The 57,671-nt window shown below is 41.2% G+C and carries 38 protein-coding genes (1 of these 38 only partly in view); 11 read left to right on the forward strand and 27 right to left on the reverse strand.

The window, feature by feature from the left end:
- From KTO63_RS20825 to KTO63_RS20860, 8 genes are all read right to left on the reverse strand, one after another.
- On the reverse strand, window positions 1–756 hold the 5' portion of the coding sequence (locus KTO63_RS20825; RefSeq protein WP_217793884.1) for a glycoside hydrolase family 27 protein. It extends 447 nt beyond the left edge of the window; only the first 756 of its 1,203 coding nucleotides appear in the window; the start codon lies at window positions 754–756; its stop codon lies off the left edge, out of view.
- A gap of 212 nt (window positions 757–968) precedes the next feature.
- Window positions 969–3,392 carry a beta-galactosidase GalB gene (gene galB / locus KTO63_RS20830; RefSeq protein WP_217793885.1) on the reverse strand — a complete coding sequence of 808 codons (2,424 nt, stop codon included), beginning with the start codon at window positions 3,390–3,392 and terminating at the stop codon, window positions 969–971.
- Between the two features lie 5 nt (window positions 3,393–3,397).
- On the reverse strand, window positions 3,398–3,937 hold the full coding sequence (locus KTO63_RS20835; RefSeq protein ID WP_217793886.1) for a hypothetical protein: 540 nt from the start codon (window positions 3,935–3,937) through the stop codon (window positions 3,398–3,400).
- A 49-nt stretch (window positions 3,938–3,986) separates the two neighbouring features.
- On the reverse strand, window positions 3,987–4,544 hold the full coding sequence (fic, locus tag KTO63_RS20840; protein WP_217793887.1) for a protein adenylyltransferase Fic: 558 nt from the start codon (window positions 4,542–4,544) through the stop codon (window positions 3,987–3,989).
- Window positions 4,545–4,980: 436 nt separating this feature from the next.
- Window positions 4,981–5,784, reverse strand: coding sequence for a hypothetical protein (locus KTO63_RS20845; protein WP_217793888.1), 804 nt, complete (start codon window positions 5,782–5,784; stop codon window positions 4,981–4,983).
- A 47-nt stretch (window positions 5,785–5,831) separates the two neighbouring features.
- A complete protein-coding gene (locus KTO63_RS20850) occupies window positions 5,832–7,412 on the reverse strand; it encodes a RagB/SusD family nutrient uptake outer membrane protein (protein ID WP_217793889.1) in 1,581 nt (526 codons plus the stop codon).
- Between the two features lie 147 nt (window positions 7,413–7,559).
- Entirely contained in the window at window positions 7,560–10,673 is a 3,114-nt protein-coding gene (locus KTO63_RS20855; RefSeq protein WP_217793890.1) for a SusC/RagA family TonB-linked outer membrane protein, read from the reverse strand.
- Window positions 10,674–10,878: 205 nt separating this feature from the next.
- Window positions 10,879–13,746: a TIM-barrel domain-containing protein gene (locus KTO63_RS20860; protein ID WP_217793891.1), complete on the reverse strand. Its 2,868-nt coding sequence runs from the start codon at window positions 13,744–13,746 to the stop codon at window positions 10,879–10,881.
- A 347-nt stretch (window positions 13,747–14,093) separates the two neighbouring features.
- Between KTO63_RS20860 and KTO63_RS20865 the strand changes: the two genes are divergently transcribed.
- Both KTO63_RS20865 and ric read left to right on the forward strand, forming a co-directional pair.
- A complete protein-coding gene (locus KTO63_RS20865; RefSeq protein WP_217793892.1) occupies window positions 14,094–14,531 on the forward strand; it encodes an RrF2 family transcriptional regulator in 438 nt (145 codons plus the stop codon).
- 59 nt (window positions 14,532–14,590) lie between these two features.
- Window positions 14,591–15,322, forward strand: coding sequence for an iron-sulfur cluster repair di-iron protein (gene ric / locus KTO63_RS20870; protein ID WP_217793893.1), 732 nt, complete (start codon window positions 14,591–14,593; stop codon window positions 15,320–15,322).
- Between the two features lie 227 nt (window positions 15,323–15,549).
- Here the strand turns inward: ric and KTO63_RS20875 are convergent, their stop codons facing one another.
- The 9 genes from KTO63_RS20875 to KTO63_RS20915 form a co-directional block, all read right to left on the reverse strand.
- Window positions 15,550–19,713: a hybrid sensor histidine kinase/response regulator transcription factor gene (locus tag KTO63_RS20875; protein WP_217793894.1), complete on the reverse strand. Its 4,164-nt coding sequence runs from the start codon at window positions 19,711–19,713 to the stop codon at window positions 15,550–15,552.
- A gap of 87 nt (window positions 19,714–19,800) precedes the next feature.
- Window positions 19,801–20,235, reverse strand: a complete 435-nt coding sequence (tnpA, locus tag KTO63_RS20880; protein WP_217793895.1) for an IS200/IS605 family transposase — start codon at window positions 20,233–20,235, stop codon at window positions 19,801–19,803.
- A 303-nt stretch (window positions 20,236–20,538) separates the two neighbouring features.
- Window positions 20,539–21,555, reverse strand: a complete 1,017-nt coding sequence (locus KTO63_RS20885) for a LysM peptidoglycan-binding domain-containing protein (protein ID WP_217793896.1) — start codon at window positions 21,553–21,555, stop codon at window positions 20,539–20,541.
- Between the two features lie 75 nt (window positions 21,556–21,630).
- Window positions 21,631–23,001, reverse strand: a complete 1,371-nt coding sequence (locus KTO63_RS20890; protein ID WP_317195790.1) for a methyltransferase RsmF C-terminal domain-like protein — start codon at window positions 22,999–23,001, stop codon at window positions 21,631–21,633.
- 732 nt (window positions 23,002–23,733) lie between these two features.
- A complete protein-coding gene (locus KTO63_RS20895; RefSeq protein WP_232373266.1) occupies window positions 23,734–25,842 on the reverse strand; it encodes a glycoside hydrolase family 97 protein in 2,109 nt (702 codons plus the stop codon).
- A gap of 191 nt (window positions 25,843–26,033) precedes the next feature.
- Window positions 26,034–27,665, reverse strand: a complete 1,632-nt coding sequence (locus KTO63_RS20900; protein ID WP_217793898.1) for an endo-1,3-alpha-glucanase family glycosylhydrolase — start codon at window positions 27,663–27,665, stop codon at window positions 26,034–26,036.
- 192 nt (window positions 27,666–27,857) lie between these two features.
- A complete protein-coding gene (locus KTO63_RS20905) occupies window positions 27,858–29,684 on the reverse strand; it encodes a RagB/SusD family nutrient uptake outer membrane protein (RefSeq protein WP_217793899.1) in 1,827 nt (608 codons plus the stop codon).
- 32 nt (window positions 29,685–29,716) lie between these two features.
- Window positions 29,717–32,872, reverse strand: coding sequence for a SusC/RagA family TonB-linked outer membrane protein (locus KTO63_RS20910; protein ID WP_217793900.1), 3,156 nt, complete (start codon window positions 32,870–32,872; stop codon window positions 29,717–29,719).
- A 438-nt stretch (window positions 32,873–33,310) separates the two neighbouring features.
- Complete coding sequence (locus tag KTO63_RS20915) at window positions 33,311–34,915, reverse strand: DUF6377 domain-containing protein (RefSeq protein ID WP_217793901.1); 1,605 nt, start codon at window positions 34,913–34,915, stop codon at window positions 33,311–33,313.
- Between the two features lie 349 nt (window positions 34,916–35,264).
- On the opposite strand from KTO63_RS20915, the gene KTO63_RS20920 reads away from it, so the two are divergent.
- A complete protein-coding gene (locus KTO63_RS20920) occupies window positions 35,265–36,617 on the forward strand; it encodes a BamA/TamA family outer membrane protein (RefSeq protein ID WP_217793902.1) in 1,353 nt (450 codons plus the stop codon).
- 107 nt (window positions 36,618–36,724) lie between these two features.
- Window positions 36,725–37,624: a bestrophin family protein gene (locus KTO63_RS20925; protein ID WP_217793903.1), complete on the forward strand. Its 900-nt coding sequence runs from the start codon at window positions 36,725–36,727 to the stop codon at window positions 37,622–37,624.
- A gap of 65 nt (window positions 37,625–37,689) precedes the next feature.
- On the opposite strand, the gene KTO63_RS20930 is transcribed toward KTO63_RS20925, so the two are convergent.
- A complete protein-coding gene (locus tag KTO63_RS20930; protein WP_217793904.1) occupies window positions 37,690–38,094 on the reverse strand; it encodes a VOC family protein in 405 nt (134 codons plus the stop codon).
- Between the two features lie 429 nt (window positions 38,095–38,523).
- On the opposite strand from KTO63_RS20930, the gene KTO63_RS20935 reads away from it, so the two are divergent.
- Entirely contained in the window at window positions 38,524–39,681 is a 1,158-nt protein-coding gene (locus KTO63_RS20935) for a sensor histidine kinase (protein WP_217793905.1), read from the forward strand.
- A gap of 82 nt (window positions 39,682–39,763) precedes the next feature.
- On the opposite strand, the gene KTO63_RS20940 is transcribed toward KTO63_RS20935, so the two are convergent.
- On the reverse strand, window positions 39,764–41,455 hold the full coding sequence (locus KTO63_RS20940) for a Na+/H+ antiporter (RefSeq protein WP_217793906.1): 1,692 nt from the start codon (window positions 41,453–41,455) through the stop codon (window positions 39,764–39,766).
- Window positions 41,456–41,673: 218 nt separating this feature from the next.
- Here KTO63_RS20940 and KTO63_RS20945 point away from each other — a divergent pair, with 218 nt between their 5' ends.
- Window positions 41,674–42,243, forward strand: a complete 570-nt coding sequence (locus tag KTO63_RS20945; protein WP_217793907.1) for a hypothetical protein — start codon at window positions 41,674–41,676, stop codon at window positions 42,241–42,243.
- Between the two features lie 87 nt (window positions 42,244–42,330).
- Here the strand turns inward: KTO63_RS20945 and KTO63_RS20950 are convergent, their stop codons facing one another.
- The 5 genes from KTO63_RS20950 to KTO63_RS20970 all read right to left on the reverse strand — a co-directional run bounded on the left by KTO63_RS20950 (window position 42,331) and on the right by KTO63_RS20970 (window position 48,222).
- Complete coding sequence (locus tag KTO63_RS20950; protein ID WP_217793908.1) at window positions 42,331–46,161, reverse strand: AsmA family protein; 3,831 nt, start codon at window positions 46,159–46,161, stop codon at window positions 42,331–42,333.
- A 123-nt stretch (window positions 46,162–46,284) separates the two neighbouring features.
- The gene (locus tag KTO63_RS20955; protein ID WP_217793909.1) at window positions 46,285–46,788 is read right to left on the reverse strand and encodes an RICIN domain-containing protein; all 504 of its coding nucleotides are present in this window, start codon (window positions 46,786–46,788) and stop codon (window positions 46,285–46,287) included.
- 67 nt (window positions 46,789–46,855) lie between these two features.
- Window positions 46,856–47,071 carry a hypothetical protein gene (locus tag KTO63_RS20960; protein ID WP_217793910.1) on the reverse strand — a complete coding sequence of 72 codons (216 nt, stop codon included), beginning with the start codon at window positions 47,069–47,071 and terminating at the stop codon, window positions 46,856–46,858.
- Window positions 47,072–47,101: 30 nt separating this feature from the next.
- Window positions 47,102–47,698, reverse strand: a complete 597-nt coding sequence (locus KTO63_RS20965) for an outer membrane beta-barrel protein (protein ID WP_217793911.1) — start codon at window positions 47,696–47,698, stop codon at window positions 47,102–47,104.
- Window positions 47,699–47,862: 164 nt separating this feature from the next.
- Window positions 47,863–48,222: a nuclear transport factor 2 family protein gene (locus KTO63_RS20970; RefSeq protein WP_217793912.1), complete on the reverse strand. Its 360-nt coding sequence runs from the start codon at window positions 48,220–48,222 to the stop codon at window positions 47,863–47,865.
- 196 nt (window positions 48,223–48,418) lie between these two features.
- Between KTO63_RS20970 and KTO63_RS20975 the strand changes: the two genes are divergently transcribed.
- Entirely contained in the window at window positions 48,419–49,207 is a 789-nt protein-coding gene (locus KTO63_RS20975) for a ferritin family protein (RefSeq protein WP_217793913.1), read from the forward strand.
- Window positions 49,208–49,287: 80 nt separating this feature from the next.
- Here the strand turns inward: KTO63_RS20975 and KTO63_RS20980 are convergent, their stop codons facing one another.
- Window positions 49,288–51,468, reverse strand: a complete 2,181-nt coding sequence (locus KTO63_RS20980; protein WP_217793914.1) for an outer membrane protein assembly factor BamB family protein — start codon at window positions 51,466–51,468, stop codon at window positions 49,288–49,290.
- A 64-nt stretch (window positions 51,469–51,532) separates the two neighbouring features.
- Here KTO63_RS20980 and KTO63_RS20985 point away from each other — a divergent pair, with 64 nt between their 5' ends.
- The 4 genes from KTO63_RS20985 to KTO63_RS21000 all read left to right on the forward strand — a co-directional run bounded on the left by KTO63_RS20985 (window position 51,533) and on the right by KTO63_RS21000 (window position 56,303).
- Window positions 51,533–52,450: an alpha/beta hydrolase gene (locus tag KTO63_RS20985; RefSeq protein ID WP_217793915.1), complete on the forward strand. Its 918-nt coding sequence runs from the start codon at window positions 51,533–51,535 to the stop codon at window positions 52,448–52,450.
- Between the two features lie 295 nt (window positions 52,451–52,745).
- Complete coding sequence (locus KTO63_RS20990) at window positions 52,746–55,130, forward strand: ABC transporter permease (protein WP_217793916.1); 2,385 nt, start codon at window positions 52,746–52,748, stop codon at window positions 55,128–55,130.
- Window positions 55,131–55,227: 97 nt separating this feature from the next.
- Window positions 55,228–55,794: a Crp/Fnr family transcriptional regulator gene (locus KTO63_RS20995; RefSeq protein ID WP_217793917.1), complete on the forward strand. Its 567-nt coding sequence runs from the start codon at window positions 55,228–55,230 to the stop codon at window positions 55,792–55,794.
- A gap of 56 nt (window positions 55,795–55,850) precedes the next feature.
- The gene (locus tag KTO63_RS21000; RefSeq protein WP_217793918.1) at window positions 55,851–56,303 is read left to right on the forward strand and encodes a DoxX family protein; all 453 of its coding nucleotides are present in this window, start codon (window positions 55,851–55,853) and stop codon (window positions 56,301–56,303) included.
- Window positions 56,304–56,346: 43 nt separating this feature from the next.
- Here the strand turns inward: KTO63_RS21000 and KTO63_RS21005 are convergent, their stop codons facing one another.
- The gene (locus KTO63_RS21005) at window positions 56,347–56,901 is read right to left on the reverse strand and encodes a hypothetical protein (protein WP_217793919.1); all 555 of its coding nucleotides are present in this window, start codon (window positions 56,899–56,901) and stop codon (window positions 56,347–56,349) included.
- 30 nt (window positions 56,902–56,931) lie between these two features.
- Window positions 56,932–57,663 carry a metallophosphoesterase family protein gene (locus KTO63_RS21010; RefSeq protein WP_217793920.1) on the reverse strand — a complete coding sequence of 244 codons (732 nt, stop codon included), beginning with the start codon at window positions 57,661–57,663 and terminating at the stop codon, window positions 56,932–56,934.
- Window positions 57,664–57,671: the final 8 nt, after the last annotated feature.

Genomic DNA, 57,671 nt, shown 5'->3' on the forward strand with positions numbered 1-57,671 from the left:
ACCGTTGCCCACTTCCAGCATATCCGGATCGTTCCAATGTCCTGGACCACTGTATTGACGCAGGTCTTTTTGCAGATCAACGATCTTCATCACGCAATTGGCGTTCCATGTTCCCTGGTTGTGAATGCCTTCGAAACAATTATAAATATCGCCGGTTGTGCGCCACAAGTGCCCAACATTCGCGGCCCATTCCCATGGCTTGTTGCCGCCCCATTCGCAGAGACTGAATACGATCGGACGTTTTGTTGCAGTAAGGGCTTTGCTCATGGTGGTATATGCTTCTTTGGCATTAATACCGTCGCTATTGCACCAGTCGAATTTAAGGTAATCAACACCCCATGAGGCATAAAGACGCGCATCATTGTATTCGTATCCACGTGTGCCGGGATAACCCGCACAGGTCTTCGTTCCGGCACAATTGTAAATGCCAAACTTCAAGCCCCTTGAGTGGACGTAGTCTGCTACTGCTTTGATGCCATGCGGAAATTTCTGCGGATCGGGAACGAGGTTACCATTCTCATCTCGGTCCATTGCCATCCAGCCATCATCAAGCACAATGTAAGTATATCCGGCATCCCTCATACCAGATGATACAAACATATCGGCCACTTCCATTACCATCTTTTCATCAATCTTTGTTTGAAAAGTGTTCCAACTGTTCCAACCCATAGGAGGTGTTAAAGCAAGGCCATTTGTTTTTTGTGCAAACATTTTTAGACCACAAAGGAGCGAGACTGCAAAGAGTAGTTTTTTCATATAGTTAGTTGTAGAGTTTCAAATTAATAATTAATAATTAAGAATTAATAGGTGTCGCTTCGAAAGAAAAATCAACAATTCCATATTCAACATACAGACAATTAGCATTCAACAAAAAATGTTGCTTTATTAATTCTTAATTATTAATTATTAATTAAAAAAAGTGCGGTGAAAATAAATCTCACCGCACTTTGTCCAAAATACTATTTTATCTATTTCACGTCAATATTTACTGTTGCTGAGCTTAGGCCGGGAGAAGTGGCAGTGAGCGTAACTTTTCCTGCCTTAGCCGCTTTAACAACGGCCAAACAAAGACCATTGAAAGCCTTTCTGTGATTTGCTTTGAATGATTCCATGCTCGTTTGGGAACCGTTATCAACACCAGCAATTGAGCCACCTCCGGTAAGCTTGAACTGCACGTCATTAGATGCATCAGGAACAAGGTTGCCATCTTTATCTTCAATACGAACAGTCACGAAAGAAAGATCTTCGCCAGCTTTGATGGCTTTTCTATCTACTTGCAAAATAATTTTCGCTGGAGCACCAGCTGTTCTTACCTCTTTAGTTAAAACTACTTTCCCGTTTTTGCGTGATACAGCTTTTAATGTACCCGGCACAAAAGTGGTGCGCCACATTACATGCAGGTCATCGCCTGTTTTCCTTTTAACGCCCAATGATTTTCCATTCACGAATAGTTCTACTTCATCCGCATTGTTGTAATATGCCCACACGTCGATTGTTTGCCCGGGTTTCCAATTCCAATGCGGTAAAATATGTAGCACTGTTTTATCGGTCCAAACACTTTGATAGAGATAGTATGAATCTTTTGGAAAGCCCGCCAGATCTATGATTCCAAAGTATGAACTGCGAGCAGGCCAAGGATACGGCGTTGGTTCGCCGATATAGTCAAAGCCTGTCCAAATGAACATGCCGGACACATGAGCCATTTTTTCAAACACCTTCAAAGTTTCTTCGTGTGTTGAGCCCCATGGCGTAGCACAGTTTTCATAAGCAGAACAAGTAAGATCTGCGTTGGCGTCTGTCAACGGTTTGTCCCATTGCTGCGGCCAGCGGCGAATGCTATCGGAAGGCATATCGTAATGTCCACGTGTTTGCAGGGCAGATACAGACTCTGTTACGATGAATGGCTTGCGATACCATTTGATGATCGCAGAATCCCAATCTTTGTGATGATAGTTGTAACCGATGATATCTGCAGCATTTGTTTTCAGCAGTGCATTGTAACTGTTAGGTTCGTTGTTTGCGGTAACAGTTGGCCTTGAATCATCCAACGATTTTACAATACTAACCAACTCGCGAAGAATACCTGCGCCCAGTGTATCACCGTCTTTATCCCACTGTTCCATGATCTCATTACCCACACTCCAAATGAAAACAGACGGGTGATTGCGATCACGCATTACCTGGTCGGTTAAATCTTTCTTGTGCCATTCATCCCAATACAAATGATAGTCGTAAGGATTTTTTTCTTTCTTCCACATATCAAAAGCTTCGTCCATTACAACAAAACCCATTTTATCACAAAGCTCTAAAAGTTCCGGTGCAGGCGGATTATGCGACGTTCTGATAGCGTTACAACCCATGTCTTTTAGTATTTGCAATTGTCTTTCCAACGCTCTTGTATTGATAGCCGCTCCCAAACATCCGAGATCATGGTGATCGCAAACGCCACGAATTTTCAGATGTTTTCCGTTGAGGAAAAATCCTTTGTCTACATCGAAATTGAAATAACGAACGCCGAAGTTTGTTATGTATTCATCAATCACTTTTCCGTTCTCTACAATCTGCGTTATGGCTTTGTACAAATAAGGTCTGTCAACTGACCAGAGATTTGGTTTTGCGATCAAAAATTGTTGTGTTGTATTTGTAGTACCTTTTTGCGGAACCGCAATATTGTTGCTGCTTGTGCCGACAACTTTGGAAGTAGCATCGTAGAGAGATGTTTTCACCAAAACGATTCCGTTTTCAGCTTTTGCATTATTAACAGTGGTGGTTAAAACAACTTTTGCGGATTGATCATCCACTTGCGGTGTCGTTACATGTGTTCCCCACTGGTCAACGAAAACATCGTTAACAATAGTGAGCCATACATTTCTATAAATACCCGAACCACTGTACCAACGAGAGTTTGGCTGCTTTGAATTATCAACTTTTACTGCGATAATATTTTTCTCGTTGCCATAGTGTAAATAAGGAGTCAGGTCATAGCGGAAGGAAATAAAACCATTTGGTCTTACTCCCAATGAATGACCATTGATGAACACTTCACTGTTCATGTACACGCCATCAAAATCAATGAACACTTTTTTTTCTTTCGAAGTTGCGGGCATTGTAAATGTTTTTCTGTACCAGCCCAATCCGCCTCTCAGCGCACCACCGCCTGTTCCTGTTGGGCTCGTAGAATCGAAAGGCAATTCAATGCTCCAGTCATGCGGAAGATCCAATGACCTCCACGAAGCATCGTTAAAAGTTGCCGACTGCGGATCAGTAGCATTGCCTAAATAAAACTTCCAGTTGCTGTTGAAAGATGCTGTATTTCTCGTCTGCGCAATGGCAGCAGCAGAGACAAAAAGCAGCAAGGCAAGTGAGAGTTTTTTAATCAATGGGAGATTCATATTTTTTAGTTTATCGATGTTGGAGTGGTTAAATTCATTTTTAAAATTCTTTTCAGCTTACTAAAAAAACTGCCTTTGTTCATTTCGTCATCCAAATATTTTTTCCAATTAACATCGAACTTTGCGCCTTTCATAATTCGCCTACTCTCTGGTGGTATCGCTACAAGAGCTTTAAATGGTCCAGTGCCTTGTTCTAAATAGTAGATTTCACTTTCGTCTCTAAATCTCCGACTAAAAAACAAGTGAACAACTGTCAAATTTGGCGTTGAATAATATATGCTGCCATCCACCCATTTAGGTGTTTTGTTGTCCTGATAAAATAAATCAACGACCTCGTTGAACGATATTTGTTTGCCTTGAAGTTTGTTCCATTTTTTTAAATAGCTATTTTCCTTTGCAGTCAAATGATCGCTGGCCCTCCTATCGCGGGGCTCAATAATAAATTCATAGTTACCTGAAAGTTCGTTGAAACAATTCTGAGATGTCCAATCATGTAGATGAACAAGCACTAGTTTGAAATGATCGATGAATGTTTGTCTATCCATTATGTTGCTTATTTAGACAAGGCTCGTACCTTCAAGAATTTTCCTTGTATCACAAATCACCATCTTCCTTTTCGTATCCTTCGTAGTAATAGGATTGCTCTATACCTTTAAAAATAATTTCCCGGTTATCTATCTCATCTGTCAAATTTTCGAAAAGCAGTGTTCTCAATTCCAAATCGTTGATAGGGCTGCGTTCCATTGCCTGCAGGTAAAGTGTCTTGTCCACAAATTGCCAGTTCACTACTTTTTTCAAATTTGCCTTTAAGACCAAATCCAACCAAATGCGCATTGTGCGTCCGTTACCTTCCATGAAAGGATGAGCAATATTCATTTCTACATATTTGGCAATAATTTCGTTAAAAGTATTTTCCGGCATTAACTCCACTTTTGCCAAAATCTCGTTCAAATACAAAGCTGTTGCAAACCTAAAGCCACCTTTCGAAATATTCTGTGTGCGTATTTTTCCTGCAAAATCATAAAGTCCGTCAAATAAATATTTGTGAAGCTCCTGTAAACTTTTAGTAGTGCCGATTTCTATTTTGTTTATATCGCCACTTTCAAACAAGCGGTAAGCATTTTCTAAACTTATTTTATCTATATTTTTCATGCTAGTCTTAAATTAATATATCGGTTCTTCCGGAAGCTGAAATAGCCGACTAACACAAATATATACGCTATTTCAATCTAATAAAACTAGCCTTCAACGCTTCTCGCTCGGTGCCGCACCCAGATCTGACAGGTTTTAAAACCTGTCAGATCTGGCAAGCCGCAACTTCTATACGAACATCAAGAACGTGCATCAAAAAACACCTTACAAATTCTGACCAAAAAAACTTCTTCATTTAAAAAGCAATCCGATGGCCTTCGAAGCTTTCGCCCGACACCACCGGATGCTTGCTTGCTTATAGTAATTAAAAAGAGACGCCCAAAATAGTTGAGAGTGGAGAATTGAGAGTGGATAGTGGTTAGCCTTTTTTCGAATAGTCGGCACTACTGACGATCAACTCTCAACTCTCAACTCTCAACTCTCAATTCTCAACTCCCTACGGTTTTGGCTTGAACCTGAATCCCAAATAACAAGGATCAACAGTTCTTATAACACCCAGTACAACTTCATTTGCTGTTAAACGGATCACTTTAACAGAGTTCCAGTTTGCTACCGCACTGTGATAATCTCCACCAAACAACAACTCGCAACCGTTCAAATTAATCATCTTGTTTGCGAAATCATAGGAGAAGGTTCCCACACAAGTTGAAGCATTACCGCTTGCATCTTTTGATATCTTGGTGTAGTTGAAATTACCATTCAAATCAAACTTAATTTCACCATAATCCCTGCTCGGCATGATCCATGAATTGCTTGCCAGGTCTGGCTCCCATGACCAATCGCCGGAACCACCTTTGCCCCAGTCCAATCCATAGAAGCCCATTGGATTCACCATATCAAGTACCCATGTTTTACCGGCTTGTCCGTTGGTTAAAAGGTTCCAGTTTGGGTTTGCAAAAAATTCATCATCGTTTTTGGTAACATTGATTTTTACAGAATCCTGTACAAATCCACCACCTGAAATGACGCCGTATTTAATAACGTTCGCTCCACCAAAAGGCAGCAGCACCGTATCTTTCACGCGAGTAGAGAATGATGTACCGAAGGCCCATGAAGGACTTGCGTTCGGTGTTTCGCTGTTCAGGTAAGCTACGTTATCGTGACTTGGATTTTGTGTTACACTGAATTTCAATTGCGACTTATCGATGATTGCAGGCAGTTCCACTCTTTTTTCGCTTGGCGAACATGCAGCAAAAGCGGCTATGATCACAGCGATTGAGAATATATATACGTTTTTCATTTTGATCTTTTTGATTGTTTTGAATATCAAGAGATATCTATTCCGTTTTAGTTCCATCCCGCATTTTGCGTTAGTGTTCCGTTTGACAATCCTATTTGTGCTTGAGGTATTGCAAACAAACCTTTTGTTTCCTTTCGGAAGCTGACATTGAAATCAGTACCACCGGTTGTATTGTCGATGGCTTGTTTGGTTGCATCCAATCCTTGTCTTAACAAATCCCAATAACGCTGGCCTTCAAGAGCGAGCTCCAATCTGCGTTCGTTTAACACAAGGTTCAAGCCCGCAGCATCACCTGTCAATGTTTTTCTGTGCAGTGCATCACCGTAGGCTCTGTCTCTGATCTGGTCGTAATAACCTTGTGCTTTCGCCAGATCTGATGCAAGATTTAACTCCGCTCCCATCAACAATACATCTGCGAAGCGAATGGCAACGTAGTTATCATAGTTATCAATTTGAAAATCGCCGCCGTTTGCATCCGGTCTTGATGCATCATTTACCGGTGCATATTTTTTCCAGAAATAGCCAGTGTACTGATATTGATCGCCCACTGTGTAAGTCAGGTGCTCATCATCGATTGAAATGATAGAGCTTCCTCTTCTGGTGTCAGTTGCGTCATAAGCGTTCCACAATGCATTGTTCACTGTTGCTATGCCCCAACCTTTGTAATAGTTGCCCAGCGCCTGGTTGCGAAGGCCCACCATTACCTGGAAGCGGTTACCATTTTGTTTGTTCCAGTCTCCTTTACCCTGATCTGTATATTGAATTACGAAAACGCCTTCCTTATTGTTTTGTCCCGCGAAATTTGTTCCAGATGCTGGTCTCCACAAGTTTGCAAACTTATCAACCAACCCATATCCGCTGTTTTTGATCACGTCTTCTACAGCTGCAGTTGCATCCTGTTTTGTAAAAACGCCCATCAGATCCGGCTTAGCGTAATACCCTGTGTAATACAAATACACTCTTGCCATCAATGCTTCGGCAGCCCATTTGGTGGCACGGCCGTAATCAGTTGCTTTAATAGAAGAATAACCAACTGCGGAAGGCGTTAGCAATGTGATCGCTTGTTTAAGATCCGATGCAATCAGGCGGTACACGCTATCCGCAGAAGATTGTGGTATGTAGTAGTTGCTTCCCTCAATCGGCTTTGTAAGCAAAGGCACATTACCAAACATGCGCACCAAATCAAAATAATAGTAAGCTCTCAGGAAATAAGTCTCACCCAAATACTGACTTTTCAATTCCGGTGTTGTTCCAAAATCTACATTGTCCATTTGAGAAAGAAGTACGTTCGCTCTGTAAATGCCTTGGTAGTATTTCTTCCATGCATCTGAATTAAGGTTGGTATAATCCTGGAATTTGTCCCACTGTCTTGGACCGTTATCAGCCAAACCACCGCCGCCGAAACAATCGTCAGACGTGATCTCAGAGCTTAGCACGATGTTGCCGTAACCTGTTAGATCCAGCACATTATAGGATGCCACCAATGCTTTGAAAGCATCATCTGGTGTTTTATAAAAATCTTCCTGTGCAATAGCATCTACAGGCGTTTTTTCGAGAAAGCTTTTCTTGCACGATGCAAGTGCAACGATTGCCACAAGGGCTATAAAAATTTTATTATTGAGTTTCATCTGTTAATTTTTTGTTCGTTAATACGGAACGCAGATTTTCATGGTTTTCATGATTCTCATGATCTTTTTTGTTCTTCATTTCTCTTCGGTATTCAAACAATTTCATCATAAAAATCTTGACAATCTTTACTATCAGCGTTCTTTCTCTTAAAGTTTCACATTCAATCCTACCAAAATTGTTCTTGGTGTTGGATAGCGGCCTATGTCAATACCGGATGACCATGTATTGTTATCAGCTTCTGTGTTGCCATAACCAACTTCAGGATCGATGCCGTGATAATGTGTGAACGTATACAAGTTCAATGCAGACACATACAAGCGGCATTGCTGCATAGGCACGTTCTTCATCAACCTTTTCAAATCATATCCAAGGTTGATGCTTTTTACACGCATGAACGAAGCATTGTGAACATACAGATCTGAGAAGTTGCCCCAGTTCTTATTCAACTCATCGCCCATTGTTACTCTTGGCAATTTGTTTGATGTTCCCTCTCCTGTCCACCTGTTCAGGATGTCAGTAGAATAGTTATTGTAAAATGCATCGATCGCCCTTACGCCATCCACTACCTGGTAACCACCGGCACCGCTCAGCTGGATAGAAAGATCAAATCCTTTGTAAGCAGCAGAAAGATTTACACCATAAGTGTTGGTTGGAATCGGGCTGCCGATCTGTGTTTTATCGTTGTCATCAAGCACGCCATCTTTGTTAAGATCAGCAAAGCGAACGTCGCCAGGTTTTGCATTTGGTTGAATCAAACCGTTTTTGCCTGTATAGTCGTTAACCTCTTTCTCATTCTGGAAGATGCCTGCCGTTTTATATCCCCAGAAATAACCGATTGGGTGACCAGATTGCACGCGATAAAATTCAGGAGTAGTAGATGATAACACGTTGTTGGCTCCATGCATAATACCATCTGCAGTAGCAACTTCAAGCACATTGTTTTTATTGAACGCAATGTTACCGCCAACGTTGAATGTTACTTCACCAATTTTGTTCTGATAGTTCAAAGCAAGCTCCACACCTTTGTTCACCACATTTCCACCATTGATGAATGGAGCGCCTGTTCCTACTAAGTCTGGCACCGGCACTTGTACTAACCAGTCTTTTGTTTTTTTGTTGTAATAATCGAAGTTGAAGTTGAAATGCTTTAAGAAAGTCATATCAAATCCGATGTCTGTTTGCTCAGATGTTTCCCATTTAAGATTTGGGTTTGCAATAGCCGCAGGAGCAGCACCGGTTGAAACAACAGTGTTATTAACACCTCCGAAATAGTAACCAAGGTTGGTTGTTGTAAGAGTTGACAATGCTTTAAAATCTGGAATTCTGTCGTTACCATTTCTTCCCCAGCCTGCGCGAATTTTCAGGAAGTTGATCGCTTTAGTTTTGAAAAAATCTTCATTGGTTACTACCCAACCCGCAGATACTGATGGGAAAGTACCCCATTTATTGTTGGTACCAAATCGTGAAGACCCATCCTGGCGAATGATTGCAGTCAGCAGATATTTTTCGTTGTAGTTATAGTTAACCCTACCGAAGTAAGAATTAAGTGCATATGGAGTACCAGAAATACCATACGCTTTCGCAGTTCCTTGTGTAATATTTGTAAGAACGGCGTGATCGAAATCAGCAATCGTAGTGATGCCTGTTCCGCTTCCTCTTACATTAAACAAAGAGTATTCTCTCGCACTGGTACCTACTACAACATTCACGTTGTGCAGGCCGAATGTGTTTGTATAGTTCAAAGTATTGTCCCAGTTCCACGTATAATTTTTATACATCTCCTGTGCAGCTATAGTAGAGCTGTTTACAAAATTTGAACTCAGGTTATAGATCGGAGTGAATTTTTGATAAGTGTTGTAAGAAAGATCAATACCGAAATCGCTGCGGAATTTCAAGCCTTTTACAATAGCTACTTCGCTATACAAATTACCAAAAATGCGATCGTACACAGTTTGGTTATTGTAGCTTACATCCATCACTGCTATTGGGTTTGCTTCGCTTGCCTGCCATGACTTTCCGTAGCTGCCATCTGCATTGTGCACAGGAAACACAGGGCTTGCATTCAAAATGGCACGCATGGAGTTGCCATAAATGTTTCCTGTTCCGATACCGTTTTGGTTAGAATGTGTGTAGGTTAGATTCTCACCAACTTTGATGATGTCTTTGTACACTTTGTGCTCTGAATTAATTCTGAAACTAACTCTTTCGTAAAATGATTTGCCAGGCAATCCAATTACACCCTGTTGTTTTTGGTACGATAAGCCTGTTGAAAAAACAGACACATCGTTACCACCTGAGTAAGTAAGATTATAATTCTGTGTGGCTGCATTTTTCACAGTGGCTTCTTTTTGCCAGTCCGTGCCTGCACCCATTGTGTCTATTTGTTTTTGAGAGTAGAAGAAGTATGGTCCTCTGCCAGAGTTGATCGCCGATTCATTCATGATGATGGCATACTCTTTTGCATTGAGCAATGCTAATTTTTTGGCAGGATTTTGCCAGCCATAGAATGCATCAAAGGACAGCGATTTCCTACCATTCTTTCCGCGTTTTGTGGTTACCAGCACCACACCATTTGCGGCTTGTGTACCGTAGATCGCAGAGGATGCGGCATCTTTCAAAATGTCCATCGACTCAATGTCTGCCGGATTCAAATAAGAGATATCTGTTGTTGGCATACCATCCACTACATAAAGTGGATTAGAATTACCGGTGGTACCCGTACCCCTGATAGCAACTCTCGGCGCATCACCAGGCTGTCCTGATGTTGATGAAACATATACGCCTGGCGCTTGTCCCTGCAATGCATCGAGTGTAGAAATGGTGTGGTTACTTTCCAAACCAGCACCCTTAACACTGCTCACAGCGCCGGTTACCACTTTCTTTTTCTGGCTGCCATAACCTACTACAACCACTTCATCCATGTTGCTTTGGTTTTGATCCAGTTCTATCTTAATATTATTTGTTGCAGCTGTTACTTTTATTTCTTTTGCGGCATATCCTAAGTGGCTTATTTGTATTACGTTTCCATCGGCCACTTCAATGGAGAAGTTGCCTTTGTCATCGGTGGCGGCCCCTCTCGTTGAGCCTTTGATAAGAATTGTTGCAGTGGAAATTCCTTGTGAGGTTTTTGCATCTACGACCGAGCCTGTTATTTTTCGCAGTGCGGCGTTTTGTGCAAAACTACTTTCGCTAAGCAGCAGTGTGGTGATGAATGCACAAAGCATAAACACCAATCGCTGGTTGAGTTTTCTTTTCGTCATATGCAAGTTTTACGTTTAAGTAATTAAAAATGAGTATTAGTAGTAGTAAGAGACAGTTGTTAGTTGTTAGTTTCTAGAGATCGGTTGTTAATTGAAAGGGAATGTCACACATAAACCCTAACAACTAACAACCACAACTCAGTAGTAATCCAGAACACCCTTCAATTATTCAGTTATTCAGTTATTCAGTCATTCAGTTATTCAGTTATTTTCTTTTCACCACAATCTTCTTTCCTGTGTAAGTCACGTTCACGTCGCCTTTCGCGTCGGCGTCAAATGCCTGCGCGTTGTTTTTGCCGATCCATTTTATATTGAAGGTTCTCTTCTTCAACATGCCATCGAATGTGCCGCTTCTTTCGCCGATGGTAAGCGTTCCGTCGGTTTCGTTGTAAGTGATTGGAATGTTTGCAAATGCACCTTTCTCGTAGTTGTACTTCAAGCCGTCATCTTCATACAGAGAGAAACTGCCGTCTTTTCCAGTGTATACGTACAGCGTAATTACAGTGGCCGGTTTTTCAGAAGTAAATTGCAACTCGGGACCAACAGGCACAATCGCACCTTCTCTAACAAATAATGGAACACGTTCGTAAGGCGCATCAGCATTGATGGTTTGGCCGCCGTCTTCATATTTTCCGGTGTAGAAATTATACCAACCGTTGCCTTGTGGCAGATATACATTGCGGCTCGTTGCTTTGTATTCCAATACAGGACTTACAAGCAATGAAGGACCAAACATAAACTGGTCGCCAATATTTTTAACCTTTGGATCAGTATTGAAATCCATCACCAATGCACGCATTGGCGTATAGTCGTCCTGATAAATTTTTCCTGCGAAAGAATAGATGTAAGGCATTAATCTGTACCGCAGATGATCGTAATATAACATGCTTTTGTATGCTGGGTGTGTTTCGGGTGCTACATTGTAAATTTCACGGTACGGAAACTGACCATGCACACGAAACAGCGGACAGAAAGCACCAAACTGGTACCAGCGTGTCATTTGCTCGCGCCATTCTTCAAGGTCTTCGCCTTGCGCATGCTCATATCTTTTTTCAACGGCAAAGCCACCAATATCCATGCTCCAGTAAGGAAGCCCGGACAAAGAAAAATTCAATCCTGCGGCAATCTGGTCTTTCAAATCATGCCAGCGTGCAGCTATATCGCCACTCCATATTACAGCACCATAACGTTGGGATCCTGCAAATCCGGAGCGTGTTAAAATGAAACTTCTTTTGTTAGGGTCGGTATCACGTTGCCCTTCATAAATGCCTTTTGCATTTTCAAGAGGATACGCGTTTAAGTATTGTGCAGCAGGGCCCGCAGCAGTTGGCTGCATTTGCTCTATTCGTTTTTCAGGACTCACATTCGACAAAATATCCGGTTCACTTGCATCCATCCACCATGCATCAACACCTTTTGAATACAGGTTCTTATTAAGCAGATCCCAGAAACCTTTGCGTGCATCTGCGTTGAACGCATCATAGAAAGTAGATACATATCCTTGTGCTATCCAATCACGCTGTCTGTCCGCTACGTTTCTTTTATACAACCATCCGTTTGCATTGAACTGTTTGTATGCTGGAATGCCTTCGTAAAATTTTGGCCAAACAGAGATCATAAAGTGCGTATTCTGCGCATGCAATGTTTTGATCATTCCTGTTGCATCGGGAAAACGTGAACTATCAAACTGCTGGCTTCCCCAATCATCTTGTTTCCAATAACTCCAGTCCTGTACGATGTTGTCCAACGGAATTTTTCTTTTTCTGAATTCTGCTACAACATCTAAAAGTTCTTGTTGTGTTTTGTAACGTTCGCGACTTTGCCATAAGCCCCATGCCCATTTTGGCAGCATGATTGCTTTTCCTGTTAAGTAGCGGTAACCGCCAATTACTTCATCCAGATTTTTTCCGTTGATGAAATAGTAATCAATCTTTTTACCTGCATTCGAAACAAAAGCAAAATCATTCTTCTGTGCCTCGGGAACAGGCGCTTGCCATTTTACCGACAAGTAGCTATCGTTTCCGTCCGGCTGCCATTCTATTTTAATATTGTACTTAACACCTTTTGCCATTTGCAACGGCAACAATGCATCGCCCGGGTTCCATGGTTGTCTCCAGCGATTGAAGAGCAATTGATTGTTTATCCAGATTTTCACATAGCCCGCAGATTTCACATGAAACTGATGCAATCCTGTTATGCCAGATTCTACTGCACCTTCCCATGTTACCAACCCGTTGTTCAAGGCAAAAAATCCTTCGGGAGCTTTTTTGATGTCATTCAGGAACGTATAGTCGATATCAGATTCCGCTCTTACAGCAAATTGTTTGTACGGGCTGTTGTGATGCCCATATGTCGCCGTCAACCAACCGTTGTCTCCTTCTTTTGAATACAATTTCAGGGCAGACAATGGCATCAGCGGACGAACATCTCCCGCAGTGGTCAGTGAATTATTGTCCCAAAGAATACCATAGTTGTTGCTGGACACTAAAAATGGTACAGCTACCTCGGTATTGTTTTGCCACAAAAACACCTGCTGACCACGGTAATTCATTACGTCGCTCTGATGCTGACCAAGGCCGTAAGTGGCTTCGTCGTTTTTCAAAGTGAACGACTGCTGCGTTTCATACAGCGGTTGTCCTTCGTAAACCACATGCCTGAAGTGGCGGCTGTTATCTTTTTCCTGCAATAAAATATTACCGGTAAGGTCCTTGAAAATCACTTTCCCCGTTCTAAGGGAAACCTGGGCCTGGATAGCAGCCGTCTTTACAATGACTTCGTTTTCATTGTTTGTTACATTCCAATTCGAGTTCTTGTTGTTGGGTAGGTTGTCCTGTAACATCAGGCTTTTGTCCGACTCCGATCCGTTTAATGGAGTTGCCACCACCCTGATAATGTTATCGTTGATCACATACAGGGAAAGTTTATTGACACCTTCATCGTTGGGCGCGGAAAAATTTATGGTAATGCCGTTCTGTAATTTTTCTAAAACGGGTTGCTGTGCAGATACATTTATAGCAACCAAAAAAGAAAGGGCGCAAAGCAATGCTACTTTTCTAACAGGCAAAACAATCATTTTATCACAAGTTTTATTAGTTCCTCTTTCGCAATGAAAGACGCCTCGAATATCATCCGAAAACTTTTCTGTGAGGTAAGCTGATTGTTTACGATTAGGGGTAAAAATGTTAACCGGCAGAGAGTGGCTGCGTAATTATTTGATTATTATGAAGTTATTTTACAGCATTAACATTTGACCACCCAAGGACTGAATAACTGAGTAACTGAATAACTGAATGTTTCGGATCGAAAAGTCATTTAGATAATAGAACTCTTCAGTTATTCAGTCATTCAGTTATTCAATTATTTCTTCAATAAAAGATAAAAACATCCTTAATTCCCCTACCTTTGCTAAAACATCGACCAATGCTTTTTTCAAAAACGTGTGAATATGGGATAAGGGCGGCCGTCTATATTGCTTCACAAAGTGATAAAACGGAGAAAACGGGCATTGAAGAAATTTGCGAGAACATAGAAGCACCGAGACATTTTACCGCGAAAATTTTACAAATACTTACCAGGAACCATCTGCTTAGCTCCCAAAAAGGAGTAAATGGCGGTTTCTATATGACGGCCGAACAATTGCAGCAACCGATGATCGTTCTGGTGGAAGCGATTGAAGGAAAGGAAGTTTTATCGAAATGCGGCTTGGGCCTTAAAGCGTGTTCTGAAGTGGAACCATGTCCATTACATAATAAATATGCATCCATCAGAAATAATATTAAACAAATGCTCTCCGGTGTAACGATCAAGGATATGGCAGTTTCTCTGCAAACCGGAAAGGCATTCCTGAAAATCGATTAAAATTTTTTTGACACAATAAAAGACAAAAACATCCTTATTTAAAATTAAACTTACATATTATGAGCTACAGTTCATTAGAGAAAAAACAGGAAACCGTTGGCGAAATGGCCCGCAGAGACTACCGCAAAGCAGAAGTTTTTAAAAAACTAGGCATCGATTTTTGTTGCGGCGGAAAGAAAACAGTGGAAGAAGCGGCTGAAGCGGCGGGACTGGATGTCAACCTGGTAAAAGAGGCGCTGGACAAATCTGAAACAGTAAATGTAGGAACGGCGCAACACGATTTTGATGGCTGGCCTTCGTCTTTCCTTGCTGATTACATTGTAAATGTTCACCACAAATATGTAAGAGAAAGTACCCAACTGCTGGACGAACTGAGCAACAGGGTCGCTTATAAACATGGCGAACGCTTCACTTACCTGCCATTGCTGAGACATTATGTGATGGAGCTGTTGGAAGAACTACATACGCACATGAAAAAAGAAGAAATGATCCTGTTTCCATTTATTAAACAACTTGAGCAAAAAAATGCGGGGACAGCTGGTTCATGCGGAAGTTTCAGTACCGTTCAACAACCAATTTCTGTAATGGAAGATGATCACAACGCAGCAGGTGAACTGGTGAAAAAAATAAAAGACCTGACCAGCAATTTTACAATTCCTGCGAATGCATGCAATAGCCATAACCTCTACTTCAAAAAATTAGAAGAATTTGTTGGTGACCTGTACCAGCATATACACCTTGAGAATAATATCCTGTTTCCTAAAGCGGTGCAGATGGAGAAAGCGCAGTAACTGAATAACTGAGTAACTGAATAACTGAAGGTTTTAATGTTTGAAATTCCGATAGCAATGAAAAACACAAAATAAGCAGAAGGCTTCGACAAGCTCAGCCTGACATTCCGCTAGGGCTGTCAAGCTGAGCTTGTCGAAGCTTCGTTACACATGAGAAATGCCTCTAACAATCTCGATCCAATGAATTGAAACCATTCAGTTATTCAGTTACTCAGTTATTCAATGATTCAATTATTCGTTCTCGCGTAAGCAGACGGCGTAACGCCAAACTCTTTCTTGAAATACTTGGCGAAATATTTAGGATCGTTAAAACCCACTTCGTAAGCAATTTCAGAAACGGTCATTTTGGATTTTTCTAAAAGTTGAGCGGCCCGTTTTAATCTGATATCCCTAATGAAATCGATCGGGCTTTTTCCGCTCAGGGAAAGGAGTTTTTTATAAAGGGCGACACGGCTCATAAACATCGCCTTGCTCAGATCTTCTACAGAGAAGTCCGGATTGGAGATATTTTTTTCTACTATCTCCAATGCGTGTGTTAAAAACTTCTCATCCGGAGAACTTATCTCAACATCGGCTGGCTTTACCTCCATCTGCTTCTGATAAGTTTTCCGCATTTTTGTTTGCAGCGACAATAAATTTTTTATGCGCGATTGAAGAATTTCAAAATTGAAAGGCTTGGTCATGTAGTCATTGGCGCCGGTTTCCAGGCCACGCAATTGCTGATCTTCTCCCGTAAGTGCTGTTAACAATATTACAGGAATGTGCGCAGTTCTTTTATCGGCTTTAAGTTTTTTACATAGTTCTATTCCATCCATCACTGGCATGGAGATGTCGCTCACCACCAGCTCAGGATGCGATGCCAATGCTTTTTGCCAGCCCACTTTTCCATTTTCTGCTTCCAGTATATTAAAGTGTTCGCGAAGGTTATCCTTCAGGTAAAAACGGAAATCATCATTGTCTTCAACCAACAACACCGTTGGCTTCTTCGAAAATGAGTTTTCTTTTATTACTTCCTCGCTTTCTATTTCTGTCGGAACAACCTGTTGTTCCGTTTCAATGTGTTTGTTGTTTCCATTTACCGCAACCACTTCGTTAATTATGTTCTCTTCGATGTGCACAGGTGCGTGTATCACTTCCTTCAATGGCAATGCCACTTCAAATGTGCTTCCTTCGCCTAAAATACTGTGAACCGAAATACTACCGCTATGCAGCTTTACAAATTCTTTTGTGATGGCGAGCCCTATCCCACTACCCTGGTTTATTAATGTGCCAGGGATTTCATTCTGAAAAAACCTGTCAAATATTTTTTCCTGCTTGTCATGCTCCATGCCAATACCGGTATCATTTACTTTTACCGTCAAAAGATGTGTTGCGTTGTCTGCATGTATCGCTTTTAAAACCACGCTTACACTCACTGTTTTATTCTCTGGTGTAAACTTGAAAGCATTTGAAAGCAAGTTGAAAAGGATGCGTTCTATTTTATCGTGATCAAAAAAAGTAATGAAATGTTCAACGTTTGTTGTAACAGAAAATCTGATATTCTTTTTATCGGCAAGGTCGGTAAATGATTGAGCTATGTCTTTCGCAAATTGAATGATATCGCCCTGTCTTGTTTGCAACTTAAGTTCCTTTACCTCCATTTTACGAAAATCAAGGAGCTGGTTAACAAGGTTCAGCAATCTTCTCGCATTGCGGTAAATGAGTTGTAGTTGTTTCTTTTCATCGTCACCGCTGAACTTCAACATTCGTTCAAGTGGCGTTAGTATGAGCGACAATGGTGTTCTGAATTCATGGCTCACATTGGTAAGGAATTTAATCTTCAACATGTCCAGTTCATGCAGTCGCTGTGCCTGGTGCCGCTCTTGTTCCAGCGCAAATTTTGTTCTTGCTCTTTGTAAAATCCTGAACCGTGCGAAATACAATACGCCGCCGATCACCAGCAAATACAGCAAGTATGCCAATGGTGTTTTCCAGAATGGCGGCAATACTTTTATTGTCATGGTTATGCCCTTCTCGTTCCACACTCCATCATCGTTGGATGCTTTCACTTTGAATGTGTATGTGCCCGGGCTAAGGTTGGTATAAGTTGCCTTCCTGTTTTTACCATCCGTTATTGTCCATTCTTTATCGAAACCCTCGAGCATGTACATGTACTGGCTCTTCTCGGTATTGGAATAACTTAATGCGGCAAACTCAATGGAGAAAACATTTTCATTGTGTTTTAAAACGACCTGGTTCGTTTCACTGATCGATTTATCGAGCACAACGTGTTTGCCCACTTTTTCGCCAACGCCAATTGTTTTGTTGAACAATAAAAAATCTGTGAATGCGATTGCCGGTACCGATTTGTTTGTTTGTATGTTCGACGGGTCGAATAGATTGAAACCATTTGCACCGCCAAACATCAACTCTCCTTTTCTTGTTTTTAGTGCTGCGTTTTCATTGAACTCCCTGCCCTGCAAACCATCCTGCTCGTCGAAGTTTTGGAAACGATACACATAGTCTTTTGTGCTGTTTCCGGATATGGATATTTTGCAAATGCCATTCCTTGTGCTTATCCATACATTGTGATTGTTGTCCTCGAGTATGTTCAAAATGTTGTTGTCCGGCAGACCATCGCTTACTCGTAAAATCTTCACAACTTTGCGATCGATATCGAAGATGGTTATTCCCTCACTGCTTCCGGCCCATATCATTCCGCGACTATCCTGCAATAGCGTCATTACAAAATTGTTACTGAGGCTTGTGCCATTGTCATTGTGTGAGAGGTGAATAAATTTTGAGGCCTTATTGTCCAGCACATCAATGCCGGCATCTGTGCCGAACCAAATATTTCCGGCTTTGTCTTCAGTGATCGCCGCGATGTAGTTGGTTTGAAGATAACCATCTGACTTGCGATGATGCGTAAATGTTTTTGTATTCCTGTCAAACAAATCGATGCCGTTTCCCAAGGTGCCGATCCAAAGCCGCTGCTTGCTGTCTTCATAAATTTCCCATATGCGATCGTCTGAAATGCTTGCAGGATCTGCTTCATTGTGCTTGTAGTGAATGAAATTTTTTCCATCGAAACAATCCAACCCTCCATAATACGAGCCTATCCAAAGCTTTTGATCGTGATCGATCCAAAGGCTTACGATCACGTCATTGCCAATGGTGTTTGTGTTTGAATTGCTGTGCGTATAGCGTATAAACTGATTTGTTTGCCTGTTGAAATAAATTAAGCCTCCGCCATTTGTTCCTATCCAGATATTGCCTTTAGCATCTTCAACAAAGCGGTTCACGTCGTCGTAACTCAGGCTTGTAGGATCTGAAGGCTGATGACGAAACAACGGAAACTTGATGATATTTTCCCTGTAATAACTTACGCCCTGCTTGTAAGTGCCGGCCCAAATGATACCGCTGCTATCGCGATACACAGTGGTGATAGCATTTTGTGCGATGGTTTTGTCATCGTCTTCGTTATTGAGCAGGTAGCGAATGCTATTGTTCTCTTTGTTGTAAATGTTGATACCACCATGATCTGTACATATCCATATCAGCCCGTCACCATCCTGCGTCACGCCATTGATGATGTTATTATTCAGTTGTGGCGAGGATTCTTTGCTGATGTGTGTGAGTTTATTTTGCGAAGGATTGAAATGAAACACTCCGTTTGACACAGTTGTAACGTAACACCAGAGCTCATCCTGGGCATCTATAAAAATTTGAAAATCGCTGTTGCCTGAAAAGTATGGCACCAGCAAGGCATTGCGATAAACGATTTTGTTTGTCTTGCCATCCATCTTTTCCATCACACCATTTCCATGAATGATCCAGAAATCGCCTGCAGCATTCTCTGCAAAAGCCGTTACATTGTTGTCGCATATTGTTGCCTCGTCGTTGCCGCTATGTGTGAAGTGAATGCTCTTTTCTGTTTTGCTATCATACTTGAAAAGCCCGGCTGTTGTATGAACAAACCAGTAATAGCCTTTTCTGTCTTTCTTTATATCATCAATTGCAGAATCAGGAATACCGATTTTGGCGAAATACAAACTCTCGTCTCTGCTAAAACTTTCTGTTTCCCTGTCGTAAAAATTGATATGGTCCCTGGCTTGCACCCAAACTTTATTGTCGGGCCCTTCCCAGATCTTAGAGATGATATCGTTGCCAATCGAAGTCGAATCACTGATGATATGCTTAAATACTTTGAATTTATAGCCATCATACCTGTTTAATCCTGAGGATGTGCCAAACCACATAAAACCTTTATCGTCACGTAATATGCTATTGATCTGGTTGTTAGACAACCCATTGCGAATATCTATCCGGGAAAAACGATACTGTGTTCCCTGCGAAAACAGGTCGCAGCAAAAAAATATTTGCAGTATTAATATGACAGACAAGCACCTCATAGCAGTGAAAAACAGTTAAGCAAAGTAAGGGTAATAATTGAATTATCGATTATTGAATTATTGATGTTACTAACAGTTGTTGAGGTTTCAGCCGTTAATTCTTACAAATCCAAACTTGCTTATAAATTCATTTACTTCATCGTCAAATGACTTTGACGCGTGGTGCCGCTCCTGATTGTGAATATATCGCACGACAGCCGGCACGATCGACTCACTAACTGACACAGCAAAATAATCATCTTGCCAATCAAAACCACCATTTACTATTCGATTTTGATTTATCCAATGAGAAGAGCCGCCTTTTATAAACTGAGCAACCTCCGCGATTGTTTGTCCATTACCAAGTGAGATCAAACAGTGTAAATGATCCAAATACCCATTGATCGCTCTCAAATAAATTCCCTTTTCTTTACAATTTTGCATTATCTGCAAACAAAGATACCGCCGAACATCTGCTGTTAATATTGGCTCCCTTCTTTTAGTGGCCCATACGAGATGCACCCATATTCTTACGTATGACATAATAAAAACTTAATGAGTGATTTGAAAAAGGAAAATATTTTGGAGGAGACTGATGGGACTAGAACGTATTTACAATTATACTCATTTTCTGTTAGCTAAAGCAAACAGCTATGAATTAGGTGCGATTTGCTTTACAAATATTACACTACCTGAAACGCAGTCAATCTTGGACAACAAGCAAAGCTCACGCAAAATAAAATCGGTCTCACTTAATTCACTGCCGTTCGTTTCAACGAACGGACAATAAAAAAAGGCTGAATCTCTTCAGCCTTTCAATTATTCAATAATTCAGTTATTCAATTATTAATACGCAATCGCAGCGCTGAATTTATTCTCACCTGCACCAAGTTCAGCTGCCGCAGCATTGCTGATGCGGATGGCGAGGCCGCTGTTTTCTTTTATGTCAGCAAGATTGCCGAGCACTTTCGCGTATACAATTTTGTTGTTGGATGTATTGCTCACTTTAACGATTGTACCAACGGGCACATTGTTCATTAAAACATAGTATTTGCCGTCGCTCCAGCCACTGGTGCTACGGAAAATAGCTGCAGAGCCGGAAGAACTTTTACCACCGTTGTCAAATTGAGATTTAAAATATCCTCCTTTGAAATCAACATTAGAAGGAGTTTCTGTGGATGCAACCGTAACAGGTTTGTTTTCTGTAACTGTTACAGGAGCAGTCTTTTCAACAACAGGTTCAGGCTTTTTCTCTTCAGTTTTCGTTACTCCTGATTGTTGTGCTGCGGTTGTTGTTGCTGCTACCGTGCCGGTTGAACCTTGAGTAGTGGCGGGTTTTGTTTCAACTACTGTCGCGGTTTCCGTCTTGATGGTTGCTGATCCTTTAGAAGCCAATGCACTCTGACCAGGCTTCACTTTCAGGTATCCTACTACCAGTTTCATTCCTGCCTTCAGCTGATCATTTGTAATGCCATTCCATTTTTCAATATATGCGGTAGGAACTTTATTGTAATTGGTGCTTATGCGATACATCCATTCTTTTTCCGCCACGACATGATAGACAGGAACAAACACCTCATCACTTGCTTTCTGGCCATCCTGTGAAAAATTTGCGGCAGTAAGCGGAATTTTTATTTGTTCGCCAATGCTCAATGCTTTATCCATTGAGGCACTGTTAAAAGGTGCAATTTCTTTCGGGCTGATGTTATACAACCTGCCAATGCTGTACCAGTTTTCTTTCGCCACTACTGTATGTTCCACATATAAACTAGGCGAGGTGCCTCCAACCATCAAATCACCAGATTGAGCAAAAGAGGCTCCGGATATTAGAATCAAAAGGAATACGTTCAGAAAAAACCTCATGTTATAGTTGTTTAAACCGTGCAAATATGAATAATCTTTGTGAACATCGTACAAATTAAGCACCAATTTTATGGCTCACTTCAAAATTCTCCACTCTTTTGGATAATAATTATTTAATCGGTTCGGCAATAGTTTTATAAAGCCCAGATTTCTGCTTTTGTATTGCAAAACGGTCCAACCTTTGCCATTGGAATCAAGCTTGAAATCAGACTTTCGCAGATATTGCAGCGCTTCTTCTAGTGTAACGTCAATTACAGGAATATTATTACTTAATAAATTGCTAACTGCAAGTGAATGTTCAGGTATTAATTCTTTTGGCGTGATTTGCCCTAAAGCAACACCAGCCTGCTTAATATATAGTGATTGCTGCAACAGGTCGATATCCTGTACAAACCGCGCGGGAAGTGCCAATGCCAGTTCCTTCCATTTTAAAATAGAAATTCCCACGTCTTCCCTGATCCATTTTTCAGCAATGGCGATGTCATTCTTTGATAATTTTTCGAGTTTTGATTTTTTTGGAAACGCTACTTCGCCGCACTCACTTTCCTGTTTTTCCATGCAGGCTATAAAGAAGCCTTCGCCCTTTACTTTGTCCGGATAAAATCTGTACCCGTACGCCTTATTCTTGTCACTCAAGGCTTCAACAATGTTCCATTCTGGTTCGGTTGACAACCGCAAACTTTTCATGTTGAATTCGTCGATCATCCAGTCCGCAATTGCTTCATCTTCATCTTTAGAATAGGAGCAGGTGGAATAAATTAAGATGCCTCCTTGCTTTAGCGCGGGCAACACATCGGCTATGATCCTTTGCTGTCGCTGGCTGCAGAGTTGTACATTGGCTTCGCTCCACTCTCCTATTGCATCGGCATCGCGGCGAAACAACCCGCTACCACTGCATGGTGCATCTATTACGATGATGTCGAAATAATTTTCCAGCTTCGCAAAATCTTTGGGATCGTTGTTGGTAACCACCACATTTTCTGCGCCCCATTTCGTAATGCTTTCCGCGAGAATGTTGGCTCTCGTTTTTATTACTTCATTGGTAATAAGTAAACTTTCATTTGAAATAACGGACTGTATCAAAGTAGATTTGCCGCCGGGTGCCGCGCAAAGGTCTAATACTTTTAATGATTGCGACATATCTGCCGTTTGTCGCAGGGCTTGTTCTAAAAACATACTGGACGCTTCCTGTACGTAGTAAGCGCCTGCGTGCAACAGCGGGTCCAACGTGAATGAAGGTCTTTGCTTTAAATAGTAGCCATTAGATGTCCACGGAATTTTCGATTCCACTTCAAAACTATGTTCGTAAACATCGAATGCTTTCGTGGGATTTATTCTTACCGAAGTGATCTGTTGGCCGGATGTATGCATTTGGATAAATGCTTGCTCATCGTAACCTGGCAAACCTTTGAGGGATGATAGCAATGCTGTGGGTAATGTTGACACCTGAATGTTTTAGTGCGTCAAAGGTAGGGCATTTCAGGATGTACGATGTGCGAGGGGTAAGCGCAAAGGGAGCAAAGGTTTTATAGATATTTTAAGGTCAGGATGAAGAAAATCTGCCTTCGTTATCTTTGCGCAACCTTTGTGTTCTTTGCGGTTAAAAAGCACCAAAACAAAAAACCGGCTCCAAAAGAAGCCGGCTTCATTATGCTAAAAACTAAAAAACTCTGTGTAAAAAAAAGGGCCCTCTGTAGAAACAGCTGACCTCTAACGATTGCTTGCCATATGAAAAATTCGTAAAAATCTCTTTTGTTAGTGTAGCAGCCTTTTTGCTTTTTCTCTGCTACTGTGTCCGGAATCTTCTTCTTTTTTCTTTCTCTTCAACCCCTTTCGTTCCGTTCACAATGTAAAAGTAGCACGCGGGGGAAGAATTTCTAAACCAAGTTTTTCCCAGGTTCATGATGCCAAAACGGGATCACCAATATCAAAATCCACTCCCACAAAGGATTTTATGACAAAAGTCATATGAAGCCCAACGAAAATCAGATGGACTATTTTCTTGAAAAATGTGATCTAAAAGTGAAATAACCCATCATTTGTCGCCCACAAAAGGCCACGGAGTAACCGGATTGCATCTATCAATCTAAAAAAAAGACCATTGATAAAAGATAGAAATCTTGCATCAATGGCGTTTTAAGAGTGTTAACAGCTTTAACATCTTGTACGAATCAACTATTAGTTACCTGGCATAATACTTATTGCAGCGCCGCCACCCGGGGCGAGTTTTAGGTTTAGTTTGGTTTTAGCATCTACTTTCAGCTTTTGTATCTTATATGATTCAGGGTTGTCTTTCCAATCTGCCTTATCTCCGTCGGCGTAAACAACGGCTATGTATTTTTTCCCTTTATCGAGGAAGTCAAGTGGGATGTTTGTGGTTCTTGCGTTTTCATCTGTAATCGCTCCAATGAACCAATTGTCCTTTCCCTTTTCTTTGCGAGCTATGGTGATGTAATCTCCTGGTTCAGCTTCTAAAATTTTGCTGTCATCCCAATCTACGGGAACATCTTTTATGAACTGGAACGCATCAGGTTTTGCTTCATAGTTTTCCAACAAATCAGAAACCATTTGCACCGGACTGTACATCGTAATATAGAGCGCCATTTGCTTTACCAGCGTTGTGTGCACCTGCCTTGTAGGATCTTCGGGAGAATAATTTTTTAGTTTAAAAATGCCCGGCGTGTAATCCATAGGGCCGCCCATGAGCCGGGTAAACGGCATAATGGTTTCGTGCTCCGGCGAATTTCCTTTGCTGAACGCGTTGTATTCGTTACCACGACCGGCTTCGCACGCGAGCCAGTTAGGATAAGTGCGCTGCATGCCTGTGGGCCTCGGAGGCTCGTGCATATCAACCATTACCTTGTACTCTACTCCCTTTTTGGCTACACGCTCGTAATGATTCACCATCCATTGACCATCGTGATGTTCGCCGCGTGGAATTATTTTTCCTACATATCCTGTTTTTACAGAAGTGTAGCCGAATTTATTCATGAAGCGAAACGCCGTATCCATCTGCCTTTCATAGTTTGTAGCAGAACCAGACGTTTCGTTGTGCATGATCATCTTTACATTTTTCGAAGCGGCATAGGCTGTAATTTCTTTTAAATTAAAATCAGGGTACGGTGTTACAAAATCAAAAACATCTTCTTTCCAGTTGCCGAACCAGTCTTCCCATCCTGTGTTCCATCCTTCTACCAACACGCCACCAATACCATTTTTCGCAGCAAAGTCAATGTACCGCTTTACGTTTTCGGTGGTGGCGCCATGTTTGCCGTTAGGAATTAATTTACCATTAGCATCGGTACTATCTGCATATTCGGAATATCGCCATGTGCTTTTGCCGATCTGCATTTCCCACCACACACCCACAAACTTCATCGGCTTGATCCATGATGGATCCTGGATTACAGAGGGTTCATTGAGGTTGAGAATAAGTCTTGATGCTAAAATATGTGTGGCTTTGTCGCTTACAATAATTGTGCGCCATGGCGTTTTGAATGGCGCATGCAGAAACGCTTTGCTGCCAACTGCATCAGGAACAAGGCTGGAAGACAAACTGCTTGCGCTTCTGTCAACATGTAATTGCATTGCGGGATAACCAGATAGCGCCGCTTCATGAATGTTGATGTACAACCCGTCATTTGTTTTCATCATCAAGGGTGTCTGCACCGCATATTGATCGGGGGCTACACGAACGGCAATATCTGTTGCTGTTGCGGCAAGCTTCCATGCATCTACTTCACTAAGTTTTGAAGTGGTGTATGGATACTCATTCGTGTCGTAATCTCCGGGTATCCAAAAAGCTTTATGATCGCCTGTTAAATTGAAATGTGTGAATTCATCGGTGACGATAAAATATTTGAGAGCTGCCTGATTTGGAAAAACGTAACGAAACCCTACGCCATCTGCAAACACTCTGAAAACAATATCAAGGTACCTGCTGGCTACTCCTTTGTGCTTCAGGTGCACGGTGAGTTCTTCGTAGTTGTTCCGTATCTGATTCACCTCGCCCCACACAGGCTTCCAGGTTTCATCGACGGTTTTCTTTTCACTGCCCAGCAATTCAAAGTCTTTGTAGAATGTACTGTCGTCACTCAATGCGAAACCAAGAGCGGATGGTTTTACAATTTGCTTCTGATTAAAATAAACTGCATAGTTGGGCGTTCCGGATCTATCAAGTACGAATTCCAGTTTCAATCTTTCCATCCCGGCATTTAGCGTGGTTGCTTCCTGAGCCATTGATCTTTGCAAAAAAGCAATGCACAAAAAGAAAACACAAGTCTTCATTAATCGCATATCTGTTTTATTTATTCAATCATTCTTTTTTTGCCACAGAGGGCACTGAGGAACAGAGGATTTTGAGAGCACTCTTCGCTATTCAGCTCATGTAATTTACTATTCATCATTTCATTCATTTCTCTGTGTTCTCTGTGGCATATATTGTTTTGCGGAGACGCGACATGTCGCGTCTCTACGGGCTACCTGCCTGTATTCAATCGCGATGAATCTGCATTGTATTCCATCGAATAAATGGGTGGCAGATCACCAAAAATGCTTTTATAATACTTACCAAATTCACTGCTGTAACTGTATGTTATCCTATCCGAACGATAGGGCTTGTCGGTAATCCATTCAGGTGTGGTAAACTTTTTTACTTCTACACCGTTTCTTATGATGAATGCTGTAACGGCGCCTGCAGTTTGCGGGAAACGTGTCACAGCAAAGCCGGCAGGAACATCTACAATTTTACCATTTACGTTTAGCGACGCTTTGTCTTTCAAAATCGTTACTACTTCTATCGCATCTTCTGAGGCAAGCGACACGCCGTTTTCTTCGAAAGAAACTACGGGTATATCAAAAGGTTTTGGAGTTACATTGTGTTTGTATTTTTTAAAAAATGTTACTATTACATCTTCATCTTTATAGAAAGGCTGTTGTTTCCAAACACCTTTGTAATAATTCAGAAGGATGGCGAAACCATCGTTGTGATTGATTTCTGGCGCTATATGATGTCCTTCTGGATAATCATTCCAGGTGATGATGTTTATTACTGATGCTTCTCTTTTCATTCCGAATTCAAATAAGTTCCTGAAGTTGTAAGAGAGCCCGGTAGCAACATATTTGCGCTCCACATTTTCCATCCCCGCATTCACGGCGTCCTGTACGTCATGAAACATGTCCCATGTGCCACGCTTTAAAAGTTTGGAAGTATAAAAATCATTAAAGGTTGACCCTTCAAAGGTTCTGTTCCTTTTCTTGCATTCATCTGCTACAAGATTTCCAATATATCCCTGCTCCTTGTATGGAAGTGTCCATACCCAAACAGCAGGAAAATAATCAAGCACACTATTCAATTTTTGTTTGGTAATATTTTCATTGATGCAATAAATGCATGCAAACTTTTCACTCACGGCATCACCTAATTTTTTAAAGGCTTTTGCCATGTAATATTGCTCCGGCTTGCCTTTGAGGTTGGCGGGAATATCTGCGATCTGTTCGCCGTACCACAAATACACAACAAGGCGGCCATCTGGTGTGCGCAGCCAGTGCGAATTGTTTCGGCCAACGGCATCCATAATGCCGTTGATGCGTTTTGCAAACTCGTGTATCTTTTTATCTTCTGTAGAACCGGAAGGATGAGATATACACAGCGCTAATTTAAAATCAATATTTTTTGCGTCGGCTACGCGAAAGTATGCTTTGATGATGTCGTCCCAGGAATCGTTGTATAATGTGTAGTAAAATTGAAACCCGTCGATGCCGGATTTAATGGCCGTGCGCATTTCAAATTCTACGGCTTCATCCAGCGATGCATCTTTGAGTAAGCGATCATTCATGGGAACCACTTGTGTGAGGCCGCCGATGGGTGCGGAGATATTTCCTTTAGGTGAGTAATAATCAGGATCACAGCTATCTTCAAACTTGTGTCCTTTGTATCGAATGATATTTGTCATGCAATGTGCAATGACCATTTTTTTGTTGGTTATGGACAAGCTCAATTCAGTTGCATTTTTGAGATTGTCTTGCGCACAGGATTGTAGTATTATGCAGCAACACAATGCTACAATCATCATGACAATGCTAACCGTATGTACTGTTGTTTTCTGCATAATAAGTTTTGATAATAAGGGTTCCGTGGGGCGAATCGCATTCGCCCGCGATGCAAACCATTACACACGTCCCTAAATGTTGGTCAATATTTCTTTTCAGTAGAACAAAAAATTTCAGGTATAAACTATACGAAGCCTTTCGACTTCGCATAGTTTATGTTGTTGTTGTTAGAACACCTCCGTTGGTATTGATTAGTTGTATCCCGGATTTTGATCTGCACTCGTAATCTTAGGATTAGAGTTGATCTCAGTTATTGGAATTGGCCATACGTAAGACTTGGCATCACTCCACTGGCTTGACAAAGTACCTTCATGTACATTCAAAGCATTCTGATAAAAGTCTGCTTCTGTTTTGCCAATTCTCCAGCGGCATACGTCGAACCACCATGAACCTTCGTTGTACAATTCGGCCCAACGCTCGTAGTATAGCGGGTTGTGACCAAGCACAGGATCGGTTGCAGAATTAGCAGGAGTTACATCAGTGAATGATTTATAGTCAATAGCAGACGCTGCATCTACAGGTAAATTATAAGCTCTGCGTTTTACTTTGTTCAGGTACTCAAGGCCTGTCGCATCTGAGCCCGAATTGTGCAATGCTTCTGCATACAATAGGTACACATCTGCCAAACGCAGCAGGTAAAAGTTAGCGCCATCTGCAGGTCCCTGGTTGTTAATGTTGTTGTAGATCACTGCATTTTTTCTAACACTGAATCCATATCTGTTTGCTTGACCAGCGAAGAAACTTGGCATACTAACAGGATACCATGTTTTGCCATCAGGCTTTACAGAATCAACCCATGGTTGCAAGCCGGCAACATACAGGCGGGGATCCACTGTGAGATTGCTTCTTGCAGCAACAGCTTTTGTTCTGTAAGTAGGATCCATTATTTTCTTAGGGTTGTCGAAAGCAGCAGGTTTTGTTGAATTAAAATTTGGGTTGTCTACAAGTGTGTAAGATCCTAAAGTGTAACCGAAACGAACCACGCTTCTGTCATGGAAAATTTCGTTACCGTAGCCCATTGGTTGAGATCCGCCTTCAGTTCCATCTGGTCCAAGATTCCACGGGCACCAGATCAAGCCATTAATACTTGTGGCATTGATGTTGTCGCCATATACACCATAGTTTCCTTTGGCATCCGGGTCAATGTTAAGTTCGAACAATGATTCTTCATTGAATTCATTAGCAGAATTTCCAACAAATGCATCTCTGTATTTTGTGTAAGGCATGAGGCTTTTACCGCTATGTGTAATCACATCTTCCAGTGTTGTTTTTGCATTGGCCCAATCTTGCGTGTAGATGTAAGCCTTACCCAGCAAGCCCTTTGCAGTCCACTCAGTTGCTTTGCCTCTTTCGTCACCGGTCCACACTTTACCTTTCAGCAAGGTTGCCCCTTTCTGCAGATCGCTTTTTATCAGGTCCCATACTGCCTTAACGGTACTGCGTGGCACAGCTGTGCTGTCTAAAGAAGAAGGTACTTTATCGAAAATAGGAACACCTCTTTTATCGCCGCCACCATTTGTGGTGATATAGCTCTCACCAAACAAGCACTCCAATTGCATGTAATAATAGGCACGCAATGTATATGCCTGTCCCCTGATCGCATCTATATCTGCCCCGTCATTTCCTTTAGAATAATTGGTTGCATAAAAATCTGCAGCTTTCAATGTTACGTTACAGTTTTTTACACCTGTAAACAATACCTGCCATGCTTCCGCCGCGTATTGGTTAGATATGGAAAGATTGTTTTTCGCCATTTCGTTCCAACCCGGATCGCCGTCGTAAATAGCATCTACGCAATGCATGCTGTTGGAAAGTGCTTTTGGCAAAAAGTGAAAACCGAGGTAACCGGCATCACGCATGTTGGAATAACTTGCAGCCAAAACACTATTCAAATCGTTGATAGAAGCCGGGTAGTTGCTTGTAGAATACTGGTCCGTAGGTGATACGTTTGAAGGGTCCTTCGTACATCCTGCCAGAAGGCTCACTCCCAGTATTGCTGTATATATTTTTCTAATCATTGTAGTTAATTTTTTAAAATTGAAAAGCGAGCTTAGAATGTCAGATCAAGACCTACTGACCAAATTTTTGCTTGAGGATATTGAGATACCGCGTCTACACCTCTTGTAGTTACAGTGATACCGCCTACATATCCTTGTTGTTGTGCCATAGAGAATCCTGTGCCGAGCTCAGGATCAAGACCTGAGTATTTTGTAATGGTGAACAGGTTGTTTGCCATCACGAATACTCTTGCACTTCTCATTTTTATTTTTTCCATCAAAGCATTAGAGAATGTATAACCGATCTGCAGGTTCTTCAATTTTAAGTAGCTGCCATTTTCTACGAAGTAGCTGTTAACTTTTGTATAGTTGCCGTTTGGATCTAAAATGAATTGATTGGCATTTGCAGGATTGATGTAACCAATACGTGGTTGTCCTGTAAGTTGATTGCTGCCAAGGTATGAAGCACCAAAGACTTTGCTGGTGGTGTTACCATCTGCCCAAGGGTACATTTCATACGCTTTTACACCATTGAAAAGTTCTACGCCCGCAACACCATTGAACAACATCGCGACGTCAATACCTTTCCAGCGCAGGTTAACGGTTGCACCATACACCATTTTAGGATTAGGATTGCCCAATACTTGTTTATCAGCTTCTGATACCACGTTGCCATTTTTGGCATCGTGTGCATAGATAAGGTCGCCTGCTTTTGCACCTGGTTGTGCAGTCGCTGCAGCAGCTTCCTGGTCTGTTTTAAACATGCCTATTACTTTGTAACCGTAGAAAGAACCAAAAGGAAGTCCCGCTCTTGTTACAGTAAGGTTTTGGTTTGGCATTACGTTAAAGCCTGCATCACCATTGCTGTAGTAGTTAACGCCATCAAACAACTGATCGTTTGGAATGCCTGAAAGATCAAGCACTTTGTTGTTATTGAACCCTGCATTGAAGCTCACATCGTAGCTGAAGTTTCCCGCTTTGTTTCTGTAACCTATCAAAAGGTCAACACCCTTGTTTTGCACTGAACCAATGTTCACGAAGTATGGTGAAGTGTAACCGGCACTCACAGGCATTTTCAGCGCATACAACATGTCTTTTGTTTTCTTGTTGTACCATTCCACTGTAAAATACAAGTGGCTGTTCAAAGCTTCTCCATCGATTCCTAAGTTGGTTTCGTATACAGTTTCCCAGTGAAGGTTAGGGTTAGGGATTGCGTTTAAAGAATTTGCAATTACAAGTGGAGCACCGGGTGCAAAATTTTGTCCACCCAACGCGTTATAGCCAGCACCTGTAAACTTGCTGTAAGTAGCAGCGTAAGAATATGGATTGATGGCGCTGTTACCCAGTGAACCGTAGCTGCCTCTGATCTTTAAGAGATTAACTGCGTTGGAAATTGGTTTCCAGAAATTTTCTTCGCTGATGTTCCAGCCTGCGGAAAATGCGGGGAACGTACCTTTTTGTTTGCCCGGACCAAACACTGTAAAATTGGCGTCTTGTCTTATAGATGCAGACACATAGTATTTACCGTTGAAGTTGTAGTTCAATCTTGCAAACTGAGATTTGATCAAACCGTTTGCATCATATTTACCATGAACAGTGGTGTTACTTTGAGAAGTTTGAATGAAAGAATATCCCGGCAAACCGATCATACTTTGGTTTGCTTCTACGTAGTTGTAAACATTTTTGATTTGCTCATAACCAACCAATGCGCTGATGTTGTGTTTGCCAAAAGTGTGATCGAATGACAACAGGTAGTTGGTAAGCAATGTAGAACTAACGATGGAGGTTTTATCCAGGAAGTTGGTAGCACTTGTAACCGCTCCAAAGTTGTATGGAGCCTGGTAATAATCGTTTGTTTCGTTATAGTAACCATAACCAAGGTTGGTCCTGAAAGTCAGGTACCATGGGAGTTTCACCTCGCCATATACGTTGCCCTGGAAATTGTTTTTAAAGTTTTGTGCCATTGCTGAGTTTACCGCGCCTACAGGATTTGGACCACCAAACTGTATGGCAGGATAACCCGGAGGAAGTGTTCCCCATGAATTATCCCAGCTGTTGTGTACGGGAATAATTGGTTGTGTGCGGAAAGGAGCATTGTGCAGTTGCGCTTCGCTACCTACAGGAGGAGCTGTTCTGCGTTGAGAAACCGATACCTGCTCTCCTATTTTAACGTAGTTGCCCAATTTGAAATCTGTATTTACGCGTGCTCCGCCAATGTTTGAGAAGTTGTTGATGTAAATACCTTTATTGCCATTGTAAAAACCCGAAGCGAGGTAGTTTACATTAGGAGAAGAACCGGAAACAGACAAGTTATAGTTCTGCTCGTAACCATTGCGATACAATTCATCCACCCAATCTGTATTTGCCAGTGTATCTGTTTGCGTAGCGCCTTTAAAGTAAGTAGGGTGAATAATGTTTTGCAGTTTGATCCAGTCATTTCTGTCAAGCAACTTCACCAGCTTTGGTTGAGAAACGCCATAGCGTGCGTTGAAGTTAACAGTAGGTCTTTGGGAAGCGCCTTTTTTTGTGGTAATCAAAATTACACCGCCGGCTGCTGCCGAACCATAAATGGCTGCTGCACTTGCATCTTTTAAAACTTCCACAGAAGCAACATCCTGAGGGTTAAGGTTGGTTCCATCTGTACGCACTCCATCCACAATGTAAAGTGGATTAGGTTGGTGAAGTGATGCTGTACCTCTTATCAGAATAAGCGGTTGTGCATCCGGTGCGCCTGAGCTCTTAATTACTTCCACACCGGCAGCTCTACCTTGCAAAGCTTCTGTAACATTGGTTACCGGCTGGTTTTTAAAAGCATCGCCTTTTACAGATACAACGGAACCCGTCACATCTTTTCTCTTTTGGGTGCCATAACCCACTACCACTACTTCGTTGAGGCTTGATTTATTTGGTTGCAATGAAACGGCAACCGCTGTTTTGTTTTTTATAGAAATTTCCTGTTGATCATACCCTATATAAGTGATAACTAATGTTGTTGCGGAATTAGGTACAGTGAGGGTAAACACACCTGTTGCGTTGGTGTTTGTTCCAGAAGAAGAGCCTTTTTCTTTAACGGTGGCACCGGCCAGTGGTGCGCCTTTGTCGTCGGTAATAGTACCGGTTACGGTTTTGCTTTGTGCCCTTGCAAGATTTACAAGAAACAGACACATAAAACCGCATAGCATCTGTTGTAGCAATCGTTTTGTAAGCATAATCAGGATTGTTTAAAAAGTTTAAATATGTCGTAATGCAGATTGTTTTGAGAATAAACTATTAAATAGCACAACTTGTTTCGATCAGCGAAACATGTTTTTGCTACTTAACGTTCGATCAACAAAAAAGGGAAAATAATGATGTGGGGAACCCAATAGTTTTTTAGTCATAAACAAGCATTTTTGGTTTATAGCTTTTCAAGGAAGCTTTAAAAAGGAAGTAACATTTTCAGCGAACAAGTCGTTAGTCATGTTCACGAGATCAAAATAATAGCGGGAAAAAAGCGAAACCAATTTATATGCTCTGACTATAAGAAATATTTGCTAAAATGAGCGTTTTACAGAAATTAAATGATTGAAAATCAACTATCTAAAAACACATTAAACTTTTTTATATATAATGATATTTTACCCATATTTTAATCCGATACAAGCATTTTATACCGTTTTTATATCCATAATGCGATGCTCAAAGTCTTCGTTGGGTACCAAAGATTTGTTTTTAATTTTTGTTTTATAAGTGTTGATCGTGTTAACAGAGTATTCCAAAATCTGGGCGATCTTTTCATTATCATGAATGCCCATTCTTATCAAAGCAAAAATTCTAAGATCGGTGTTTAGCAGTTCGTTGTCTTTTAGTTTTATTTTATCTTCTTCGGCAAACAATGCATTGAATTCATCTATGAAATTTGGAAACAGTTTCAGGAAAACCTTGTCGAAGTTTTTCAACAGCTCTTCTTTTTCCTTTTTAAGATTAATGTTGTTCACCAGGAATTTTATCTCTTCCAGTTTTCGCTCGGCTATCTTTTGCTCAACCGATTTTTTAAACCGTTCAATTTTGGTGAAGAACTCCGAGTTGCCATTAAAGAAGTAACCGATATACTCTTCTTTGATCTTGTTGGCCTCTAAAAGTTTGGTGTTGATCTCCTGTTGTTTTGCATTTGCCGCCATGATTATTTTTTCTGCAGCTTTCAATTTTGCCACCTGGCGGAACACTATTACTATTAATGTTACCAATGCTATTAATAATAGTGTAGCAATGGCACTATAGGTAATTAATGTTTTCTTTTGGTTTTCTACCCGGTTAATCTTCTCACCTTCTATTAATGGCAGGATGGCACTCACCTGCACCTTGCGCTGGCGTGCGCCATAAAACACGGCATCGTTGATCGCCCGCTCAATATATGTCGAAGCATTTTTCAAATCGCCCTGCTTAAATAATATGGAAGCGAGATTGAAAATGGCAGCCGTTTCTTTCGTGGAAGATTTAATATCTGCAATCGCAGCTTTCACCAACAGAGCAGTCGCTGTATCTATTTGTCCGTTTTGTATGTAGATGTCACTAAGCGTGGACGCCGTTAAAGCAATTTCATGATAACTTAAGTTCGGATTGCTCATGATCTTTTTGAAATTGATCAGGGCATGTGGCCGGTTGTTGGAGCGAATGTCTTTTAGTCCCTTAAAATATAAGTACTCAAAATTGGTTGTGTCGTAATAGTTGAAGGCAGAGTCCAGATACTCGTTGCCCTTCTTATTATACTCCGGCGTGTGGTAAATATCATTGTCGTAATCGGCAAGGTCATAGTAATATCTTGCCATCAAAGAATAGTATTCTGCTTTCGAAGTATCGGATAAATGTGAAATGTCGATTCTCTTTAATGAATCATACGCTTCCTTAAACATCCCGGATGATAACAGGATAAAACCCTGTTTCATTTTCGCGTAATTAACCTTAGACTGATCGTTCAACTGGTAAGCAGCCTCGAGCAATTTTTTTGAATAATTGTATGCAGAATCATATTTAAATATTTTATATTCATCATACAGTCTCGAATACACGAAAAATCTATAGTCAGCGGTATTGTTATCTTTTCTTGCAAGGACTACTTTAAGGTCTTTGATAGATTTCAGTTTTGCATCGTCATATTGAGGAGCTTGTGTGATTGCGTCATTAAGATCAGAAAGCAGCGAGTTGGTAGTTTGCTGGCTATAGCTAGAAAGTCCAAAACCCAGTATGGCGATTGCGATAACTAAATGCTTCATAATAAAGTAAATAAGGGAATAGGAGCCGGAAATACCTGCATATACGCAATAATCAGAGGAACAGCCATTGGCATTCTCATAAGCAAGCTTTCTGTATCCATCACGAAGATAAGAGACTGAGGCAAAGAAACAAGGGTGATTTCACGCAAAGGCGCAAAGAGAGATCTAAGGACGCAAAGTCATGGTGATGTTTTTACATCTTCCTTTTCCAAGGAAGAGAAAAAAAGTTGTTTTGGGCGTGTCTTATCTCTTTTGCTTCTTTCGTTTCTGTATAAACCCTTTGCGCTCTTTGTTTTCTCTTTGCGCCTTTGCGTGAAATATGAAAAAATGACCCTCAAACCACCTGACAATGAACATTTACGCCTTTCCCTTGTTAGCCTTTGTATTGCCCTGGGTAGTGATACCTGTTTTAAAACCAGCATCAATCAATATGATTTTTACCTTAGGAAAGAACGTCCTTATTGCTAACTGTCTCCTGTTTTTTTTGATTGGCTCGCCGTCCGTCTCATATGCTTTGGAAGGCGCGGATACGTGTGCACCCCGGGACCTTTCAGATGTGGCCAGAAGTTTGTTTAACATGAAGCCTAAAAAAGAAAAAAACTCTGCCATATTTGTAGCACCAGTCTTCAACTCATCTCCCACCACAGGATTTGTATTTGGTATAACCGGACAGGGAGCTTTCCAGGTACCTGGCTCTAAAATTTCTGCCTTCCAGGCCAATATACAATACACCACCAAGGCCCAGGTCCTTATTTTTCTGCGCAACAACATTTACATAAACAAGAGTAAGATATTCCTTTCGGGAGATTGGCGTTATTTTAAATATTCCGAACCTACGTACGGGTTGGGAACAAATGCGCCGGAAGGTTCTATCGTCAACAAGATCAACTTCAACGGTCAAACGATGCCAACGGATTCGCTTGCGCAACCAATGACGTTCAATTATTTCAAACTACACCAAACCGCTTCATGGTCGGTAGGCAATGGCTTTTATGTAGGTCCGGGCATTCACCTGGACACTTACGATCATATCCACGATCTTAGCCTTGATACAGTAAGCACAGTAAAAAAATATACGAGCCACTATACTTACAGCCTGAAGCATGGCTTCAATCCTACGCACTACACGATGATGGGCGTGAGCTTGAACCTTATGTACGATACGCGGGACAATATGGTTAACACTGAAAAGGGAATGTTCGCAAACCTGAACTTCCGCACAAATCCAACCTGGCTCGGCAGTGATAAATCCAGCTCTGTTCTGTGGGCAGAGTTTAGAGCGTTCAAAAAAATTGTTCCGAATAAAAACCAGCATGTACTAGGCGTTTGGCTGATCGGAAATTTTGTGACAGGTGGTGATGTTCCTTACCTTGCCCTACCCGCTATTGGTTATGACCAGAGAAGCAGGAGCGGTCGCGGTTATACGAACGGACGCTTCAGAGGCGAACAGTTAGTGGACATGGAGGCTGAATATCGCTTTCCCATTATGTGCAATCAGCTGATCAGTGGTGTTGTGTTTGGCAGTGCAATTACAACAACTAACAAAGCCGCCAACGTTAATTTGTTTGACTATTTAAGACCTGCAGGTGGCGTTGGTTTACGCTTCTTATTCAATAAAAAAGCAAAAATGAACATGTCGATAGACTATGCGTTTGGTCAAAATTCATCCGGATTTTATTTTGGTGCAAGCGAAGTATTTTGACAAATTCAAAAGTCAAAAGCCAAAAGTCAAAAAGGGTGTGCATTTTGAATTTTTACTTTTGACTTTTGACTTTTAATATTTTACAGTCTTACTAAATAGCACTATCAATGCTGCTCAAACAGAATCTTACATTATACCGTATCGTTAAACTCACCTGGAAGGTAGATCTTATAATGATCAGCCTTTGCGCCCTTGCTTACTATGTTGACATATACCTTACGCCGCAAGTTCATATTCCTGCAATGGTTACAACGCTTATGGGAACAGCGATGGCATTCTTTATTGCATTTAACAATAACCAGGCTTACAGCAGATGGTGGGAAGCTAGAATTATCTGGGGCGGCATTGTAAACGATTCCAGGTCATGGGCGCGACACCTTCTTTCTTATACTTCGGATGATGAAAACAAAACTGTTTTGGTACGCAGAATGATACTAAGACACATCGGCTTTTTGTATGCGCTTAAAACGAGTCTCAGAAAGGTGCACGATGATGAATTCAAAAAATTCCTTTCCGAAGAAGAAGCGAAAAAAGTAAAATCGTTTGCAAACGTACCGAGCGCCATTCTTGATCTTCAGGCAGACGATATACAAAGGCTATCTGATCTTCAATTGATCGATGGATTTCGTTTTATGCAAATAAGCGGTGTACTGCAAAACTTTTGCGATCACATGGGAAAATCAGAACGCATTAACAACACGGTTTTTCCAACCAACTATATTTACTTCACCCGTTTGTTTATCTGGCTGCTCGTTGTTTGTGTAACAGTAACAGCGTCTGAAAACGTTGGCCCTTGGGCAATTCCACTGGGATGGGTATTGGGCTTTGTGTTCCACACAACGCATATAAGCGGTATGGCCATTATGAATCCATTTGAAATTGCGCCTGAGTGCGTGCCATTAAACAGCATCACACGCAACATTGAAATCAATCTTCTTCAAATGCTCGGCGAATCAAAAATTCCAGCACCGGAACCAACAATGCACGGAGGTGAATACATTCTTTAAGTGGAGAGTGGAGAGTTGAAAATTGAGAGTGGTCATTGCATTTTATAACTCTCCACTCTCAACTTTCAATTCTCAACTTCTACCTCATCACTCTCGTACCACACTTCTACCGTATATCCATCGGGATCTTTGAAGTACACAAATGGTTCGCCCGGCACAAATTCCCCTTGCTCAACTATGGGCGCATTGACTGTTGAAAGCACATCTGTTACCTTTTTAATTTCGTTTGCGTTGGTAAGACGAAAACCAAAATGCATGATGCCGCAATTGTTCTTTCCAGCAAGCTCTTTGTTTTCTTCAAACACAATAATGTCGTTTGCTCCAGGCGTTTGCACCTGTGCCCATTTAGGTGTGCTGTACATGACACTCGCACCAAAAACTTTTTCATAAAAATCCACTGATTGCTGCACATTCTTTACCGCAAGTGCGATGTGCGTGAGGCCGTAAGTCGTAAAAGCAGGTCCAGGCATAAAGAGATGGTTTTAGTATCACGCTGACAATTATTCGTTCAACACACAAAATCAAGCATAAGCTTCATAACATATGGCGACCGACTAACTCCGGCAATGAAAGGTTTACAAATGGTGTTGTGGCATGAAGTGCATTCTTCAACCAATCAAAGCTATATCATGATCAAGTGAGTTCTTTGCTGATTTATAATGGTAGGATCAAACCACAACCGACGTCTCTAAAGTTATTCAATTTCCCGGTTAATCAAAGAGAATGAGTGGGGAATATTTTCTACGAGGGCAAATAACTGAATAACTGAATAGTTGATTTTTGATTTTGCACGATGACCTTCGAACACTCAGTTATTCAGTTAATCAGTTATTCAGTTTTCCACATAAGTCCATCCAAACCTCTTTTCAGTTATTTTTGACAATCCAACTCCAACATCTATGAGAAAGGCTCACCTGCCACTTGATGAAGAAATACGGTTATCGGAGCTTGAGGGATACAACATTATGTATACGCCTCCTGAGAAAGAGTTCGACGATCTTGCCGAACTGGTTAAGCAAATCACCCACTGCACTTACGCAGCCATTTCGTTTATTGACAAGGATCGCCAATGGTATAAAGCCAGCGTGGGGAGCAGCAGAACAGAGGTACCCCGAGAGCTTTCATTTTGTTCCCATACCATACTTCAAAAAGACACGCTTGTTGTTCCCAATGCAACATTGGATGAACGATTTGCCGGCAACCCGGCAGTAACGGGAGGCGCCTTCATTCGCTTTTATGCAGGCACGCCCATCGTTTCTTCCAACGGCTATAACATTGGAACTGTCTGTGTTTGCGATTCGCGGGAACTTTCTTTTGACGATCAACAGGTTCGGGCAATGGAAATAATTGCATTGCAAGTGACCAAATTACTGGAGCTAAGAAAGAGGAACGCACTGATCTTAAAAAAGGCCGATGCACTGATTGACATCGAAAGAAAAACGTTGCAGCGCACTTTGAACGAACAGGAAAAAGAGCGTCAACTGATAGGAATTGAATTGCATGAAAATTTTGCTCAGATCGTTGCTTCGTGTCTTATGTACCTGAATGTTGCAGAAGATACAGATTCGGCCAGCGCACCGTTTGTGCAAAAAGCGAAAAGACAACTCGGTTCCCTTGTAGATGAAATGCGAAAACTGTCTAAATCATTCAATCCTATCAATGTGCCATGCATTGACCTTGAAGATATACTTTCTGATTTTCTGCTGCAATTAAACAGGAAGCCGTGGTTTGATATTGAAATGAAATGGAAGGATAAGGCGACAAATATTCCTTCGGACCTTGCACTGAATATCTTCCGCATTACAGCACAATTTCTGGAAATGCTTGCCTGCAATGGCGACAAAGTAGAGGCCATTATCTATATCGACCCTTCACAAGCCATTAATGTAAAAATTGATTGTGGCTCTATAATCAACAGCACCGAATTACTTGATGAGCAAAGCCTCACTTTCAATACGATCCTTAACAGGATTGAACTTCACGGGGGAATGTATGAGTTGAGGACTGAAGATAATCGTATTTCGTTCCGATGTTCATTTGCGAGAAATAGTAACTGAATAACTGATTAACCGAATAACTGAATGTCCGATAACCTTAATCCAAAATAGAAAATAAACCACTCAGTTATTCAGTTATTCCTCACGCCAGCCCCGTCAAAGTTTCCGGGTCACTCGCGGCAAGCTCATTCTTCTCTTCCACCACCTCTTTCGAAATACCCAGCTCGATATTGATCTTCGACTCTTCCAGGTCAAGAAGAAGTTTGTGCTTTTCGATAAGCTCTATGTTGTAGCCAACATTCTTGCCCATGTTCACCAGTTCATTTCTTTGCAGAGCAATCACTTCCAGCATCGCCATGTGATAAATGTGCATGAGATTCTTTGAATCCTCTGCATCCAGCTGTTCAAGTTTTTTATCGACGACTGTTGAAATGATTTCCGCTTTAACCAAAAGCTTTTTATAGAAAGAACCGTTTAAAGATTGGCTACCATATTTTTTCGTGAGGAAAACAACTGAAACCTTATACAGGCTTTTCCGGATAGCTTCCTCCTGATGTTCTTTTGTAAGTTCAATATCCACTTCCTGTGCATCAAGCTTTTTAATTACGTAGGGTAATGTTAATCCCTGTACCAGCAAAGTAAAAAGTATCACTACAAATGTTATAAACAGCACGAGGTTCCTGTTGGGAAATGGGGTGACTTTATCGCTTAACATCAGTGGTAGCGACAATGCTGCTGCAAGCGACAACACACCTCTCATGCCCGACCAGCTGATTAAGAAAGCAATTTTCCACCCGGGATTTTTCTCTCGAAGTTTTATTTTTTTGCTAAGCATTCTTGGCAAGAAAACAGACGGAAACACCCACGCAATTCTTACCAACACAACGAGAATACTTATTGCGATACCATACAGCAAAGCGTAACCCAATATTTCCCTTTTGCCTAACACTTCAATAATGATCGGGAGTTGTAAACCAATTAAGATGAAAACAAATCCGTTTAATAAAAACCTCACCGTTGCCCACACGCTGTTTGCCTGCATCCGCGAATCGTAAGGCAAAAAATCATGGGACCTCGACGCCAGGTACAAACCACCGGTTACAACAGCCATAACGCCTGAACATTCGAAGTACTCGGCAGCAACGTACATTATGTATGGTGTTACCAGTGTAAGGCAAGTATCAATGTCGGCATTGTCCGGGGCTATGCGATATAAAAAATAGATGATCACTGCAATTGCCAAACCGATGCAAATTCCAAAACCTGTGGAAATAAAAAAATCCAATGCGGCCGTTTGCATTTTGAATTGCCCCGTTAACACAGCTGCCAACGCAAATCTGAATACGATCAAGCCCGCTGCGTCGTTCACCATGCTCTCCCCTTCCAAAACAGTCTGTACTCTTACAGGCACCTTCTTTCCTTTCAACACAGCAACGGCAGACACCGCATCCGTTGGAGAAACAATGCCACCGAGCAAAAAACCCATTGCCAATGGAAAATTTGGAATCATTGCATGGGAGAAATAAGCGACCACAATGGAAGTAAAGAACACGAGCCCAAATGCCAGCAAGCTTATGGTTCTCCGCCGCTTCCAGAAAAAGGACCATGACGTGTTCCACGCTCCGTCGAAAAGTAATGGCGGAAGAAAAATAACAAATATGAATTCAGGATTGATGGCAATATGTGGCACTTTGGGAAATAAACTGATCAGCAACCCGCCTATCACCAAAAATACCGGCACAGACATCCTCAGCTTCTCACTGATAATGCATAAAAAGAAAACAGCAAAAAGCAGGGAAAGTATTAAGAGTAATTGGTGGTGTATGGCGTCCATGCTCTAAGTTAATTTGAAAATTTGAAGATTTGAAAATTTGAAAATTCACCTGGCGCACCTTTCGTTACGAATTGTTGACCCCCTAAAGAACAATATGTATTAATGACAAAAGACCGGCCTAAAGCATTTTCAAATTTTCAAATCTTCAAATTTTCAAATTAAAAAATCCGCGTTCCGTTTGTTATATTTAACAACATAACCATTACAACCACCCCGCTATGGACCAGTTCTTCCATATAAGAATGCTCGTTAGCATGATTGTGAGTTTAAGCATGGCGCATCTTTTGAAAGGCGTTGCAAAAATTATTGAACATCCTAAAAGAAAAGAAATCTACTGGGTGCATTTGTTATGGGTGTTTTACATGTTTATACAAATCATTGATTTCTGGTGGTGGGAGTTTCGTCTTAAAAGGGTAATCGGCTGGAACTTCGGCTCTTATTGTTTCATCATTCTTTACATCGTATTATTCTACATCATTTGCTCCCTTGCCTTTCCTGATGACATGAGCGACTACCAGAGCTACAAGGATTATTTCTACAAACGAAAACATTGGTTCTTTTCATTTCTTGCTGCCATTTTCCTGGTTGATATAGGCGATACGTTGCTCAAAGGAACAGAATATTTCAAAAGCCTCGGCGCTGAATATATTGTCAGAAATGTTGTGCACGTTGTCCTTTTCCTCATCGCGGCCCGGAGCAAAAACGAACGATTTCAAATGATCCTGGTTGTTGTGGCGCTGCTGTATTCTGTAAGTTGGATATTGAGGAAGTATCTATTCTTTGAATAACTGAATAACTGATTAACTGAATAACTGAGTGTTCGAAAGTTGCAGCGCAAAATAGAAATTCAACCATTCAGTTATTCAGTTAATCAGTTATTCAGTCACTCTGTACGCCGCCGGCAGCGAATACTTCTCCTTGTTCGAGTTGTATTCTTTCAAATACTTTTTGTTCTTCTTCATGCCAACACTGGTGAGCAGGCCGCTCAGACAGGTCTTTACCCAATAATTAAAAACAAATTTTTCTCTGTCACGGACAAAAAAGGTTTTGGAATTCTTATTGTTACTCTTTTTGATCAGTGCGCTGGCGAGCATATTCTCAATTCTTATTTTCAGGCCGTGATGACTGAAGTCTTTAGGGTCCAGCAATTCAATTTTAAGTTTGTCGTAGTAAAAATTCATGTCACCAACTGCTGCATATTTATTTCCCACCCATGAAGCAAACAGCGTGTCAGATTTGCCATCATTAACTTTTACACCGCTAAGCGGCATCACGGCCGTTGTTAATCCAGGCAAGCGCAGTGGCGATAACGTAACCATTACACTAAACGCAGAGAGCGAATCACCATAAGCCTCTTTATAATGAAAGCGCCTGATGGTGCCGCCAAAAATATCCGCACTTGCATAAATGGTCAAACTATCATTGCTATTGTTGTAATTGGAAAAATTAGTAATGATCGCATTGATATTGTTAATAGGAATAACCCCTTCCTGATTGGTAACTTTCGATATCTCATGCACTTCTACATGACTGTTTTTCAAACGAATTGTATCGACATCAACCCTGAGCGGAATGTTTCGTATGAGCATTGTTGGCATTGGCTTTTCAACGCCGTGCTTAAATGGCAAACGCTTGTCGCGGGCAGTGGCGAGCAATAAACTATCGAATGTTATATTTCTGATGGCTATTGATGAATCTCCTTTCGTTCTTTTTAAATGTATACCTTCAACACTTAATTCTTTTCCACTCACTGTCAGATAATCCGCCTGCCAGTTGCCTTCTTTAAATGCTGAATCACGGCTAATATTCGGCAGCATGCTAAAATCTCTTACCGTCAATTTATCTGTAGATTCGTTCCAGCTTATTGAGCCAACATTCACAGTGCTTTTCTTGCCCTTGTAAACCATATTTCCGTTGCTAACGGTGGCTCTGTTCAGTATTGTTTGAATGGATTGCTTTTCTGCAGGATGAGAAGAAAAGTGACTATCAGTATAGGAACCAGTCAATTTATTTATTGCCAACGAAACACTATCTCCTTTTTGTGTCTTAACAGAAACATTCTCCCACTTAACCTCCAGTCCACTGTTTACCTGCAATTTATTCTCACTATTCAATTTACCTCTTCCATTGGTTGAGATAAGGGCGGCCAAAGGCAACTGCACATCCAGCAATCCCTTCCTTATTTGCGCATCCTTAACGGTGACAATGGCGAGGCCGTAACTTAATTTTGCATCTCCTTCTTTTGAGGTTTTAAGATCCTTCACATTCATGTCGAGCTTTAGATCCGCAGTCGTTGTATCTGTTATTTTTTCGGCGGTATATTTTAGAGAAGCATTGTTCACAACAAGTTTCGTTGCATCTAAGTTAAACGGCATTTTAAAATCTTTCTTCACCTCGTTGTCAAAATCAGCGCTCCGCGTGTGTATGATCGCCTTTGCATTGTTTACAACAATTTCATTTATGTCTGCTTCTTTTATCCTGCTTGAATGAATTTGTGTTTTAATAATTAACTGCGGAATGGCTACGCTTGTTGAGCGTCCTTCTTTAGAAGTTTTGAATGAAACACCATTCATTTCATTTTGATATTCGCTATTAATGCTAAACTTATCTATCTGCACATTCATGTTGGGATTAGCAAGATGAATGTTGTTAAAATCTGCCGCCATGTTCCCCCACACCAGGTAGTTGTCTTTCGAAGCAATGTCATCCAGGCAAATATTTCTGCCAGTCAGTTTTAAGTCTCCACCGTTCTTAATTTTCTTCTCTACCAAAAGAGTATCCACATCCAAACGCCGGATCGTTATAACCGGTAATTTCTTAGCCGTAGCATTCTTTCCTGCAGCCGTTGTGGTTGACTCATTATCAACCATCAGCTTATTTGCCTTTAAATATTCAAATGAAATGATGTGGCGATTGGCCAGCAGGTCCCAGTCAAAAATTTCCCAGTACAGGCCATGTCCTTTTATCGATGTGTTGTTTTTTAAACGAAGATTAAATGATTTGGCCCAGTTGTGGCGATGCGTTCCTTTAAATCTATATTGCTTCGCATTCAGTTTTATTTTGGGTGAAGACAAATTTATTTCACCAACAGTAAGTTCTGGCAGCGAGCGCTTGATGTCAACTAAAGAATCGCTGTCAAAAAGTTTTTGTAATAAAATGGTTGCGTTCAAATTTTTCAAAGTTGAATGCGTTGAATTGCGCGTAATGTCATAACGCAGTTCACCCTCAATAACCTGGAAAGTATCCACATCTATCATCTCGTGCAAACCATGCAATACCTTGTAGAAATTATCCATACTATTTGGACGGCCAGGGTTCGCTTTTGTTGCAGGCGTTTTATCAAACATCGTAAAATGTGGAGCATACAACTGCGCCTTGGTTCCCTTCAACTTTTCATTCAGCAGATCAGCAAGGCTAATGTTCTCTATGCGCAATGCAGGTGTCTTAAATTTCAGGCCCTTGCTGCTATTATTCTTTTCCGTCGGTGCATAGATTGCATTGTACATAAGCAGCTCATTCTTGTTGAAATAAAAATCATTTATTTCCAGTCGCCGCATACTGTCAGGAGATATAAAAGCAATTTCGCTTAACCGCAACTTAACGCTATCAGTTGTTAACGGCTCTTTCCTGCTCGCTTTGTAGTCAAGATTATAGACCTGGATGTTGGCCTTTCGTGTACCGTACGTTGGGTTTGTATTTCCAATTCCGTTTTGCAGCACCTGGCCATCCACAATACTCAGGTATTTAAAATTCACTCTTTCGAAAAGTCTTTGCAATGCATTGGAAACGGCCCTCGTGGTATCGTGTCCTTTCTTCTGTGAAGTTTCCATGCTCAACACTGGATGAATGCAATTAAGCGTGTCTATTTCAAGCGCATTGTTTTGATAAACGTTTTGTAAATTTTTTGAGTTAAAAAACAATTTGTCAGTTGCTATCTCAATGCCTGCGTGGTCCGGCGTGGCTTTTGTTTTAAGCAAGCACGAATCCAATTCGAAGTATTGATTCTTTCCTGAAAAATGCAATTTTTTAAAAGCTACTTCATGTATCCCGTCCGGCAATTTCCAGTGTTGATCCGTGATGTACATGTCAATATCATCAGACGAAAAAAGATATTTCTTCTCCTTATCTTTTTTAGAAAAATTGCTGACGTAAAAATTGATGTGATCGCTTTGAAACGGAACACCGGTTTTAGAGCTGATGTAAGAAAGAGAGGCGTCTTTAATATTGAAACTTCTTACCTGTAGCGATGCTACCATCTTGTGCAAAACATCTATTATTTGAGATGCATGGAAGCTAATGGGCCTGTCCTCTTTTGTATCCGTCTTATGCGATCTAATATCGATGTGCGGCATAACGACGGCCATGCTATCAATCGCAACCTGTTTATTGAACAATAACTTTCCAACAGATTGAAGCCTAAAATAAACCTCTGGAATACCGGCAGAATAACTCGTTACAACGTTGGTAGTGTCATTGCATACGAGCTGGCAATTCCGGAGCACAATCGTCTTCTTCCAAATAGAAACGTCTATGGAAGATGCGTCAAATGAATACACGCCGTCAGACTCTTTATACACGGCATATTTTGCAATGTCTTTTATTTTGAAAGCAATAAGATAATGCAGAATACCTCCCAGGATAAACAAAAGCGCAAAGGGGATCAGCAGAATGATGGTCCATTTTTTTTGCCTGGAAGAAAGGTTCATGAAAATAAAATTAACATTTATTACAATACGACAAATGGTGATTTTACAGGCAAAAAGCAATTAGAAAAGCCCGTAGTTGTTCACTTACGGGCTTCATCAATTTGAAAGCTGTTCAATGGTGTATTAAATGTCTGGATTCTGTTCGCGTAGTGTCCACCACTGTAAGGTGGAGTTATCATACTTTGATAAAATAATCTTGCTGTTCACTGTGCCATCTCTGTCAGAGGGCGTCAGGTACAAATCAGTCCCCTTCAATTTTATCATGTACACATTGTTTTGTACCGGAATAAAATCGTATTCCTGTGAGATCTGGTCAAGCGTTAAAGGCTGTTGCTCCAACGCTGCGCCGTTGCACGCACTCGCACAAGGTTGAAACGTCTTGTTGGTAAACAAATTTTTCAGCTGGTATGTTTGCCCATCCACATGCTGAAAATCCCATGTTACGCATTTCCATTTTACTGGTGAATACGCAACCAACGGAGTGCCATTGTCGGCATTGGCATCCTTTACACGCAGGTACATTCCTGTCTCTAAATTCTTAATAGCATATGTCCCCTTAATTACCTGTGAGTTACCTGTGCAGGCATACAACAACCCACACACGCAGATCAATACGAATCGGATCATTGGGTTTTAGTTTTTTGAGTACTACAATATATCAAGTCAAGTCAAGTAATCTAATATAGGAAACTTTTCACAAAATCTCCCATTTTCCATCATTATCTTTTGCGTAGGACTGGCCATTGCTCATCTCATGAATTTGCCTGCCCTTCGCGTCTGTATAATTTTTCTTCTCATACACTCTGATCCCGTTATTTTCTCTCGTTAAATAAACGATCAAAGCGTTTAAAGTAGGTGCTACATCATTCAGCCATTGCCCATCATTTTCTCTTACAAATGCCTGACTCATAGGGTGTTCTTTTAAAAGTGAATTAGAAAATCATCTTCTAAAGAAGAACCCTGCACAAATTATGCCCTTATAGCCGAAACCCAGTTCCATAAAGCCGCCCACATTGTTGCCATATCTTGCGCCAATGCCAATGATCTGCAAATCAAAATTGCCGGAACTGGTTTTCTGTTCACTTCCCGCAATAGGCGTAAGCGTTTCATTACCAAATGTGTAGCCTAGACCCAACCCGGAATACAAATGAAATTTCTCTTTTTTAATATAGCGGTAATCTGCTTCGGCAGCGATGGTGTAGAAATTTCTGTGCAGGTCGCCAGCCTTTTCACCGCTGTAGGAATAATTACCCTTTACACTTTGGTAAGCGAAAGTTGCCCCTACCGCAAGCTTCTGCTTTTTCGTAAGAAAAGTTTTGTAGCCAACATGCCAGGCAGCCGAATATTTCACATCCTCAGAATAACTTTCGAGCAGGAAAAGCGCGTTAAAAAATTCCGTCATTGTCGTGGAAGCAGCATCGTCAGCTTCGTTAGTAGTACCAAAGCCGAATCCTAAACTTACCTCATGTTTGGATTGGGCAAGAGAAGTGAGATTTAAGGTTAACAGGGAGGCAAAAACCAATAATGTTTTTTGCATGTTTTTTTTATTAAAATACAAAAAACTAACCAGTAAAGCTATCTTTTTTACCGGCAGGAAAATAACTGAATAACTGAATTGACTGAATAACTGAAGGGTCGATTATCGGAAAACGAGATTGATCTTCGGCATCTCAGTTATTCAGTTATTCAGTTATTCGACTATTACATGTAGAACTGCTCTGAAACTATCTTACCGTCTTTCACGTGATACACACAAAGCTCTGACATTTTCTCCCGGTTACGGCCTTTCATCGTCATATCGAAGTCGAGTACAAATGCAATAGAGTTACCTGAAATAAGCGGATCAGATACCTTTAATTCGTGAGTCGCCTCTACCATTGATTGAAATTTATGTCCCTTCTCAATTATTTTATCCAGTCCCTTTGTTTCTTTATCAAAACCCGCTGATGCCTCAGCTTCAATGCTTACAACATCTTTTGAATAAAGCTCTTTTTGCGCTTTTTCAAATTCGCCTTCGCGGCAATAGTCCACCAATTTTTGGGCAATTTGTTTTGTTGTCATGATAAAAGTTTTTGAATGAACAATGCAAGATTTATGCGGAAAAAATCGTACCAGTAGAGACAAGGCAATGCCTTGTCTCTACCACAAAATGTATTCTTAAAGAAAATTTAAAATAGAAACAATCACTATGAAACAAAGTTTTTTTCATTTTACTTTGTTTTTCAAAGCACTTTTAAATACACAAAAACACCGCAAAATGAACAGCAAAGAATGGATCGCGCATTTCCGCCAAAATGCGACTGAATACAGGGTTGACTGGAGCCTTGAGCCCAACATTACTGAAGAACAGATCAATTCGATTATTTATTCACTGCAAGCCTGGCAACTTGGAGAAACCTCTGATGGCAGCAATTTGCTAAGAGCCGCCACAAAGTATGCTCACTCAATTAACGACCCGGATTATATTGAAGCAGTGAAATTATTTATCAAAGAAGAACAGAAGCATGGCAATAATCTTGGCCTGTATATTGATGCCATTGGAGAAAAAAGAATCCGGCAGGACTGGGGCGATTCTTTGTTTAGAAAAATAAGATCCTTTAACACCAGCATGGAGCTGTGGACACTTACAGTTATTGTAGTGGAAAGCACTGCACAAATATTTTACCAATCGCTGAAAGATGCGACCAACTGTGCTTTACTAAAACAAATCTGCACCGACATACTAATCGACGAAGCTTACCACATCACGTTTCAAATGGAACGCATTTCAACAATTGTTGAAGGTAAAACTGATTTTGGAAAGCAATGGAGAAAATGTTTCTACAAATTATTTTTCTTTTCTACTACGTTAGTCGTTTGGTTTGCACACAAAAAACTTTTCAAAGCGGGTGGCAATTGCTTTAAAAGTTATTGGAAGAAGATGAGTTTGAAGTATGCCAAGACATTGGGTAAACTTGCAGTGGCCGGTAACCAGATGCCAGTGGCCGGTGGGGTCACGCAAATAGTCGTTCTTCGAAGTGAAACTGTAGCCAGTAATCGCCCGTAACAATCAATAACTCTCAACTCTCAACTCTCAACTCTCAACTTTCAACTTTCAACTGTTGCTTGAGCGAATGCGATTCGCCCCTACGGCAGCCTGAACGCCACATAACTATCACCCGATTGCTTGCCCAACTTGCCGCCGCCACAGGCGATGACGATGTATTGTTTGCCATTGATACTGTAGATCGCGGGGGTTGCAAAACCGCATGCCGGCAATTGCGCTTGCCATAATAATTGCCCCGTTCGTTTGTTAAAAGCGCGGATTTTGCTATCACTTGTAGCCGCTATGAAAAGCAAGCCGCCGGCTGTAACTACCGGTCCGCCATAGTTTTCAGTACCGGTAATGATGCCGCGCTCTTTAAACTTTTCGGTTTCACCCAGTGGAATTTTCCAGGCAATTTCTCCGCTGTTAAGATTAATGGCACTTAATGTTCCCCATGGCGGTTTGATCGCGGGCCAACCATCTTTTGTCAAAAACTTATTGTAGCCGGTACCAGAATATGGCAATTGTGTAAAAGAGTCAACAGCTTGTGGCGGAGCGACAAACGTTTTCGATTGATCCTTCTTTATATCCAAAATGAAAGACGCAATAGCGGCACGCTCTTCAGCAGTCAGTTGTGCAAAAGATGGCATCATTCTTCTACCGCCCTGCACTAAAGTAGCGAACTGACCGAAGGTGTATTTGTCCTTTACATTCAACAAAGACGGGTAGTTGCCGCCTCCCTCCCTGTTTGCGCCATGGCACTTCATGCAGTTCTGTGTATACAATCTTTTTCCTGCGTCGATCCATGTTTCATGTGAAGCCTTTGGTTTTACAGCCACCAATTTCAATATCCATGGCATTTCATTCGCATTCACATACAGCAAACCGCTTTGAGGATCATATGCAGGACCGCCCCACTCTGCACCACCATCATATCCGGGAAAAATGATGGTTCCTTTTTTGCCGGGTGGTGTAAAAATATGGCCATTGTCTAATTGAGCGAGCTGCTCTTTTATTGATCTTTGTTCACTCGTATCAATCAGGTCATTCACATCGCTTTCATTGAATTCCTGACGGGCAAAGGGTTTTGGCAGCGAGGGAACTGGCTGTGTTGGATACAATTCTTCTCCCGCTAGTTCTGTTTGTGTATTCACCGGCCTTTCTTCCACCGGAAATAAAGGCTTACCGGTTTCCCTATCGAGCACAAACACAGTTCCTGTTTTTGTAGGCTGCGCAATCGCATCAATGTACTTGCCATCCCTCTTTACAGTTACCAATGCAGGCGGCGTTGGCAAATCTTTATCCCACACATCATGATGAATGTATTGATAATGCCATTTCAATTTTCCTGTTGCAGCGTCCAATGCAAGAATACAGTCTGCATAAAGATTCGCGCCTTTGCGCATACCGCCATAAAAGTCATAGGAAGCAGAACCAGTAGAAGCAAATACAATTCCTCGCTTTTCGTCTAATGTAAAACCACTCCAGCAATTGGCGCCGCCGATGTGCTTCCATGCATTCGGATCATCCCATGTTTCGTAACCGGGCTCACCGGGTTGCGGTATCGTGTGAAATATCCAAACCTGTTTCCCCGTTTTTGTATCGTAAGCTCGTATATGACCAGGAGCGGCATCAGCACCTTCCGACACACGCGAACCCATGATAACAAGATTTTTATAGATCGTGCCCGGAGAAGTATTAGTGATGAAGAGATCCTTTACATCTCTGCCTAGTCCTTCATGCAAATCAATTTTTCCATTGTTGCCAAAAGATGTAACCAGTTTTCCGGTTTTAGCACCAATGGCATGCAAGTAAGAGCCTGCGGTAAAAAAAATCCGTTTGTCGTCGCCCTCTTGCCAAAAGCAAATGCCTCGTGTGTTGTTCAAAACAAAATGCACTGCATCGTTTTTGAAACCTTCTGCCGGATCAAATCGCCACAATTCTTTCCCTGTTGCAGCATTGATGGCAAATAGCTTTTGCTGAGGTGTTGTACCATATAAAACCGTGTCGACAATTATAGGATTGCATTGTATTTGCGAATGGCTAACAGTATCAGCATCGCCGGAATGAAATTCCCAAACCGGCTGCAATTGCGCCACATTGCTTGTATCAATTTGCGTAAGTGATGAATAACGGATACCTTCTGGGCCGCCTCCATAAATGCTCCACTGTGTATATTTCTCCGCACTTTGGCGACAGGAAATTAAAGACCATACAACAATGATAACTGTCAAAAAAACACTGATTGTTCCGCTACTATTTTTATTTATTTTGTGAGGCATTTCAATCGTTTTATCCGTTATCGAAAAATAGAAATAACTTTCCCAATTACCAACCATCGCCATTATGAAAAGAAACATTTTGCTCATTCTTATTGTACAACTGATTATACTTACAACTGTGAAAGCACAAACAACTTTTAACTTATACAAAGACGTTATCCCGGGAAGCAAACCCATTAAAAATGAAGAAGTGTCTGAAACCGAAGGTGGCATATTGCGCATCAGCAAAATAACTGTTCCCACGCTTACCGCCTATATTCCAGAAAAGCAGGATGCAAAGAGAACTGCTGTGGTTATTTGTCCCGGTGGTGGTTATTGGATTGTAGCGGCTGATCATGAAGGCGCGGCTATTGCAAAAGAGTTTAACAAAAAAGGCATTACTGCTTTTGTTTTGAAATACCGTCTTCCAAATGAGAATGCCATGCAGAACAAAGAGATCGGTCCGTTGCAGGATGCACAACAAGCGATTAAAACAGTAAGGGACAGCGCTGCGAAATGGAACATCGATCCGGCACATGTGGGCATAATGGGCTTCTCCGCGGGAGGACATCTCGCATCCACTGCAGGCACTCATTTTATGAAGTCAGTAATTGACAATAAAGAGAATACCAATCTACGTCCCGACTTCATGATTCTTATTTATCCTGTTATCAGCTTCAATGACGCTTACGGACATATTGGTTCAAGGGATCAGTTGCTTGGCAAAAATCCTTTACCCGAAAAAATTAAAGAGTACTCAAACGAATTGCAGATCACTTCAAAAACACCACCAACTTTCCTCGTACATGCAAGCGACGACGATGTTGTTAGTCCGTTAAACAGCACTTTGTTTTATGAATCATTGCTGAAAAACCACATTCCTGCAGAGTTACACCTCTATCAAAACGGTGGCCACGGCTTCGGCCTCCACAGAAAAAACACTTCCGATGAATGGATGGACAGATGTTTTGATTGGATGAAAGTGAACAAGCTGAGGAATTAGAAATTAGGAGTCAGGAATTAGAATTGGCACAGTTCAAATGAAGATACAATACAGAGTTGGAGCACCCTTCTAATTCCTAATTCCTAATTCCTAATTTCTAATTCCTGCATTCCTGTATCAAAACCGCACACCATCCGTCCACTTTTGCACATAGGCACTTCACTTTCTCCTTGCAATTTTCTGAAAAACAAGAGGTTATTAAACTGGCAACATCATTGCTTTTTCATGTGTCAGTTTAACAACACGCTGTTCAAGATAAATTGCAATTCTTGCTGTTGAACTTAAAACGAAACTCATGCTTAGAAACTATTTAACAGTAGCCTGGAGAAATTTAATGAAGAGTAAAGCTTTCTCGATTATCAACATCGCAGGACTTTCTGTAGGAATGGCGGTGGCAATGCTAATTGGAATGTGGATATGGGATGAATTGTCATTCAACAAAAATCACGACAACTATGATCGCATCGTAAAAGTGATGCAGCATCAGACATTCAATGGCGATAAAGGAACACAGTCCTCCGTTCCCTATGTTCTAGGTGAGCAACTAAGAAAAGAATACAGCGGTGACTTCAAGTATATTTCGATGGCCTCATGGATAGGCGAGCATGTCTTGGCAACAGGTGAAAAAAAGCTGACAAAGTCTGGCATTTTCATGGAGCCACAAACACCGGACATGCTATCTCTAAAAATGATCAAAGGTAGTCGCGCGGGTTTAGAAAATACTAATTCAATCATTTTGTCTGCATCCGCTGCAAAAGCTGTTTTCGGCGATGAGGAACCGGTGAACAAAATGATGAAGCTCGATAACAAACTGAATGTAAAAGTTACCGGCGTTTACGAAGACATTCCTTACAATGCAGATTTCAAAGGCCTTTCATTTATTGCACCATGGCAGCTATATATTGATGACCAAAAATGGGATGAGAAAACAACCAACCCGTGGAAGAATAATTCATTTCAACTCTTTGCGCAGGTTTCAGATAACGTAGACATCGAACAGCTTTCAGATAAAATTAAAGACGTTAAACTGCGACAGGTTCATGCCGAAGAAGCGGTGTATAAACCAGAAGTTTTTCTTCACCCAATGAAGAAATGGCACCTATTTTCCGAATGGAAAAATGGCATTTACAGCGGTGGGCAAATTCAATTTGTATGGATGTTCGGCATTATCGGTTTGTTTGTCCTTCTGTTGGCATGCATCAATTTCATGAATCTTAGCACAGCCCGTTCTGAAAAAAGATCAAAAGAAGTGGGCATTCGCAAAGCGATCGGTTCATTGAGAAAACAACTGATCTATCAATTTTATTGCGAGTCTTTATTGATAGTTGCTTTTGCGTTTCTATTGTCTCTTGCGCTAGTTGAAATTTCATTGCCCTATTTCAACATGATGTCCGACAAACAAATTCAGGTACCATTTAGCAATCCAGTTTTTTGGTCGCTCTGCCTTTGCTTTATGTTCATAACAGGCATTGTAGCGGGCAGTTATCCTGCACTCTATCTGTCTTCCTTTAAACCGGTGAAAGTTTTAAAAGGAACTTTCAAAGCAGGGCGTTTGGCGGCACTTCCACGCAAGGCCATGGTTGTGTTACAGTTCACTGTTTCCATCGTTCTTATCATTGGAACGATCACTGTTTTCCGACAAATCAATTTTGCGAGAAACAGGCCCACGGGCTATTCCAGGGAAGGACTGATCGCTGTTTCTATCAACACGCCAGAATTGTATGGACACTATGATGCGCTAAGAAAAGATCTGCTGGAAACCGGTGCCGTAGCAGAAATGAGCCAATCTTCCAATCCTGCAACAGAACTCTGGGCCATCAACAACGGCTTTGAGTGGGAAGGAAAAAGAAATGATGTGCAGGGAAATTTTGGCAATGTTTCCGTGTCACACGAATACGGAAAAACAGTTGGCTGGCAAATAATTGATGGCCGCGATTTTTCGAGAGATTTTTCAACTGACACTTCCGCAATGATCGTTAATGAAGCAGCCGCTGCTTTCATGGGCATGAAAAAACCGGTTGGCCAGATTGTGAAGGCCAGCGGAACGCCTTATAAAATCATCGGTGTGGTGAAAGACATGGTAATGGAATCACCTTACACACCTGTATTTCGTACAATGTTTTTTCTTGATTATGGCTGGGCAAACTATATCAACGTTAAGCTCAATGCTTCGCTTGGACCAAAAGAGGCAATCGCCAAAATCGAACCTGTGTTCCGAAAATACAATCCCAACGCGCCTTTCGATTATAAGTTTGTCGATGATCAGTACGAAAAGAAATTTGTGAACGAACAACGAATCGGCAAACTTGCCAGCAGCTTTACAATACTAGCTATACTTATCAGTTGCCTTGGCCTCTTTGGAATGGCTTCCTTTGTGGCAGAGCAGCGCACCAAAGAAATAGGCATCAGGAAAGTTTTGGGTGCATCTCTATTTACACTGTGGCAATTGCTATCAAAAGATTTCACTTTGCTTGTTGTCATTTCTTTGTTCGTGGCAACGCCTATTGCTTACATGCTAATGAACAGCTGGCTTCAAAATTATCAATACAGGCTTGAAATGTCGTGGTGGATCTTTGCCGCTGCCGGACTAAGCGCCGTGCTTATCACGTTGCTCACAGTGAGTTACCAGGGTCTTAAAACAGGCCTTTCAAATCCTGTAAAAAGTTTACGATCTGAATAAAAACGCTTCAACCCTTATTTAAGATGAGTCAATAAAAGTTTGGTGATTTTTCATCAAACTTTTTTGTTTATTATCTTTCAGCTATCAACAACACACTATGCAACAGATAAGGCAGTACTTCGAAAACTTTACCCCAATGAGTGATGACGACTGGGACGCTTTTTCTTCAAAGCTTTCAAGAAAATCGTTTGCCAAAAAAGAACTACTGCTTAAAGCTGGCCAGATTGAAAATCATCTTTCGTTTATTGAAAAAGGAATTGTCCGCTATTATATTCCAAAAGAAGAAAATGATCTCACGTTTGCTTTCTCATTCCATCACAGTTTTGTGAGTGCATATGATTCTTTTTTAACCGGGCAGCCATCGGTTTATCAAATCGAGGCCATAACAGATACAATTGTGTGGAGCATTACGCACAAAGACTTGCAGAACATTTATCAAACTACTTCTGTTGGCAACCTTATCGGCCGCCACGCAGCAGAAGAAAATTTCCTTAAAAAATCAAAACGTGAATTGTCTTTGTTGAACGACTCCGCAGAAGAATTATATCTGAACCTTTTTACCGAGCAACCGCAACTCATTCAAGAGATACCCTTAAAATACATTGCTTCTTACATTGGCATAACACCACAGGCATTAAGCCGCATACGCAAACGAATTTCTTAACCCAGGTTCATTGCACAGGTGCGATACAATTATGAATTTTGTATAAAAGAAGCACCATGAAACCTTTGATTATTCTTATCGCGACATTCGCTCTATCATTCCTGGCGATACTCCTATTTACTGGCAAATACAATTTTCCGCTGGCAGGTCGCATTGCCATCTGTGTGATGTTGATTTCCACCGGCATAGCTCATTTCGTTTACACAAACGGCATGACGATGATGCTCCCGGAATTTATACCTTTTAGAAAGTCACTGGTGTATCTCACCGGAATTTTGGAAATTGCAGCGGCCGTCGCATTGCTGATTCCATCCTGGCAATTTGCTGCGGCAGTATTTTTGATCGCATTTTTAGTCGTGCTTCTTCCCGCAAATATTTATGCTGCATACAATCACATCAATTACGAAAAGGGAACTTTTGACGGTGATGGATTAAACTATTTATGGTTCAGGGTGCCTCTGCAGGTTTTGTTTATCGTGTGGATTTATTTGAGTGCTATAAGGTTTTAAAAGCAAAGAGAAAAGGAGATTTGCAGGCATCTACGCTATTTTTCTACCCATTCTGAAAATCAAAATAATAATTGCGAGGATTTCGCCTGTCTATATAAAGAAAAATTCTGTTGGCTTCTGATAAATAAAACCTCAGGCTTTCTTCACCCATTGTCACAGGAGGACTATAGAAATTAAAAATCCTGCCATCATACTCCTGTTGCAATCTAATATAAGTCTGCACTGTCTCTTGTGCTTGATAATTTCTTTCGGGAGCAAAAATACCATCTATCATTTGCGCCCGATCAGGCATCTCGTCGCCACCTATCTGCTGCACAAAACTCCTGGTTTTTACTTCACAGTTATCGAGCGTTAACGAAACTTTCTCACCACTTGATTTTAATTCTTGTACTCTTATAAATTCTGCATCATCCACTGCTCCAAACTTACTGTTGCGTATGACATTTTTCGCCAGTATAAAAGCTCCGGCAATCGCAACAGTCAACGATAACACGAACCATAATTCTTTTAATGGAATCGCGGTGCCACGATAGGTGATGAAAAAACCAATTCCTATCATTCCCAAAGTGATGAGTACATTGCCTGCAATTTTGTTCATATGGCTTCTTCAACGATGCTACACTTATAATTACTTATTTCTGCCTTTTTCATTGGGATACAATTTTTGCGGCGCTTCGCTCTGCCAAAACTCCTTCGTATCAATATCCAATGCCGATATTTTTCCTTTGAAAGCTGCGCCCGTGTCCACATCCCAAACATTCGCTGCCTGCAATGGAACGGATATACCGTAGTTTGTTGTAGGTGTATGTCCTATGAAAATCTCTTCATACAAGGCTAAACGCTTTGGATAAAATGGAGATTCCTTAGAAAGATTTTTATCAACTGCAAGGGCCACTTCCAATAAAGTTCTGTCCCACAAAAAATTGCTCTCGTGTCTTTCTTTAGCAGGACCATGCATTGATGCAAAACCCGCATGAATAAATAATCGGTTTTCCTTATCAACGTGATAACCTTTCATTCTGTTGAAAAACGAAAGATGTATTTTCCTTTGACTATCATCGAAGTCGACATAGCTTTCTACGGTTTCCCTTCCACCGTGCAAAAGCCACTCATTATTTGCCTGCGCACCGTTTAACCAATTCTCGCACCACCAATCGTGATTTCCTTTTATGAAAACACATTCATGCTTTTGATCAAGCGCTATCAGGTAATCGATCACCTGCGCAGACTGTGACCATCCGTCTACATAATCACCAAGAAAAATCAATTTATCACCCGTTTGAAGTTCAACCTTCTCTATCAATTCTTGCAGCGCCATTAAAGCCCCGTGAATATCTCCTATTACTAATGTTCTCGCCATATATGAAG

The organism is Pinibacter aurantiacus, assembly GCF_019130065.1.
Classification (GTDB): Bacteria; Bacteroidota; Bacteroidia; order Chitinophagales; family Chitinophagaceae; genus Pinibacter; species Pinibacter aurantiacus.

Excerpts from the sequence above, each read along its gene's own strand:
- galB (WP_217793885.1), bottom strand. The coding sequence starts at position 3,392 with ATGAATCTCCCATTGATTAAAAAACTCTCACTTGCCTTGCTGCTTTTT.
- KTO63_RS20835 (WP_217793886.1), bottom strand. The coding sequence starts at position 3,937 with ATGGATAGACAAACATTCATCGATCATTTCAAACTAGTGCTTGTTCAT.
- fic (WP_217793887.1), bottom strand. The coding sequence starts at position 4,544 with ATGAAAAATATAGATAAAATAAGTTTAGAAAATGCTTACCGCTTGTTT.
- KTO63_RS20845 (WP_217793888.1), bottom strand. The coding sequence starts at position 5,784 with ATGAAAAACGTATATATATTCTCAATCGCTGTGATCATAGCCGCTTTT.
- KTO63_RS20850 (WP_217793889.1), bottom strand. The coding sequence starts at position 7,412 with ATGAAACTCAATAATAAAATTTTTATAGCCCTTGTGGCAATCGTTGCA.
- KTO63_RS20855 (WP_217793890.1), bottom strand. The coding sequence starts at position 10,673 with ATGACGAAAAGAAAACTCAACCAGCGATTGGTGTTTATGCTTTGTGCA.
- KTO63_RS20860 (WP_217793891.1), bottom strand. The coding sequence starts at position 13,746 with ATGATTGTTTTGCCTGTTAGAAAAGTAGCATTGCTTTGCGCCCTTTCT.
- KTO63_RS20865 (WP_217793892.1), top strand. The coding sequence starts at position 14,094 with ATGCTTTTTTCAAAAACGTGTGAATATGGGATAAGGGCGGCCGTCTAT.
- ric (WP_217793893.1), top strand. The coding sequence starts at position 14,591 with ATGAGCTACAGTTCATTAGAGAAAAAACAGGAAACCGTTGGCGAAATG.
- KTO63_RS20875 (WP_217793894.1), bottom strand. The coding sequence starts at position 19,713 with ATGAGGTGCTTGTCTGTCATATTAATACTGCAAATATTTTTTTGCTGC.
- tnpA (WP_217793895.1), bottom strand. The coding sequence starts at position 20,235 with ATGTCATACGTAAGAATATGGGTGCATCTCGTATGGGCCACTAAAAGA.
- KTO63_RS20885 (WP_217793896.1), bottom strand. The coding sequence starts at position 21,555 with ATGAGGTTTTTTCTGAACGTATTCCTTTTGATTCTAATATCCGGAGCC.
- KTO63_RS20895 (WP_232373266.1), bottom strand. The coding sequence starts at position 25,842 with ATGAAGACTTGTGTTTTCTTTTTGTGCATTGCTTTTTTGCAAAGATCA.
- KTO63_RS20900 (WP_217793898.1), bottom strand. The coding sequence starts at position 27,665 with ATGCAGAAAACAACAGTACATACGGTTAGCATTGTCATGATGATTGTA.
- KTO63_RS20905 (WP_217793899.1), bottom strand. The coding sequence starts at position 29,684 with ATGATTAGAAAAATATATACAGCAATACTGGGAGTGAGCCTTCTGGCA.
- KTO63_RS20910 (WP_217793900.1), bottom strand. The coding sequence starts at position 32,872 with ATGCTTACAAAACGATTGCTACAACAGATGCTATGCGGTTTTATGTGT.
- KTO63_RS20915 (WP_217793901.1), bottom strand. The coding sequence starts at position 34,915 with ATGAAGCATTTAGTTATCGCAATCGCCATACTGGGTTTTGGACTTTCT.
- KTO63_RS20920 (WP_217793902.1), top strand. The coding sequence starts at position 35,265 with ATGAACATTTACGCCTTTCCCTTGTTAGCCTTTGTATTGCCCTGGGTA.
- KTO63_RS20925 (WP_217793903.1), top strand. The coding sequence starts at position 36,725 with ATGCTGCTCAAACAGAATCTTACATTATACCGTATCGTTAAACTCACC.
- KTO63_RS20930 (WP_217793904.1), bottom strand. The coding sequence starts at position 38,094 with ATGCCTGGACCTGCTTTTACGACTTACGGCCTCACGCACATCGCACTT.
- KTO63_RS20935 (WP_217793905.1), top strand. The coding sequence starts at position 38,524 with ATGAGAAAGGCTCACCTGCCACTTGATGAAGAAATACGGTTATCGGAG.
- KTO63_RS20940 (WP_217793906.1), bottom strand. The coding sequence starts at position 41,455 with ATGGACGCCATACACCACCAATTACTCTTAATACTTTCCCTGCTTTTT.
- KTO63_RS20945 (WP_217793907.1), top strand. The coding sequence starts at position 41,674 with ATGGACCAGTTCTTCCATATAAGAATGCTCGTTAGCATGATTGTGAGT.
- KTO63_RS20950 (WP_217793908.1), bottom strand. The coding sequence starts at position 46,161 with ATGAACCTTTCTTCCAGGCAAAAAAAATGGACCATCATTCTGCTGATC.
- KTO63_RS20955 (WP_217793909.1), bottom strand. The coding sequence starts at position 46,788 with ATGATCCGATTCGTATTGATCTGCGTGTGTGGGTTGTTGTATGCCTGC.
- KTO63_RS20960 (WP_217793910.1), bottom strand. The coding sequence starts at position 47,071 with ATGAGTCAGGCATTTGTAAGAGAAAATGATGGGCAATGGCTGAATGAT.
- KTO63_RS20965 (WP_217793911.1), bottom strand. The coding sequence starts at position 47,698 with ATGCAAAAAACATTATTGGTTTTTGCCTCCCTGTTAACCTTAAATCTC.
- KTO63_RS20970 (WP_217793912.1), bottom strand. The coding sequence starts at position 48,222 with ATGACAACAAAACAAATTGCCCAAAAATTGGTGGACTATTGCCGCGAA.
- KTO63_RS20975 (WP_217793913.1), top strand. The coding sequence starts at position 48,419 with ATGAACAGCAAAGAATGGATCGCGCATTTCCGCCAAAATGCGACTGAA.
- KTO63_RS20980 (WP_217793914.1), bottom strand. The coding sequence starts at position 51,468 with ATGCCTCACAAAATAAATAAAAATAGTAGCGGAACAATCAGTGTTTTT.
- KTO63_RS20985 (WP_217793915.1), top strand. The coding sequence starts at position 51,533 with ATGAAAAGAAACATTTTGCTCATTCTTATTGTACAACTGATTATACTT.
- KTO63_RS20990 (WP_217793916.1), top strand. The coding sequence starts at position 52,746 with ATGCTTAGAAACTATTTAACAGTAGCCTGGAGAAATTTAATGAAGAGT.
- KTO63_RS20995 (WP_217793917.1), top strand. The coding sequence starts at position 55,228 with ATGCAACAGATAAGGCAGTACTTCGAAAACTTTACCCCAATGAGTGAT.
- KTO63_RS21000 (WP_217793918.1), top strand. The coding sequence starts at position 55,851 with ATGAAACCTTTGATTATTCTTATCGCGACATTCGCTCTATCATTCCTG.
- KTO63_RS21005 (WP_217793919.1), bottom strand. The coding sequence starts at position 56,901 with ATGAACAAAATTGCAGGCAATGTACTCATCACTTTGGGAATGATAGGA.
- KTO63_RS21010 (WP_217793920.1), bottom strand. The coding sequence starts at position 57,663 with ATGGCGAGAACATTAGTAATAGGAGATATTCACGGGGCTTTAATGGCG.